General features: G+C 41.3%; 49 protein-coding genes (1 of these 49 running past the window's edge). 25 read left to right on the top strand and 24 right to left on the bottom strand.

The features are described 5' to 3' along the window. Positions 1–394: the final stretch of a hypothetical protein gene (locus J7K40_01025; protein ID MCD6160982.1), read on the top strand. 1,388 nt of this gene lie to the left of the window's left edge; only the last 394 of its 1,782 coding nucleotides appear in the window; its start codon lies off the left edge, out of view; the stop codon is at positions 392–394. 197 nt (positions 395–591) lie between these two features. Here J7K40_01025 and J7K40_01020 read toward each other — a convergent pair whose 3' ends face one another. Next, positions 592–1,782 (bottom strand): amidohydrolase, encoded by a 1,191-nt coding sequence (locus J7K40_01020; protein ID MCD6160981.1) that lies wholly within the window; start codon positions 1,780–1,782, stop codon positions 592–594. Between the two features lie 329 nt (positions 1,783–2,111). On the opposite strand from J7K40_01020, the gene J7K40_01015 reads away from it, so the two are divergent. After that, on the top strand, positions 2,112–3,695 hold the full coding sequence (locus J7K40_01015) for a pentapeptide repeat-containing protein (protein ID MCD6160980.1): 1,584 nt from the start codon (positions 2,112–2,114) through the stop codon (positions 3,693–3,695). A 247-nt stretch (positions 3,696–3,942) separates the two neighbouring features. On the opposite strand, the gene J7K40_01010 is transcribed toward J7K40_01015, so the two are convergent. From J7K40_01010 to J7K40_00965, 10 genes are read right to left on the bottom strand one after another with little or no spacing between them, the layout of a single operon-like run. Continuing rightward, complete coding sequence (locus J7K40_01010) at positions 3,943–4,089, bottom strand: hypothetical protein (GenBank protein ID MCD6160979.1); 147 nt, start codon at positions 4,087–4,089, stop codon at positions 3,943–3,945. Continuing rightward, positions 4,089–6,575, bottom strand: coding sequence for a hydrogenase iron-sulfur subunit (locus tag J7K40_01005; protein ID MCD6160978.1), 2,487 nt, complete (start codon positions 6,573–6,575; stop codon positions 4,089–4,091). The genes J7K40_01010 and J7K40_01005 overlap by 1 nt, the downstream gene beginning before the upstream one ends. A gap of 59 nt (positions 6,576–6,634) precedes the next feature. Continuing rightward, positions 6,635–7,771: a (Fe-S)-binding protein gene (locus J7K40_01000; protein MCD6160977.1), complete on the bottom strand. Its 1,137-nt coding sequence runs from the start codon at positions 7,769–7,771 to the stop codon at positions 6,635–6,637. 5 nt (positions 7,772–7,776) lie between these two features. After that, positions 7,777–8,244, bottom strand: a complete 468-nt coding sequence (locus tag J7K40_00995; protein ID MCD6160976.1) for a hydrogenase iron-sulfur subunit — start codon at positions 8,242–8,244, stop codon at positions 7,777–7,779. Between the two features lie 3 nt (positions 8,245–8,247). After that, the gene (locus J7K40_00990) at positions 8,248–11,112 is read right to left on the bottom strand and encodes a CoB--CoM heterodisulfide reductase iron-sulfur subunit A family protein (protein MCD6160975.1); all 2,865 of its coding nucleotides are present in this window, start codon (positions 11,110–11,112) and stop codon (positions 8,248–8,250) included. Between the two features lie 15 nt (positions 11,113–11,127). Then, complete coding sequence (locus J7K40_00985; protein MCD6160974.1) at positions 11,128–11,313, bottom strand: FAD-dependent oxidoreductase; 186 nt, start codon at positions 11,311–11,313, stop codon at positions 11,128–11,130. Positions 11,314–11,358: 45 nt separating this feature from the next. After that, entirely contained in the window at positions 11,359–11,922 is a 564-nt protein-coding gene (locus J7K40_00980; GenBank protein MCD6160973.1) for a 2-oxoacid:acceptor oxidoreductase family protein, read from the bottom strand. Further along, positions 11,909–12,793 carry a 2-oxoacid:ferredoxin oxidoreductase subunit beta gene (locus J7K40_00975; protein MCD6160972.1) on the bottom strand — a complete coding sequence of 295 codons (885 nt, stop codon included), beginning with the start codon at positions 12,791–12,793 and terminating at the stop codon, positions 11,909–11,911. The genes J7K40_00980 and J7K40_00975 overlap by 14 nt, the downstream gene beginning before the upstream one ends. After that, a complete protein-coding gene (locus J7K40_00970) occupies positions 12,790–13,947 on the bottom strand; it encodes a 2-oxoacid:acceptor oxidoreductase subunit alpha (protein ID MCD6160971.1) in 1,158 nt (385 codons plus the stop codon). The genes J7K40_00975 and J7K40_00970 overlap by 4 nt, the downstream gene beginning before the upstream one ends. Continuing rightward, entirely contained in the window at positions 13,944–14,225 is a 282-nt protein-coding gene (locus tag J7K40_00965; protein MCD6160970.1) for a 4Fe-4S binding protein, read from the bottom strand. The genes J7K40_00970 and J7K40_00965 overlap by 4 nt, the downstream gene beginning before the upstream one ends. Positions 14,226–14,747: 522 nt before the next feature. On the opposite strand from J7K40_00965, the gene J7K40_00960 reads away from it, so the two are divergent. From J7K40_00960 to lptB, 5 genes are read left to right on the top strand one after another with little or no spacing between them, the layout of a single operon-like run. Beyond that, complete coding sequence (locus J7K40_00960; GenBank protein MCD6160969.1) at positions 14,748–15,263, top strand: HAD hydrolase family protein; 516 nt, start codon at positions 14,748–14,750, stop codon at positions 15,261–15,263. Next, entirely contained in the window at positions 15,226–16,209 is a 984-nt protein-coding gene (locus J7K40_00955; protein MCD6160968.1) for a KpsF/GutQ family sugar-phosphate isomerase, read from the top strand. Before J7K40_00960 ends, J7K40_00955 begins: the two co-directional genes overlap by 38 nt. Beyond that, positions 16,206–17,105 carry a lysophospholipid acyltransferase family protein gene (locus J7K40_00950; protein MCD6160967.1) on the top strand — a complete coding sequence of 300 codons (900 nt, stop codon included), beginning with the start codon at positions 16,206–16,208 and terminating at the stop codon, positions 17,103–17,105. The genes J7K40_00955 and J7K40_00950 overlap by 4 nt, the downstream gene beginning before the upstream one ends. Beyond that, the gene (lptC, locus tag J7K40_00945) at positions 17,102–17,674 is read left to right on the top strand and encodes an LPS export ABC transporter periplasmic protein LptC (GenBank protein ID MCD6160966.1); all 573 of its coding nucleotides are present in this window, start codon (positions 17,102–17,104) and stop codon (positions 17,672–17,674) included. The genes J7K40_00950 and lptC overlap by 4 nt, the downstream gene beginning before the upstream one ends. Beyond that, entirely contained in the window at positions 17,671–18,396 is a 726-nt protein-coding gene (gene lptB, locus J7K40_00940; protein ID MCD6160965.1) for an LPS export ABC transporter ATP-binding protein, read from the top strand. The genes lptC and lptB overlap by 4 nt, the downstream gene beginning before the upstream one ends. A 144-nt stretch (positions 18,397–18,540) precedes the next feature. On the opposite strand, the gene hprK is transcribed toward lptB, so the two are convergent. The 5 genes from hprK to J7K40_00915 all read right to left on the bottom strand — a co-directional run bounded on the left by hprK (position 18,541) and on the right by J7K40_00915 (position 26,288). Beyond that, the gene (gene hprK / locus J7K40_00935; protein MCD6160964.1) at positions 18,541–19,509 is read right to left on the bottom strand and encodes an HPr(Ser) kinase/phosphatase; all 969 of its coding nucleotides are present in this window, start codon (positions 19,507–19,509) and stop codon (positions 18,541–18,543) included. Between the two features lie 2 nt (positions 19,510–19,511). After that, on the bottom strand, positions 19,512–19,871 hold the full coding sequence (gene raiA, locus J7K40_00930; protein MCD6160963.1) for a ribosome-associated translation inhibitor RaiA: 360 nt from the start codon (positions 19,869–19,871) through the stop codon (positions 19,512–19,514). Between the two features lie 673 nt (positions 19,872–20,544). Continuing rightward, positions 20,545–21,933, bottom strand: coding sequence for an RNA polymerase factor sigma-54 (gene rpoN, locus J7K40_00925; protein ID MCD6160962.1), 1,389 nt, complete (start codon positions 21,931–21,933; stop codon positions 20,545–20,547). A gap of 400 nt (positions 21,934–22,333) precedes the next feature. Further along, positions 22,334–24,187 (bottom strand): T9SS type A sorting domain-containing protein, encoded by a 1,854-nt coding sequence (locus J7K40_00920; GenBank protein MCD6160961.1) that lies wholly within the window; start codon positions 24,185–24,187, stop codon positions 22,334–22,336. A 403-nt stretch (positions 24,188–24,590) separates the two neighbouring features. Next, positions 24,591–26,288 carry a T9SS type A sorting domain-containing protein gene (locus J7K40_00915; protein MCD6160960.1) on the bottom strand — a complete coding sequence of 566 codons (1,698 nt, stop codon included), beginning with the start codon at positions 26,286–26,288 and terminating at the stop codon, positions 24,591–24,593. Between the two features lie 316 nt (positions 26,289–26,604). Here J7K40_00915 and J7K40_00910 point away from each other — a divergent pair, with 316 nt between their 5' ends. Continuing rightward, complete coding sequence (locus J7K40_00910; protein ID MCD6160959.1) at positions 26,605–27,102, top strand: DUF456 domain-containing protein; 498 nt, start codon at positions 26,605–26,607, stop codon at positions 27,100–27,102. 189 nt (positions 27,103–27,291) lie between these two features. Here the strand turns inward: J7K40_00910 and J7K40_00905 are convergent, their stop codons facing one another. Continuing rightward, on the bottom strand, positions 27,292–28,536 hold the full coding sequence (locus tag J7K40_00905) for a mechanosensitive ion channel (protein ID MCD6160958.1): 1,245 nt from the start codon (positions 28,534–28,536) through the stop codon (positions 27,292–27,294). 428 nt (positions 28,537–28,964) lie between these two features. On the opposite strand from J7K40_00905, the gene J7K40_00900 reads away from it, so the two are divergent. The 7 genes from J7K40_00900 (at position 28,965) to J7K40_00870 (ending at position 36,367) form a co-directional block, all read left to right on the top strand. Continuing rightward, on the top strand, positions 28,965–30,095 hold the full coding sequence (locus tag J7K40_00900; protein ID MCD6160957.1) for a type 2 isopentenyl-diphosphate Delta-isomerase: 1,131 nt from the start codon (positions 28,965–28,967) through the stop codon (positions 30,093–30,095). Next, positions 30,092–32,401, top strand: a complete 2,310-nt coding sequence (locus J7K40_00895) for a hydroxymethylglutaryl-CoA reductase, degradative (protein MCD6160956.1) — start codon at positions 30,092–30,094, stop codon at positions 32,399–32,401. The genes J7K40_00900 and J7K40_00895 overlap by 4 nt, the downstream gene beginning before the upstream one ends. Next, complete coding sequence (mvaD, locus tag J7K40_00890) at positions 32,398–33,369, top strand: diphosphomevalonate decarboxylase (GenBank protein MCD6160955.1); 972 nt, start codon at positions 32,398–32,400, stop codon at positions 33,367–33,369. The genes J7K40_00895 and mvaD overlap by 4 nt, the downstream gene beginning before the upstream one ends. Further along, complete coding sequence (locus J7K40_00885; protein MCD6160954.1) at positions 33,360–34,289, top strand: hypothetical protein; 930 nt, start codon at positions 33,360–33,362, stop codon at positions 34,287–34,289. Before mvaD ends, J7K40_00885 begins: the two co-directional genes overlap by 10 nt. Positions 34,290–34,692: 403 nt before the next feature. Further along, positions 34,693–35,106: a prepilin-type N-terminal cleavage/methylation domain-containing protein gene (locus tag J7K40_00880; GenBank protein MCD6160953.1), complete on the top strand. Its 414-nt coding sequence runs from the start codon at positions 34,693–34,695 to the stop codon at positions 35,104–35,106. Positions 35,107–35,589: 483 nt separating this feature from the next. Continuing rightward, the gene (locus tag J7K40_00875) at positions 35,590–36,015 is read left to right on the top strand and encodes a prepilin-type N-terminal cleavage/methylation domain-containing protein (GenBank protein MCD6160952.1); all 426 of its coding nucleotides are present in this window, start codon (positions 35,590–35,592) and stop codon (positions 36,013–36,015) included. Between the two features lie 232 nt (positions 36,016–36,247). After that, the gene (locus J7K40_00870) at positions 36,248–36,367 is read left to right on the top strand and encodes a hypothetical protein (GenBank protein MCD6160951.1); all 120 of its coding nucleotides are present in this window, start codon (positions 36,248–36,250) and stop codon (positions 36,365–36,367) included. An 82-nt stretch (positions 36,368–36,449) separates the two neighbouring features. On the opposite strand, the gene J7K40_00865 is transcribed toward J7K40_00870, so the two are convergent. The 6 genes from J7K40_00865 to J7K40_00840 form a co-directional block, all read right to left on the bottom strand. Then, a complete protein-coding gene (locus J7K40_00865) occupies positions 36,450–40,091 on the bottom strand; it encodes a PAS domain S-box protein (protein ID MCD6160950.1) in 3,642 nt (1,213 codons plus the stop codon). 193 nt (positions 40,092–40,284) lie between these two features. Further along, positions 40,285–43,011: a response regulator gene (locus J7K40_00860; GenBank protein ID MCD6160949.1), complete on the bottom strand. Its 2,727-nt coding sequence runs from the start codon at positions 43,009–43,011 to the stop codon at positions 40,285–40,287. A 16-nt stretch (positions 43,012–43,027) separates the two neighbouring features. Continuing rightward, positions 43,028–43,636: a chemotaxis protein CheC gene (locus J7K40_00855; GenBank protein MCD6160948.1), complete on the bottom strand. Its 609-nt coding sequence runs from the start codon at positions 43,634–43,636 to the stop codon at positions 43,028–43,030. Further along, positions 43,617–44,003, bottom strand: a complete 387-nt coding sequence (locus J7K40_00850) for a response regulator (protein ID MCD6160947.1) — start codon at positions 44,001–44,003, stop codon at positions 43,617–43,619. Before J7K40_00850 ends, J7K40_00855 begins: the two co-directional genes overlap by 20 nt. 29 nt (positions 44,004–44,032) lie before the next feature. Continuing rightward, positions 44,033–45,877 (bottom strand): PAS domain S-box protein, encoded by a 1,845-nt coding sequence (locus J7K40_00845; GenBank protein MCD6160946.1) that lies wholly within the window; start codon positions 45,875–45,877, stop codon positions 44,033–44,035. 307 nt (positions 45,878–46,184) lie between these two features. Continuing rightward, positions 46,185–46,940, bottom strand: coding sequence for a nitroreductase family protein (locus J7K40_00840; GenBank protein ID MCD6160945.1), 756 nt, complete (start codon positions 46,938–46,940; stop codon positions 46,185–46,187). Between the two features lie 248 nt (positions 46,941–47,188). On the opposite strand from J7K40_00840, the gene J7K40_00835 reads away from it, so the two are divergent. From J7K40_00835 to phoU, 8 genes are all read left to right on the top strand, one after another. Next, entirely contained in the window at positions 47,189–47,887 is a 699-nt protein-coding gene (locus J7K40_00835; protein MCD6160944.1) for a response regulator transcription factor, read from the top strand. After that, a complete protein-coding gene (locus J7K40_00830; protein MCD6160943.1) occupies positions 47,884–49,668 on the top strand; it encodes a PAS domain-containing protein in 1,785 nt (594 codons plus the stop codon). The genes J7K40_00835 and J7K40_00830 overlap by 4 nt, the downstream gene beginning before the upstream one ends. A gap of 380 nt (positions 49,669–50,048) precedes the next feature. Next, positions 50,049–51,134 carry a putative porin gene (locus J7K40_00825; GenBank protein ID MCD6160942.1) on the top strand — a complete coding sequence of 362 codons (1,086 nt, stop codon included), beginning with the start codon at positions 50,049–50,051 and terminating at the stop codon, positions 51,132–51,134. Positions 51,135–51,232: 98 nt separating this feature from the next. Further along, positions 51,233–52,081: a phosphate ABC transporter substrate-binding protein gene (locus J7K40_00820; protein MCD6160941.1), complete on the top strand. Its 849-nt coding sequence runs from the start codon at positions 51,233–51,235 to the stop codon at positions 52,079–52,081. 210 nt (positions 52,082–52,291) lie between these two features. Continuing rightward, a complete protein-coding gene (gene pstC, locus J7K40_00815) occupies positions 52,292–53,248 on the top strand; it encodes a phosphate ABC transporter permease subunit PstC (GenBank protein ID MCD6160940.1) in 957 nt (318 codons plus the stop codon). Positions 53,249–53,331: 83 nt separating this feature from the next. Further along, the gene (pstA, locus tag J7K40_00810) at positions 53,332–54,210 is read left to right on the top strand and encodes a phosphate ABC transporter permease PstA (GenBank protein ID MCD6160939.1); all 879 of its coding nucleotides are present in this window, start codon (positions 53,332–53,334) and stop codon (positions 54,208–54,210) included. Next, positions 54,203–55,030 carry a phosphate ABC transporter ATP-binding protein gene (locus J7K40_00805; protein MCD6160938.1) on the top strand — a complete coding sequence of 276 codons (828 nt, stop codon included), beginning with the start codon at positions 54,203–54,205 and terminating at the stop codon, positions 55,028–55,030. Before pstA ends, J7K40_00805 begins: the two co-directional genes overlap by 8 nt. Positions 55,031–55,046: 16 nt before the next feature. Next, on the top strand, positions 55,047–55,709 hold the full coding sequence (phoU, locus tag J7K40_00800; GenBank protein ID MCD6160937.1) for a phosphate signaling complex protein PhoU: 663 nt from the start codon (positions 55,047–55,049) through the stop codon (positions 55,707–55,709). An 86-nt stretch (positions 55,710–55,795) separates the two neighbouring features. Here phoU and J7K40_00795 read toward each other — a convergent pair whose 3' ends face one another. Then, on the bottom strand, positions 55,796–55,942 hold the full coding sequence (locus J7K40_00795) for a hypothetical protein (protein MCD6160936.1): 147 nt from the start codon (positions 55,940–55,942) through the stop codon (positions 55,796–55,798). A 459-nt stretch (positions 55,943–56,401) separates the two neighbouring features. Between J7K40_00795 and J7K40_00790 the strand changes: the two genes are divergently transcribed. Together J7K40_00790 and J7K40_00785 are read left to right on the top strand one after the other, a co-directional pair. Next, a complete protein-coding gene (locus J7K40_00790; GenBank protein ID MCD6160935.1) occupies positions 56,402–57,301 on the top strand; it encodes a hypothetical protein in 900 nt (299 codons plus the stop codon). A gap of 91 nt (positions 57,302–57,392) precedes the next feature. Further along, positions 57,393–57,641: an amidase domain-containing protein gene (locus J7K40_00785; protein MCD6160934.1), complete on the top strand. Its 249-nt coding sequence runs from the start codon at positions 57,393–57,395 to the stop codon at positions 57,639–57,641. Positions 57,642–57,671: the final 30 nt, after the last annotated feature.

The raw sequence follows: 57,671 nt of genomic DNA, 5'->3' as shown, positions 1-57,671 counted from the left end.
GGTCAATGTTTCCAATCCCGGTTCGCCGAGCAGATACAGCCACTACACAGGATTTACCGGCCAGTGCATTGCGGTTTATGCAATGTCGGGTTATGTATTTGCAGCCACAAATGATGAGATAGTTGTATTGTCAACCAGCAGTCCGTCAAACCTGACAGAGGTTGCCAGCTACTCGACTCAATCGGGCGCTAACGGAGTTTATGTCGCAAATCAAATTGTATATGCCGCAAAAGGCGGTTCCAATGGCGGCGCGCTGGCTTTAGATTTTTCCAGCGGCAGTTCGCTTACTTACATAGACCAATACACAATCAGTCAAATATGCAATGATATCACTGTTAGCGGCGGGTATGTATTTTTAGCCAGCTTGGACAAAGTTGATATTTTAGGGTTTTAGACAACATATACACCTTTTCATCAAATTTATAAATAGCATTAGCTAAGCGCGTAGGGGCGTATTGCATACGCCGTTCTGTATGCGTCAGGATGGAAGTCCGCCCCAAGCGGACGACATCCTGACGCTTGGCGTAAAATCACACACTACCCTCAGGATGTCGTCCGGCAGTTGTGGGTTTCCATCTTTAGAGACAAAAATCATTTTCTCCGCTCAAAATATTCCCATACGGCTCCTGCCAGTATTGATGCCGCCATCGGGATTGCTTTCTCATCAAGCTTGAATGCCGGGTGATGCCAGGGTTTGTCGGCGCCTATGCTTTTATTGCGTATGCCGAGAAGGAACATCGAACCGGGAACCTTCTCCAAATAGCAGGCGAAATCCTCGGCGCCAAGGCCGGGACGTTCCTTAATCATAACAGCTTTTTTGCCATGCATGCTGTGAGCGGCTTTCACTATAACATCATTTATTTCAGGGCTGTTGTAAAGGGTTGGATAACCCGGGCGATAATCAAGTTCATATTTTGCCCCGTAAGACTTGCAGACACCATCGGCAATCTTTTTAATCATCCCCGGAAGCTTTTTAGCCAGCTTCATATCAAGCATCCTAACTGTGCCGTACAAGGCAACGCTGTCGGCGATAGTGTTGCGCACAGTGCCGCCCTTGATTTTACCGATTGTAACGATTACCGGATCGAGCGGGTTGACTCCGCGCGAGGAGATAGTCTGCAGAGCGGTTACCAAATGCGATGCCGCAACTACCGCATCGACAGTTTCCTGCGGACGGGCGGCATGCCCCGAACGACCATGTACTATCAGGTCGAAATCATCCACATGCGCCATCAGCGGGCCATCCTTAACGCCTATCTTGCCAATCGGTATGGTAGGGTCAACATGCAAACCGAATATCGCGGAGACTTTAGGGTTTCTCAAAGCGCCGGCTTTAATCATCGGGCGCGCGCCGCCGGGCGGCTCTTCCTCGGAGGGCTGATACAAAAATTTCACCGACCCGGCTAATTCCGATTTAATCTCCGCAAGAATCTTTGCCGCACCCCAGACAATAGCCATGTGCGCATCATGGCCGCAGGCATGCATACAGCCCTTGTTTCGCGACATGAAAAAATAACCGGTCTTTTCCTCAATCGGCAAAGCATCCATATCGGAACGGATAGCCGCACAGGGTGTAAGTTTCTTGCCCCTTAGTGTGGCGGTTAGCGATGTTCGCCAGAGGTTAGTATTGACTTTAAGGCCAAGCTTTCTAAGCTGAGCAGTCATCGATTTCTTAGTCTCGAATTCCATCAAGGCTGTTTCCGGTATCTGGTGAAGGTGCCGGCGAAGGTGTATCATATTGGATGAATATTTCTCGCTAAGCTTTTTTATTTTATCATACATAGTCATAGCTCCTTTGGGCTGATTACAATTTGTTTTCATTGTTATACATATTGTATTTGATTTATATCAAACTCGAAGAAAGGGCAATAGAAAAAGTAAGGCAAGAGTATTTATGAGAGTTAATTTCATGCGTCGTCAGTCCGCCGCGGCGGATTTCCTGACGACATCGGCAGCCTCATAACAGAAGGCAGGAAAGGGTTCCTGCCTTCGCGATAAAGGATTCCTGCTTTCGCGATAAAAGTAAATCCTTCCGTAACCTTATATTGACACACACAAGTTAATGCCCATATAATGCTTTTAAGAATTAGTGTAATAATGGAAGCTAAACGATGGCTGATAAAATCTGTGCTTATGATGGTTGTAACGAACCGGTAAACAGCCCGCATGATAATGAGTATTGTGTTTTCCATGCGCCTAAGGATAAGAAGGGGATTACGGGCGAGGAGTTTAATAAGCTGATTTTTAAGAAGCTTGATAGGAAGGATTATAATTTTCGGGGATATGTTTTTCCGATAGCTAGTAATTTTGGTAATAGAAGATTTGAAGAAAGTGCTGACTTTGCATGTTGTGAATTTAATGGTGATGTAAACTTTGCATATGCTATATTTGAAGATTCCGTAGATTTTACAAATTTAGCCTTCAAAGGAAAAGCTCTTTTTACAAGTAGTAAATTTCATGACATAGTAAGTTTTAGTAATGTTAAGTTCGAAGATTTAGCAGATTTTGAAAATTCAGTATTTAAAAATTATGCTTATTTTCAAAAATGCAAATTTAAGAATAAAGCAATATTTGATAAAGCAATATTTGAAAATATAGCGACTTTTGAGGAAGCCAATTTTGAAAATAATGCCTCCTTTGTGTTAACACAATTTAATAATCATACAGTTTTCCACGATATTAAAATCTATAGAGAAATGGAATTTCGTTACATATATATTGGAGATAAATGTGGATTTGATTTTCACAATCCCAAGTTTTTATCTAATAATATTTTAATAAATTTTGACAATGTGCGCTTTAATCCTTTTGCATCATATTTTGGAAATATTAAATTTGATATTAAAGATAAACCATTTTTTATCTTCCGTTACTGCCAGCTAAAGGATGTATTCTTCACTAATAACGATATGTCGTTATTTTCATTCTATAAAAGTTCCTATGATGAAGCTCGATTAATATCATGTAAATGGGGTAAGACAAATGACCGAATTTTAATATTTCCATATAAGAGAAAAAACATCATTCCAGAAGAAAGCTTGCTAAAAGAATTAGCTAAAAACATTACCGATGAACATCAAGCTGCTCAATTTAGAGATAAATATCATATAAATGACTTGAAAAACTATAAAGACATTTCCCCACTCTACCGCCAGATGAAAACCGCCTTAGATAACTCTAAAGACTACCAGCAAGCCGGATTATTTTATTTTAACGAGCTTGAGATGAAAAGACGAGCTTTAGAAGATGATATAGAAAACAGTAAACCAAAGCGAAAAATATTTCAACGGCAGCCCGCAAAATGGTTTTATCAGCAGTTCAGGAAAATATTCAGTAAATACATCTTTTACTATTTATACAAAGTATTTACCGGTTATGGCGAGAAGCCCTTATGGAGTTCAATTTGGTTTGTGGTTTATATTGCAGTATTCACGATACTAAATTTTTGTATCGGAATTAAAATTGGCACAAAACAAGAAGATGAAATAATTAAATATTCTGATGCTACAATTTGGGACTCCTTGATCTTTACATTATATCGCATCATACCGACAAATTATTTGCCTTTCAAATATACCTTTGATGTACCTCATAATTTTTGGGGCTTGCTTATTCCATTTTTGAATACAGCGGTTCTTATAATAATGTTTGCCTTTATAGTAATTGGATTAAAGCGTCATTTCCGGCGGTTTTAAGCAGTTTAAAACTTCGAGACATTCCACTATAAATATTTAACCCGGGTTTTGCAGTTGGTTTTTTAGCAATAAACTTTACTTTATATATATTAGCGCGTAGGGACGTCCGCCTAAGACGGATACGCCCTCTTTTTCTGTTGTAATAAATTTTAGCTGCATAACCTGTGTTGAATAAGAAAAAGGGCAGCCAATGAATGGCCGCCCTAACTGTCAGCATCAATATTTTAATAAATTTAGCCAAATACCGCTATTTCTTTTTGGGCATAGGCAAACGTCGAACGCTGTTGGAACGACACTTGGGACAGGATCGTTCCTTGATATTATTCATATCGAACATGCCGGGATATTGATGCCCGCAGCTTAAACATTTATAAAGCACTTCTCTTGCCGCCATCAGGAACTCACCTCCGCAGTATTTGATTTTTTCATTTTTGCTTCGGCTTTAGCTTTCTCTTTCTTTTCCTCTTCTTCAAGCACTTTCATTGTCTGTTTGATTTCCTCAACGGTTACGGTCTTGAGTTTTTCCTCCATCTGACGCATGACCTTAGCGAATTTCTGACCCTCAGCGGCTGATATCCACTCAAGTTGAAGCCTTTCATCCCGGATGCCAAGTTTATCCATCTTGCTCCATAATTTATCCATTCGCTTTTGTGTCCATTGAACGGCGCTTATATAATGACAGTCGGTGAAATGACAGCCGGATACGAGCACCATAGGCGCGCCCAGCTTGAAAGCATGCATCACGAATTTCTCATCGACACGCCCCGAGCACATGGTCCTAATCAAGCGGCTCGAGGTTGGGAATTGAAGTCTTGATGTACCAGCCATATCGCCCCCAGCATAACTACACCAGTTGCAGGCAAACACGATAAGTTGTTCAAAAGGTCTTTCAGCTAAAATCCCTTCAATCTGCGCTATAATCTGCTCATCGCGGAAATGACGCATATAGATTGCGTCCTGCGGGCATTCAGCCGCGCAAGCGCCGCAACCGGCACAAGCCGCCTGAATAATCGTTGGCAGTTTTTTAGTCTTTTTATCGGATGACAAGATAGCGTTATAGGGACAAACTTTTGCACACAAGCCGCAGTAATTACATTTATCGGGATCAACCATCGAAGTAATTGACTCAATCTTGGTTTTACCGGCATTCAGCAAAATACTGGCTCTTGCCGCCGCTGCACCCGATTGAGTTACGCTGTCTTTGACATCTTTCGGCGACTCGATACAACCGGCTAAGAATACGCCCTTTGTAGGAGCATCAACAGGCTTTAGCTTGGGATGCGATTCCATTATGAAACCATCCGATGTAGTAGATAGGGTAAGAAGATGCTGGAGCTTATCGTTATCCTTGCGCGGTATTACGCCCTGAGATAAAACTAGCATCTGGAGTTCATGTTTTTCGAGTTTGCTGGTGGTAGTATTCTCAACAGTTAGAACCAGGTTTTTCGTTTCGGGGTCCTCAGCAACATCACCGGGAATGCCTCTGATATATTTAACACCCTCTTCCTTACTGCGCATATACAGGTCTTCAAAACCTTTACCGAAAGCTCTAATATCCATATAAAAAACTTTAATATCAACGCCGGGATAATGGTCGCACAGCAGAAGCGTATCCTTTACCGTATTCATACAACAAATATTACTACAGTAAGGATTGCCGCGGCCATCCCGCGAACGTGAACCGACACACTGGATAAAGCCGATACTCTTAGGCGCTTTCATGTCTGTCGGGCGAACGAAATGACCCTCAGTCGGCCCGCCGGCGCAAATCAAGCGCTCAAATTCCATACTTGTGATTACATTCTGATGACGAGTATAGCCGTATTCATCATAATCAGTAGGGTCATAAACATCCATACCGGTAGCGGCGATAATCACGCCGACCTCGATATTTACCAGCTTGTCTTCATCATCATAATCGATGCACTTTTTCTCGCAAACATCTTGGCACTTGCCGCACGCAATCGGGTTGTTGCCAAGGCAGTTATCCATATCAAGAACATACGATGACGGCACCGCCTGCGGAAACGGCAGATAGATTGCCTTGCGCGTTGAAAATCCCTGTTGGTACGCATCCGGGATAGCCACCGGACAAACCTTGGCGCACTCGCCGCATGAGGTGCACTCCGTAGGGTCAACATAGCGGGCTTTTTTGCGAATCGTCGCATGGAAATTTCCGACAAAACCGGTAACCGATTCAACCTCGCTATAGCTCATTAACTCGACATTCGGATGTCGACCGACATCCATCATCTTGGGGCCGAGTATTCATATTGAGCAGTCCATCGTCGGATAAGTTTTATCAAGCGCCGCCATTATTCCGCCGATGGTAGCCTCTCTTTCCACCAGATATACTTTATGGCCGCCATCAGCTAAATCTAACGCCGCCTGAATGCCGGCAATGCCGCCGCCGATAACTAATGCGGCTTTGGTAACCGGCACCTCAGATTCAGTTTGTTCCTCGAGGAAACGCGCTCTGGCTACGCCGCTTCTGATAAGGTCTTTGGCTTTCTGGGTCGCCTTATCCTTCTCTTTCTGGTGAACCCAGCTTACATGCTCGCGAATATTAACCATCTCGAACAGGTATGGATTCAAACCGGCATCTGCAACACACTGTCTGAAAGTAGGCTCGTGGATTTTTGGAGTGCAGGAAGCAATCACAACACGGTTGAGGTTGTGTTCCGCAATCGCCTTTTTAATTTCATTTTGACCGGGGTCGGCACAAGTATATTTGTTTTGAACTACCGCTACTACATCATCGAGAGTTTTTGCATATTCGCTAACAGCGGTACAATCCACAGTGCCGGCGATATTAAGCCCGCACTCGCAAACAAACACACCTATCCGCAAGTCCTCGGGTTTATTTAACTCATTTGCCATACATTAACTCCCGGCTTGCCTGATGCTGTCATTTTATTATCAATCATCATTATTTTAGTTCAACCCTCAAGAACTGAAGCTATAATATTTACAAAATCAGTTATTTTAATATTTACTTTCTGAGACTCATCGCCGCTCTCAGAACATCTAAAATGTATCTGGCATTTTGGGCAGGCTGTTACAACGGTTTCTGCGCCGGCGTTTTTAGCCTCGGTTAATCGGCTTTTCTGAATCTGTTTTGAGACTGCATCGCAATTAGTCCAATTGGTTGTGCCGCAACATATTGCGCCGCGCCTATTGTGCTGCATTTCGTTTATCTCAAGACCGGGAATAGCCTTAAGCGATTCCCGCGGTTGGTCATAAATCCCCATGTATCTACCCAAACGGCAGGGATCCTGGAATGATACTTTTGTATCAATATTCTTGAACTTCAGCTTATCGATATTCTCAAAAACCACTTCGGTAATATGCTTAACCTGCAGATTTCCGCCCAGCCTTTCCGAATATAGTTTTTTCAGGACGAGAGCGCATTCAGGGCATGATGTGATGATAGTTTTTGCGCCTGTTGCCTTAATCAGCTCAAGGTTTATTCTGCCCAGCTCATCGAATTGCTCAAGCTGACCCAGCCAGTAAAGATCATGCCCGCAGCAGCGTTCGTTATCCATTACTACCGGCTCAATCCCCAATTTGTTAAGGATGCTGACAGTGTCCTGAGCTATTGAAATCGGTGTGAAATCGAAATCCTTGGCGAAAAAATCCTGATAATAGGGCAAACACCCAACAAAGTATAGAACATCGCCTTTCTTTTTCACTTTAAGCTTATTGTTAATCCAGCTGTTTCTGTTCTGTTTTAGCTTAGGGGCAGTCGCCATTTCCATAAGATGAAGCAGAGCGCCGCTGTGTGATGGACTGCCGGTTTTACCCTGCTTGGATGCCTCGGCGCGAATATCACGCATGTAGTCAGAATATTTGACATCGACAGGACACCGCTGAGTACATAGCTGGCAGGTTAGGCATGACCATAGAAGTTTGTCGGATATTAAATCTGCTGCATTATAGAAAACACCATCAGCCAACATCCGGCGAGGCGAAAAACTTTTATTATAAATAGCTATTGGACATACGGCAGTACATTTGCCGCATTCCAAACAGAGGAACGCTCGGTTCTGCTTAAGTTTTTCAACAGTTGTTTCCATAGATGCTAATTCTCATATTTTGGTTTATAGTTAAAAGGACTGGGACCCAATTTTGTAATTTGTTCGACAAACTCATCGATAACCTGTCCCCATCGCGGACCCTCAGCGGCGGAAACCCATTCGAGACGGATGCGTTCTTCCTCCAACCCGAGAGTTTTTACTAACGCTTTAGTCTTTTCAAATTGATCTACTGCTTTGTAATTGCCGAATATATAATGGCAATCGCCAAAGTGGCAGCCGGATACAAGCACGCCGTCGGCGCCCATCTTTAAAGCCTTAAGCACAAACCCGGAAGTAACCCGACCTGAACACATAGTCCTAATGACTCTGAAATTCGGTGAATACTGAATCCTGCTTACGCCGGCATTATCGGCTCCGGCATAACTGCACCAGTTGCAGGCAAAAACTACTAAATTCGGGACAAATACTTTTATATTTGATTTTTTCTTTTTACCGGTTGCTTTTGTTGCCATATCCTATTCCTTGCCTGCTAATAATACATCCATCATGGCGTTAATCTGGTCATCAGTGAAATGAAGCGAGGTAATAGCGCCAGTCGGACACCAGCTTGTGCAAGTGCCGCAGCCTTTGCATAATGCCTGATTTATTTCCGCCGCCATATAACCGGAATCGGTCATAACCAGCGCCGGCGCATGATAATCGCAGATATCCACACACAAACCGCAAGCGCGGCATAATGCCTGATTTACCGTGCTGGTAGTTGGTTCAAGCTCTACGGTATCGCGGGCGATAAACCGAGCCGCTTTAGCAGCAGCAGCCGAACCCTGCGCTATCGAATCTGAAATATCTTTCGGACCGCTGACACATCCGGCTAAGAACACACCCTCACTGGTAGTTTCAACCGGACCAAGTTTAGCATTGCTCTCCATGAAAAAGCCGTCTGCTCCAATCGAAACTTTTAGAATGTCATGAAGCTTGCCTGTTGATTCTTTGTTGGGAACCATGCCGCAAGCCAACGTTACTAAATCAACCGGCACTTCAAGGATACGGTTCAGTGCCAATTCGAGTATTTTTACGCTATCAGCATTCTTATCTTTCCCTGTAACTTCGGGAAGTCTCTCAGGAGTATAACGAATGAACTTAACGCCCAAAGAACGAGCATGACGATATTGTTCCTCGGCTTTGGCGCCAACCGTACGCATATCGCGGTGAAGCACGACTACATTTATACTTGCCTCTCGCAAACGAATAGCCTGTTTAATAGTGGTAGGACAGCAGTATCTCGAACAGTAAGCGTTCTTTTCCGGGTCGCGTGAGCCGATGCATTGTATAAAGACAACGGTTTCAGGCGTCTTGCCATTAATTATAATTTTCCCCCTTGAATCATTAAGAATATTTTCAAGCTCCTGATTGGTAATGACATTATCATATTTATCATAACCATACTCTGTTTCGGGCTTATAAACATCCGAACCGGTTGCCATAACAATGGTTCCTGTTTTGAAATTGCCGTTAGTAGTCGCAACATCAAAATTACCGATATAGCCGGTTATAGAGGTAATTTCGGTGGAAACCATCACCTCAACCCGGCTGGCTTGAAGTCTTTCCACCATCGTTCGGGCAAGCTCAACTGCATTTAGATTGGCTGGATATACTTTGGTCAAATTGTTTAACCGTCCACCCAACCGTCCTTCTTTTTCGATAAGCGTAACCCTGAAGGCCTGCGCATCGAGATCCAAAGCGGCGCGCATACCGGCAACACCGCCGCCGATTACCAGCACGCTTTGATTGATTGGAATAGAGCTTTTATAAAGCGGCTGAAGGTAACGCGCTTTAGCGACGCCCATTTTTATTAAATCTTTTGCTTTCAACGTAGCCATTTCCGGAACGCTTGCATGAACCCAAGAACATTGGTCGCGAATATTAACCATCTCCAGCAAATAGGGATTAAGACCGATAAGTTCACAATTCTCGCGGAATATCGGTTCATGCGTGCGAGGAGTGCAGGCCGCTATAACCACCCGGTTAAGCTTATATTCAACGATTTTTTCCTGTATCAAACGCTGGCCTTCATCAGAGCACATAAAAACATTTTTCTCGACATGCACAACATCAGGGATTTTTTCAGCTTCCTCCTGAAGCGACGGAATATCAATAACGCCAGCGATATTTATCCCGCAATGGCACAGAAATACGCCAATTCTCAGTGGTCCTGAGATATCAAGCTCTTTAATCTCGCGGGGCTTTTCCTCAATGCGAAGCTTCGAGGCGAATCTTTCAGCCTCAGCCGCCGCGCCAGAACCCTGAGAAACCGAATCGGATATATCATTTATACCAGCCGCACAGCCACAAACAAAAATACCTTCTTTAACTGTATGAAGCGGCGATCCATACTTAGTGTCGATATTGAAAAAATTGTTCTCATCAAGCTCGACGCCAAGAATCTCAGCCAAGCCTTTATTAGACTCGGAAGCCATAGCCCCAGTCGATAGAACAGCCATATCGACCCTAACATGGTTAATCTCGCCGGTTTCGCCATTTTCTACAAATACGATAATATCTTTAGTCTCCGAATCTTCTACTATCTTAGATGGTCTGCCCCGAACATAATTCAATTCGGGAATATCCAAAGAACGCTGGTAAAATTCCTCAAACCCTTTACCCGCGGCTCTAATATCAATGAAGAAAACCGTTAGCTCTTCGATATCCGGTTCATGCTGCTTAACCAGCATGCAGTCTTTAATAGCATTCATACAGCAGAAACGGGAGCAATACTGACAACCGGCTTCCTTGCCCTCGCCGCGAGAGCCGACACATTGAATAAAGGCGATTTTCTTGGGCGATTTTTTATCGGATGGCCTGACAAAATGACCCTGAGTAGGTCCGGAGGAGTTTAACACTCTTTCCATTTCCATATTGGTCATCACGTTCTCATAACGGCCATAACCATAACTTGGAATAGCAGAAGCATCGTAAACATCAAAGCCGGTAGCAACAACAACAGAGCCGATTTCAATTTCAATCTCCTCGCCAGTGTCATCATAGTTTACAGCATTGCGGTCGCAGACATCCTGACAGTTTGAGCAAACCAAGAAATCATTGTTGAGGCAGTTTTGTCTGTCGATTATATATGTATTGGGAACTGCCTGCGGAAATGGCGAATATATAGCCTTGCGAGCTCCCATACCAACCTCGAACTCATTGGGAACCGCAACAGGACAACTATCGGTGCAGACACCGCAACCGGTGCAAAGGTTCTCATCTATATATCGGGGATGTTTTTTCACAACTGCCCTGAAATTACCCGCATTACCGCTAAATTTCACAAGTTCGGAATTAGTGAAAACCTCAATGTTGGGATGCCGACCGGCATCCATCATGCGAGGTCCGAGTATTCATATAGAGCAATCCATGGTGGGGAAAGTTTTATCGAGTTGAGCCATTCGCCCTCCTAATGAAGGTGATTTTTCAACCAAATAAACTTTAATGCGGGATGACGCCAAATCGAGAGCGGCTTGAATCCCGGTTATACCTCCACCAATTACTAAAACCCCTTTTTCTCTATTATTTTTCTGGGGCATAGCGTTATCCTTATGCTGAAAACTCATAGTTGATTATCCCACAAATTATGCTTTAACCTTATTTTGTTTTTTTAACTTTGCGCCGAAGTCAAATCCTTTATCGAAAGCCTTTAGATTTAATTCCTCTGTGCCCGAAGGGACGGAGCTTTCAACAGCTTTGCGTAAAGCATCTTTCGGAATTATTTCGTTAATAGCGCCAAAAAAACCAAGCATAACTATATTCAGGACTATTTTGCGGCCGAGTTCCTCTGCAAAACGAGTAGCCGGAACTCCGAAAGTATTAATGTTTGAATGATTACTATCAGCTTGTACAAGGTCGCTATCATATAGAATAATCCCATTTTTCGTAACAGTATCTTTATACTTGTTGTAGCCCTCATTAGACATTGCAACCATTATATAAGGATTGGCAACATATGGATACAGCACTCGGTCGTCAGAGACAATAACTTGAGCGCTGCAAGCGCTGCCGCGCGCTTCCGGGCCAAAGCTCTGGGTAAGAGTAGCATGTTGATTGTTAAAAATAGAGGCCGCTTTACCAATGATATAACCGGTAAGAATAACTCCCTGCCCGCCAAGACCGGTTATTCTAAGCTCAGTCGTTGCCATTTGCGCCTCCATAGGGTTTATACTTATCGCCGTATCTCTTCTTTAGAGCTATGTTCATGCTTTCTATATAAGTAGGCTTGTCTTTATCAACAAACTTGCCTACAATTATTTTCGATTGGAAATCGATGTCAACTTCATTCAAATCCGCGCCATGCTTGATAATGCTGTTTTCATGATAGAATTTCATCAGATCCAGACCAGTGCCAAGTTTATTAAGACGAGCATACAGAGTCGAACAGGGAGCAATCACTTCAATAAACGAAAACCCCGGTTTGAGTAAAGCCTCTTTAAGCGAATTCGTCAGACGCCGTATATGCAAAGCAGTCCATCGGGCAACATATACCGCCCCGGATGACCCCGCTAATAACGGCAGGTTAAACGGGTGTTCATAGTTGCCATGGGGCGATGTGGAAGTAATAGCCGTTTCCGGCGTAGTAGGCGCCACCTGCCCGCCTGTCATGGCATAAATGAAATTATTAACGCAGACTACCGTAATATCCAGATTTCGACGGGCTGAATGAATCAGATGATTGCCGCCGATAGAGGATAGATCGCCATCTCCGGAAAATACAATAACTTTCATATCGGGTCTGGCAATGCTTAATCCGGCCGCAAAAGGAAGCGCTCTACCGTGGGTCGTATGAAAAGAATCAAGCTTTAAATAGCCGGCAACACGACCGGTACAGCCTATGCCGGAAACAACGGCAACTTTATTCAAATCCAATTCCGCTTTCCCGAGGGCGGATGCCAAAGCGGTTACTGTTGTGCCAAGCCCACAGGTAGGACACCAGATATGCGGGATGCGGTCCATCCGGAGAATATTTTCCAGCGGATGTTTTTCTGTTTCAGGAGGAGTTGTTCTTGTTGTCATTTAACCGCCTCCTTTATAGTTTTATATATATCATCAGGATTATGAACAGTTCCTCCGGCATGACCTATAAGATGACACTGGCAATTACCAGCAGCGCAGCGTTCCATATCGAGAAATACCTGACCATAATTTAATTCAACCATTATCAGGGATTTAACCTTTTTAGCCAGCTCTCTAATTCGCTTTTCGGGAAATGGCCAGACGGTAACCATCCTGATTTGCCCTATTTTAATGCCATCCTTCTTAGCTTTCGCTATAGCCGGTTGAACTACCCGCGAGGAGATGCCATAGGATATCATCACAATATCGGCTCCCTCGACATCACTTTCCTCAAGCCAGATAATATCGTCAAGATTGTTTTTTACTTTATCAATAAGATGTCGAACATTATGCTCCTGCGTTTCCGCATCGATTACCGGGTAACCTCTATAATCATGAGTCAATCCGGTAACATGGAATTTGTAGCCCTTGCCAATCGGCAGCATTGGGGATATTATATCAGGGTTAGCATCATAAGGCCAAGCCTCGCCAGGCTTTTTGTCGGTGTATATTCGTTCAACCAGTTCAATTTCCTCAGCAGGCGGTATAACTACTTTTTCAGTCATATGGCCGACGCATTCATCGGTCATGACCAATACCGGCATGCGATATTTTTCTGATAGATTGAAAGCACGAATGGTCAGTTCAAATGATTCCTGGGGAGAATCGGGCGCTAAGGCAATCACCTCATAATCGCCATGCGAACCCCAGCGCGCCTGCATCATATCAGCCTGACCGGGCAGAGTTGGCAATCCGGTTGAGGGACCACCGCGTTGGACATTTACTAAAACACAGGGAGTTTCCAGCATCATGCCCAAACCAAAATTTTCCATCATTAACGAAAAACCCGGTCCCGAAGTACAAGTCATTGACTTTACTCCGCCCCAGGATGCTCCCAAAATTGCGTTCATGCTTGCCAGCTCATCCTCCATCTGAATGAAAACACCGTCAACAAGCGGAATTCGTCGAGAAAATCTCTCGGCGATTTCAGTTGAAGGAGTAATTGGATAACCGGCAAAAAACTTGCATCCGGCGGCAACAGCTCCCTCGGCAGAGGCGTGATTACCATCAAGATAATGAGCGCCTGTTAATACATCTTTAGGATTAGCCTTCAACTGGCCACCTCCTTTTCATCGTCCTCGACACGCAAACAAAAAATTGCAAAATCCGGACAGAGCATCTCACATAAATCACAGTTAACACACTTATCCGGCTTAATAACTTCAGGAGGGTGATAACCCTTGGCATTAAACTCCTCAGAAAGCTGTAATACGCCATTGGGGCAGTATTCAACACAAAAACCACAACCCTTACAGCGATCTTTGATTATATGGAGCTCACCCCGTGGAATTTTTAGCTTGTCTATATCTAATGGGGTTCTCCAGTATTTCATACAAGTCTCCATGTTTAACTTGTTATTAATATTTTCAAATATCTAATTACAAAACCACACCTGTAATAAAGCGCAGCAACACTTTACATAAATGCTCCCTCAGAACGATACTTGTCGCTCATAAAATAATTATTATGTTGTTAAAGTAGCATCCATCTCATTTAATTCAGATTCTGAATATCTTTCAAATATCCGTCCTCCGAATTCAATTCCAGCATGTCAACGAGCCAATGTAGTGAATCTTAAACGAAATGTCCAACAAAAAATGAAAATAGCAAACTATACTATACATAGAACTCTTGATAATGCTGATTTTGCTCTCAAGAATCTATATCTCAACTAAGAAGCGGTAAAATAATTATAGTTAATGATAAGCTTAACTCGCATTATTCGCAAAACTATTATTCCCTATTACTGCCGTCCGAACTATAAATAAATAACTTTTCCCGCAACAATTCCTCTTTTCTATTGACTAAGCCTCATTCCAACAATAACTTTCTATTCTGAAAAAGGAATGGAGTAATGGATAAACTAAAATCACGTCTGCGCAAGATAAAACTGTTCATATTCGATGTTGACGGTGTCCTTACCGACAATACGATTTTTATAGGGCCGGATGGTTTTGAAATCAAACGATTCAGCATAGCCGATGGACTGGGGATATATATCGCTAAAAAGTATGGTATAAATATCGCTTTACTTTCCGGTCGTTCATCGCCTGCCACTTTAGCGCGAGCAAAGGAATTGAATATCACCGATATATTTCAGAATCCCACTGATAAGCTCGAATATTTCAATCAGCTCAAATTAAAATATCAGCTTGATGATGAGAATATCGCATTTATGGGCAATGACCTCGTTGACCTTGGGGTTATGAAGCAAAGCGGCTTAGCCTTTGCGGTCCCCGACAGCCCGGATTCCGTATTGCAAATAGCTGATTATATCACTATGAAAAAAGGCGGCTTTGGCGCAGTCCGCGAGGCTCTTGATATGGTTTTGGATGCAAAAGAAATTTACGAAAAGGATAGACTTGCTTAAAAAAGCTAAAAAAACGATAAAAACTGAGGCTCGCGCAATTGCCGCCTTAGCAGATAGATTAGATGATAGTTTCGTTAAGGCAGTAGAGCTTATCGATTGTACAAGCGGCAGGGTGATTGTTACCGGCATTGGCAAGTCCGGGATTGTGGCTAAAAAAATCGCCTCAACTTTTTCGTCAATCGGGATATCGTCATTCTTTTTCCACCCCACAGAGGGAATTCATGGCGACCTTGGTGTAGTGCGCGGCGATGATTTATTAATCGCCATCAGCAAATCGGGCGATACAGAGGAATTAACTCGCATTATTCCAATGTTTAAACGTCTGATAGTGCCAATCATAGTATTAACAGGCGACAAGAATTCCTCTCTTGCGAAAGATGCCGATATTGTTCTCGATGTTTCTGTTTCATCCGAAGCCTGCCCGAATAACTTAGTGCCAACATCATCATCAACGGCGGCGATAGTTATGGGGGATGCCTTAGCGATGGTGCTGCTTGACAAGCGGGGATTTACCGCCGATGATTTTGCCGTATTGCACCCCGGCGGTACACTGGGGCGCAGCCTCATTAAAATACATCAGATTATGCATACGGGATCTGAAATTCCTATTGTCCATCCCGATACGTCATTCTCCCAACTTGTTTTAGAAATTACCGGCAAGAGAATGGGCGTAACATGTGTTGTCGATAGCGATGAAATATTACTGGGAATTATTACCGATGGCGACCTGCGCCGCGCAATCGAGAAAGGCAAACATCTGGAATCATTAACCGCTGCGGATGTTATGACCCGAAATCCCAAAATTATAACTACAAACAAACTCGCCATCGAGGCGTTAAACATGATGGAAAAACATAAAATAACCAGTGTGGTCATCACCAATGACAGTAAGAAAGTTATTGGCTTTCTGCATATGCATGATATTTTAAAGGCGAAAGTGGTTTGAAAAACGATATAATTTATTATTGTGCTCAAGCTCTTATTCATCTTTTTAATATTTTACCGCGAAAGTTGTCTTTAATGTTGGCTGGATTTATAGGAGAAATATGGTATCTTATCGGCTCAAAGGATAGGAATATCGCTAAAACCCAGATGGAGTTTGCGCTTGGACTAAAAGGCAATCAACTCAACGCTTATGTTCGCGCTTGTTTCGAAATGATGTTTAAGAACTTAGCTGATGCCGTTATGATGAAAAGCTGGTCGCGAGATTACATAGGATCAATAATCAAAGTAGAGGGGTTTGAAAATATCGACCGGGCATACAAGCAGGGTAATGGAGTAATCGCTCTGACCGGACATATCGGTAATTTCGAGTTGATGGCTGCCTGGCTTTCATATTATAAGGGTTTTAAATCCGCCGCTATTGGCCGTAAGCTTTATGACGAAAGATTAAACAGTATGTTAGTGGCGCAGCGAGAACATTTCAATGTTTTAAATATTCCAACAACTACATCAATTAAATCAATAATTAGCGCCTTAAAGGATGGTTATACCCTGGGAGTGTTATTGGATCAGGATTCACGAAAAGTAAGAACACAATTTATCGAGTTTTTCGGCAAAAAAGCTTTGACCGCCGAAGGACCTATGCATATTGCGCGTAAACTCGGCACACCGGTAGTGCCGTTGGCGATATACCGTCAACCTGACGATACATATATTGTAGCGATATTACCGCCGCTCGAATTCGAGTGGACTGATAATAAGGATAAAGACATTTTGAACGCGCTTAAAAAATGCAATCAGTCTATCGAGCAATTAATCAGGCGCGACCCAACCCAATGGGTCTGGATTCACAAGCGCTGGCGAACAAGGCCATCCGATGAAATAGGGAAATCAGCATGAAGGCTTTAAAGATTGCCGGCTTTTTACTATTATTTTTAGCGCTTACCCTTTTTTCCTGCACCAAAACCAACCCGCCCAAAGAAATAGAAAACGATACTAACTATCCTGATACTCAATTGGATGACGCCACTATTACGCTTTCCAAGGATGGCAAACAAAACACTATAGTCATAGCTAAACATATCGACCGCTGGGAGAAAAATGACTCTACCGAGGCTGATACCGTTGAGATAACTTTCTTTGATGAAAATGGCTCAGAACGGTCGATTCTTAATGCCAACCGCGCTCTTATACGAGAAAAAACCGAGAAGATCTCCGTGTTTGGGAGTGTCGTAGTTGTAAATGATGATTCAACCATATTAAAAACGGAATCGCTTTTTTGGGACCCCGAAACAGAACTTATCACAACAGATGATTTTGTAGAAATTCAACAGGCTAACGGTGATATATTGACAGGTTATGGTTTAAGGGCTGATCGTCACTTATCCGAGTTTGAGATTTTACGCGATGTTGCCGGCAAAGTCGAAAAAACGCCCGAAACCGAAAAGGAGCGGTTCATAGATAAATGACAACAATTTCATCAGATAATCTGGTTAAAATCTATCGTAAAAAGGCCGTTGTTAAAGGCATCTCATTCTCTATCAGCTCCGGGGAAATTGTCGGACTTCTCGGGCCAAATGGCGCTGGGAAAACCACTACATTTTATATGATAACCGGTCTTATCAAGCCTAATAGCGGGCGAGTGCTTTATGATAAGCAGGATATTACCAAACTTCCGATGTACCGCCGGGCGCGCCAGGGAATAGGCTATCTTCCCCAAGAGCCGTCAATTTTTCGCAAGATGACTGTCGCCCAAAATATTATGGCGGTGCTTGAGTATATGCCAATAAGCAAAGACCAGCGTAAAGAAAAACTGGCTCATTTGCTTGACGATCTCGATATCAAACATATTGCCGATTCTATGGGCTACAACCTTTCGGGCGGCGAAAGACGGCGGGTGGAGATTGCCCGCGCGTTAGTTGCCGAGCCAAAGTTCATACTTTTGGATGAGCCGTTCTCCGGTATCGACCCAATAACAGTCGAGGAAATTCAAAAAATTATTTACCGCTTACGGGATAAAGGCTTGGGAATACTTGTAACCGACCACAATGTTCGGGAAACTCTATCGATTACAGACAGAGCATATATCATCTATGAGGGCGAGATTTTAAAATCGGGCACAGCCCAGTTTCTGGCAAACGACCCTGAGGCGCGGAAAATATATTTAGGGGAAAAGTTTCAGTTAAATTAGAGAATACTCGCTAAAGAATTCTTTGCTTCAATAAGTATTTATAACCCGCATCAAGATACACAATTCCTGTTTGTTCGCTTATAAGAAATCTGTCTTAATTCAAGATAATCAATTCAACCGCAAAACCCGAGTTGAAGCTGCCGGCTACTCATTATCAGATTCGAGATACTCTATGGTCGCTTGACGTCGGGTAAGGTCTTCCGATAAACGCTGGATAAATTTTTCAGCGGCGTTCTCGCCTAAAACCTTAAGCATGTGATTCATGCTGATAACCTCGGATATTACTGTAATGTTTTTACCCGGTGAGACCGGTACTTTAATCACCGGTATTTCTATGCCTAACAATGTAGTGTACTTATCTTCTACGCCAAGGCGATCATATTCCGCCCCATCATCCCAAAACTCGAGCCTGACCTCTACCTCTATCCGCTTCTGCATCCTGACAGCGCGTATTCCGAACAATTTCTCTACATTGATAATGCCGATACCTCTTATCTCCATGTGATGGCCAATTCGCTCATCAGATTGTCCCACTATAATATCCGGGGTTTTCCTGACAACAGACACAACATCATCAGCTACCAGACGGTGTCCGCGTTCAACTAAATCGAGAGCGCACTCAGATTTACCGATGCCGGATTTGCCGGTATAAAGCAAACCAACTCCGTAAACATCAATTAAAGTGCCATGAATTGTTGTGCGGGGAGCAAAAACATTATCAAGATAGGTCGACAATCTGACAATTATTTCGGTTGTATTAAGATTAGATTGCAATACAGGTATATTATTAGCTGCCGCCTCCACTAAAAATTGGGACGGCGGTTTTAAAGCTTTGGTTATAATTATGAGAGGGATATCAAAGGAAAAAAACTGCTTTAAACAGACTTCGAGTTCAGATTGAGGCAAACTTCTTAAAAATGATATTTCAGTCATACCCAGAATTAAAGTTCGCGATATAGGAAACCTATCAGTAAATCCGGCCAGAGCTAAACCTGGCCGGAATATCTGATTAAAAGGAATTTCCTTTTTTAAACAGGCGCCGCCGTTTAAAATATTGAGGTCTAAAAATTCCCTTTTGTTATTGAAAAGTTGTTCGACTGTCAATTCTGGCATAATTAATAGATGTCTTCTTCGCTTTCCTCAATCTCAGCTACGGGACGGGTTTTGGGCGGTTCTCTGCGAGCACCCTTCTTATCCTTGAGCTTATCCTTATATTTTTTTATCTGAGTTTCCATCTTGGAAATCACTTGCTCTATCGCAAGATACATGTCATAGGTTTTAGCTTTGCTGGTCAAAGTTGTACCATAGACTTTTACCGAGAGTTCCGCAATCTGACGGTTTTTCTCAATTGTCATAGTTAAATTTGCATCTATTATATGATCATAATACTTCTCAAGCCTTTTAATTTCATCAATTGCGTAACTGTTAAGATTGTCTGTAAGATCAAAATGACGAGCCGTTACCTTTACTTGCATCACCTACTCCTTTCATAATAGGGTAATTCACAGGAGTAATTAGATTATTGGCAATAATCCCGAAACTAAGTAGTTGATTCCCGGTTAACCTATTAATCTGATGCTGTTTACGCTCTAAACAATACAGGGAGCTATGATTAACATTAACCATGTCTGCCAAAGTCGGTATGTTTAATATATTAAACATACCCGATTATTTGCCGTTAATACTACTTGCTTCGATTTTAATTTAGCCAACAAACCAAATAATACCAAAAAAATGATAGCTTTCTTTCTATCCCCTCCTTTAATAAGGCTTTAGTGTTTAATGTTTCTATCGCTTCAGTTTTTATTTTGGCTGAACTAGCTCCTTTTGTTTTTCCATTGTTAAAATCATATATAAAATCCCATCTAATTTTTATACACATTAACACAATAAAAGTTACAATACAGCAAGCTGCGAGAGATAAAAGTTGAATATAAACAACATATACAAGTATTCATTGCTCGCCTTTCATAGCACATTAATATACAATATTTAAACAAGTAAAACTAACTTGCTTTACATTTTTACCAGATAAGGAAATTATCAGTTTATAAAATCCAAAATTTATCATGTTCAATGGTATAATATATGATTTTTATGCGAAATTATCAAGATAAATTTATACCTGCGCAATAATTTATCAAAGCTCTATTGGGTTCGCGCAATTTGTTTGCGATAACGAGCGGCTTTAATACTCAGTTCCTCGCGATACTTGGTAACTGTTCTTCTGGCCAGTTTAATTCCCTTGTTTTCTAAGAGCTTAGCTATCTCCTGATCGGAATATGGAGTGGCTGGATTCTCATTTTTTATGATATCTGCAATTTTAGTCTTCACCACGCGTTTGGGTAAATCGTCACCATTATCGGTACTTACTCCGGTATTAAAGAAATATTTTATCTCAAACATCCCCATCGGTGTTTGAACATATTTGCTATTAGCCACCCGGGATATTGTCGCCACATTCATCCCTACTTTATCGGCGATTTGCTCCATTGTTAATGGTTTCAAATGAGATTCACCATGTTCGAAAAACTCTTGCTGCTCCTCAACAATTGCATTCATAACATTAAGCATTGTATTTCGCCGCTGATTAATTGCGTTAATTAGCCATCTGGCCTGTTCAAGTTTTTCACGGATATATTTCTTGGTGGAATCGGATGAATTGTTGCCTCTTTTTATCAGGCTTTTATATGACTGATTTATCCTTAAGTGAGGTAAGTTTTTATCATTATGTAAAACAATATATTCATCGTTGAATTTTTCCACAATAAGATCCGGAACAATAATTACTGCCGGTTTGATAAATTCCCCGGTTGCCGGAGTAGGCGATAGTGAGCGAATAACATCCATAGCCATTTGAACTCGCTCGGGAGAGGTTCCCAGTATTTTCGATAACTGCATCTGGCTTTTCTTCTCAAGGCCATCCAAATGCTCATCGACAATAATCCAGGCTAATGAACCATCAAGCCCCTGTTCTGCCAATTGGGCTAAAAGACATTCCCTGAGATTGATAGAACCAACACCAACAGGATCGAATTTTCTAATTACTGCAAGTACTTCGTCAATTTTATCAGGTTCAATCTTAAGTTCCTCAGCCATATCAGCAACCGATACCCGCAAAAAGCCAGATTCATCAATATTGCCGATAATATAACTTCCGATTTCTCTTTGATCATCGCTAAGTTTTGCATAGCCAAGCTGTTCAAAGAGATGGTCATATAAAGTTTTCTCGACTATTGATGTCATCTCGGTGTATTCGTCATCGGTTTTTCTGGAAAAATCACGATAATTGCCGGGGAAATTATACTCGTGATCCTCGCCAAGAAATTCCTGCCAATCAATTTTATCGAAATTCTTCTCTTCGTTTCTTTCCGGTTCCTGGTTTGCATTCTCGATTAAATCATCAACAGATTCTGTTTGTTCCACTTCCTCAAGAAGAGGATTATCAGAAAGTCGTTGGCGAAGAGTTTGTTCAAGTGTTAATACCGGCTCCATCAACAATTTAAGCGACTGTATCAAGTCAGGCCTGACTGTCAATGACTGTCTCAACCCCAATTGTGGTACTAATCTCAATCCTGGCATAATTTTATCTAACTCAAGATGTTATAATCTGTTATTGGTTTTACTTTATCCTCATTATTATTATCGGTTATAATCCAACTGGTCTTGAATATTCAAATCTTTATTGAAACCATTAAACCGTTTTAAACAGTATATAACAAAAAGAAGCATATTGCAAGCAAAAAGTGAACCATAGCGAAATATTTATTGTAAGTTGTTTGTAGAACTAGCCGGGATTATTTATAATAACTGTCATTAATGATAATGAGATTGCAAAAATGTGCCTTAAGGCTTCGCCGTCCGCCGCGGCGCCCGGCCCCAAGGCGGATGCCCTATGCAGTGTGCAAATACTGCATATAATAAATCAACTTAACTGCTATTTCAATAATATCATCCTGCCGGAATGAATCTTCCTGTCAACCTGAATCGTATAATAATAAACGCCGGATGCTTTTGTCGAGCCATCCCACTCGAAACCATGCGAACCTGCCTCAAAATAATCCTGGTTGACAGAGGCAAGACGACCCAGAATATCATATACTGTGAGTTTAACTAATGCCGGCTGCGCAATATTAAATTGGATTCGTGTCGCGGCATTAAACGGATTTGGATAATTACCCGCTACATCAAATGCTTTTGGCATATTAGGCGGCTCTATGTCCTCAATATCGCAAATAGCCGGATAATAACTGTTTGAAAGAAGTATTTCCCCATCATCAGAATATAGCGTATCAACATCAGGATCTGAGGCAAGACTGACCGGACCGATAACTACCTGGTCATAACCAACATAACTTCCCAGCTTTATCCGCACATCAAGGCTATATGCCGTGCTGTCCAAATCAACCTGTTGTCCCCAATCAAAAAGGTAGAGCTTTATCCTATCCTGATTATGATAATAAGTCATCAGGATTATCGCCTCATTAAGATAAGCGGCGTAGAAATCACGATTCCCCCAGTGAAATATCCGATGGAATAATTCAAAGCAATTTTCCATTGTATACACTCTATTCGATTCAGAGTCGATTGTGATAGATACGGAATCTTCATCAAGTAAGTCGACCATCGGCTCAAGGTATGCCCTTAGCCAGGTAATATCATTTCTTTCGGGCGAACGAACGAGGAATTTCAGTTTACGAACATCTACATATAAAGAGTCTTCCTCGTCAGATTCAGGCAGAATAAACTTGCTGGCAATCCCGCCGCCGAATGCAGATACCCAGACATACCCCGACGAATCGAAAGCTATATCGGAATAAAAATCGCCCCAGACAAGATTAGAATCGGGCGGGATATAAGCAGTCCACAGGCTGTCGGATGATACTGAATTGAGCCCCTCATCGGCGCCAATCCACAAGTCGCCGTTATCGGGACGGATTTCGAGTGAATAAATAATATCCGAAACAATTGGCGAATTATCGGTATTGTAAATATTCCAATCTTCTCCCGATTTCTGAACTAATCCGTAGCCATAAGTTCCGAAATATATAGAACCGTTATTTGTGTCAACTTTGATAAGTTGAATCCTGTTTGATGGCAGTCCGCTGTTATCAACACTATATGTTTGCCATAATTCGCCGTTATATGAAACCGCGCCTTCAATGGTTGCCAGCCAGAGAACATTATTCTGAAAATCATAGTCGAGACCCCTGATATAATCAGTCGGTATATAAGTTCTCGGCGTTACCTTGAATACCTGCTGCTGTGAATCAGCGTATGTATATTCCGTTCGAAAATCGCGTTGATACCTGACCCAGCCATCGCTGTCGAAAATAGTAAGCCCGCCGCCGTATGTCGATACGGCGCGATAGGCATGAGTAATTTCAATCCCGGTTATAATCTGGTTTATTTCCAGACCCATGTTAAATTCCGACCAGGTAGAATCGGCAATATTCAGAATGGATAAACCCTCTCCGGTGGGTTGGTCATTGAGATCGCCGGAAGCTGAACCAATAAAAAGCGTGTCCGCATTAAATTTTATCCTATTAGTAAAATTTATTGGGACTTCCGTATTATATTTATCGAAATGGCTCCAATTGTCGCCATCCGTTATATATAAACCATGCTCATGACTGCCGATTAACACTTTTCCATCCGGGCTTATTTCCAGACTCGATATATAATTTGTTGCAAGCGGGCTGTTATTCGTTGTATATGGGGTCCATTCAGCCAAACATGTTGTCGTAATACTAAATACTGCGATTAATATATAATACAGTAGTTTTCTCATTGATGTCCTCGCTATTGTTGATTAAATGGCCATTTTCAGAATAATACAGCAAATTCCAGACCCTTTCGTAAACGGGGGTATCGTTTTTAAAATTTTCCATAAGAACATTATATATATCATGTTAAAATAGTAAAGGCAATCTTTTTTATATACCAATAAAGAAATCTGATTAATCATATGTCTTTTATTGCACATTATGTTCAAGATTTAAACAGATGATTATTACAATGATTTCATCTATATAAACCCGGATTATATATTTAATCCGTCATAGGCAAACTCCTCTGGCAGAACTGTCGAAAGTAACTTCCAACAGCACAAAACGAATCTGCAGAATGCAATTTAGCTGCCAAGAATCGCTTGACAATTTAGAGGAAATCTATGATAAAATATTTGAATAATTCTATTTCAATAACACCATCTTACGGGTAAAGCTCTTCTCGCCAAGTTTGAGATTAACAAAATACATGCCCGATGAAAATTCGGACGCATCCCAGGTAAGAATATGATGGCCAGCTGGCCTAATTCCTTTTAATAGTATGGCTGTTAAAGCGCCGGTAATATCATAGATTTTAACAGTTACGTGTGCCTGCCGGGGAAGAGCGAATTCGATGTTCGTTGCGGCATTGAACGGATTGGGGTAGTTCTGGTATAGAATGATATTTTCGGGTTTCTTGATGTTGTCATTAATACCGGTTGTATCAACAGCAAGCTCTAAATACATGACCGGATTTTCCGTAGCTGAACCCTCCTCTTGTATAACACAACCGGCATCTTTGTCATTTATATATGTAATATGCAAAGATTGATTAACCTCATCGGCTAAAGTTGCATAAATATCGCTGTCGCAATCACCGGGATAACAGTCGGGAGTTATCGAATTAGTAATATTTGCAGGAAAACTCCAATCACTGCCGTTTAAATTGTAAGACATATATAATTCGCCATTGCCGTATCCGCCGATGGAAATATCGGTTGTATCATATTTTGTCCAGATTGCAAAAAGCGCGTTAGAGCCATCCTGAACACCCATGCTCATTTTGCATATCGGCCTGTTCCAAGCACCGCTAATATCCATCCAAAGCGAATCGGGATGCGCGGTTATGATATTTAATTCATCGGTTCCTTCATTGTAATGGTATAAGAACGTTCTATAATAAACACCTTCTTCCGCAACCCATTGAGCATTCCAGATTATGTGAATGTAATCATTATAATCGATGATTACATCTAAATCTGTATAAGCCCAAAGAGAATCGTCATCATCGGCATAATTTGTAATATTGATTCTATCATTTAGAAAATCCCAGCTTAAACCATCCTCGGAGGAAATATAGCAAATATCATTTTTCCATTGGGTAGTTGTATCGGATGGATGCGCCCAGGCGATTACTACTCTATCTGAAACCGGTGAGGCATCGATTACGCCGCCCGATACTATTACCGAATCGACTAATCGGGATCGACTCCATGTATGGCCGCCATCTGTTGAGTTGGTGTATTTCAATTCTAATAACCAAGTCGAGGTCATTTCTTTGGCTAAGATATGAATATTATCATTGCGGTCAACAGTGATTCTTGGGCTAAATTGACCGGGAGGATCGTAATATTGGATATATCCGGTATCAGGATTAACAATTGCCAAAGCAACATCAATTGCAATATCAGTAAATGCTATAGCCGCCTGATTGCCGTAAATGATATCAAGATTGGGCCAACCGGAATTGTCGCCGCCAATTTGTCCGGTGTAAAAAATATCATTGTCTGCGCTTATCCAAGCGCAATACACTCCCCGCGGAACAGGGGGGTAAGGCCAATCAGGCAAACTCATCCAGCATAATGACTTGTTGCCATAAGTATCCAAAGCAATGCGGTTACCGACGGAACCTACGGATTGACAGTCATAGTATGTCATGCCTATTTCGATGCCGGGTGACTCTGTAAGCAAGCCCTGATTATATGGGTAGGCGATGACGTCAGGCAGTTTCTCGTTGCCGGTTGGAATCTGATATTCTTTATACGGCATGATTTTTGACAGTTCGGCAGTCGAGCTTAATGTTAAAACTAAGCTAACTAACAAAAAAGTGATTATTGTTTTCATTTTTTCTCTCCCTCAAGTTTGGATTTTAGTTAACCTTTCCTGTTTTATTTAAAATTTTAATAAAGCTTCTTAAACTCATTGTAAATAACCAGGGCGGCCAACCAATCATTAATTGTATTAATGATTTATGCCCCTATATAAGGAATAGAGTTAACACATAAAGCAGGATTTTTTAGATTTATAAGATGCTAATATGAGTTTGCCTATCTTAAATTATATGGAATTTAATGACACTTTTTTATAGTTTTGCAGTAGATTAAAATGACAGTATTTTAATATTGCAATTTTATCTGATAACTGATAAAAAGGGATTGTTATGACTTGGCTTGAAATCGCGCTTTTTAGTATAACGCTTCTGGTGATGCTGGTAGGATTGGCAGGCATCATTTTGCCGATTGTGCCCGGCGTACCGATAATTTTCGCGGCGGCTTTGATATATGCCCTTATTACGGATTTTGCGGCTATCAGCGGTCAAACTATTATTATATTCGCGATTTTAACAATCGTCTCGTTCTTATTAGATTGGCTGGCGACAGTGATTGGAGTAAAGAAACTGGGCGGCTCGTATGCCGGCATGATAGGCGCCTTTATTGGTATGATTATCGGTCTGCTATTGCCGGGGGTCGGCATATTCGGGTTTATATTAACAGCCTTTGTCGGCGCCTTTGCGTTTGAATGGTTGGTAAGCAAGAAAGCTCAGGTTGCCTTTAAGGCGGGATTAGGCAGTTTTATCGGGTTTATAGCAGGCGGCGTGATGAGATTTGTTATCGGCGCAACTATGATTGGGGTGTTTATCTGGAATGTATTGTTTTAACGGATACAGGTTATAACCTTAATGGTTTTTAACACAGTTTGACTGGCATACGCCGCAATATGCCCTTTTTTCCACTTTTCCGTAAAATTATCTTTGCCTTATACGCAGTATTAAGTCGATTCACTGCAATGTCTTATATGACAGTTATTGCAGCAATGAAACTCAACTGCAAAATCCGGCTTAAAATCCTTATTCCTGCCTTGCCGCTCCGGCCAACTGACGGAAATCACTGCCGGAGGGGTTTTGGAAAACTCGCAGTTCAAACTCGGGAACAACAGCCAAAATATGATCCAATATATCAGCCTGTATTGCCTCATAGTTAGCCCATTCGTAGTCTGTGCTGAATACATACACCTGAACAGGCAAGCCATTTTGTGTGGGCGAGAGGTGACGAACAAGAAATGTCATGTCATTATGAATCAGGGGATGATTCCGCAAATAGGCGGCTAAATAGGCTCGAAAACAGCCGATATTAGTGAGGTTTCTGCCGTTGATAAGTTCGGAAGTATCGATGTTTTGCTCTTTATTATATTCCGCTATTTCGACTCTTTTTTGTTTGATATAATCGCATAGCAATTGAAATTTTTCGAACCTGTCCAGCATCTCCGATGTGCAAAACTTAATGCTGTTCATGTCTATATTAACAGCGCGCTTGATTCGCCGTCCTCCCGATTCGGTCATGCCCCGCCAGTTCTTGAACGAATCAGACATCAACGCATAAGTGGGTATCGTAGTGATAGTCTTATCCCAGTTTTGCACCTTGACAGTATTTAGCGAAACGTCGATGACATCCCCATCAGCGCCGTATTTAGACATCTCAATCCAATCGCCGATACGCACCATATTATTGGATGACAATTGAATGCTGGCAACCAAGCCGAGTATGGAATCCTTAAATACCAGCATCAATACTGCCGTTAAGGCGCCCAGACCGCTTAAAAGTCCCCATGGTGAACGTTCCATCAATGTTGATATTATAAATATAACTGAGATTACATACAGAAATATCTTAATAACCTGAACATAGCCTTTAATCGGTCGCTGTTTAGATATTTCATAAGTTCGGTAAATGTCAACAATTGTATTTAGAAGCGCATCAATAGCCAAAAGCCCGATGATAATCATATAGGATATGCAGAGCCGTTGTATCCACATCTGCGCCCAGGGGAATAATGGGGCGACGATGTATATAATAAGGGCGGGAACAAGCTGTGCCAAACGATGAAAAACTCTGCGCTTCAATAAAATGTCATCCCAAGTAGCCTTGCTTTTCTCGGCAACAACTTTCACTATTTTCAATATTATTCTTTTGGTGATCATATATGACAGGTAAGCCATAATAAGGATAATTACCGCCGAAATTATTTTACATAAAGTATCAGCATTGCCGCCTGACATGCCTAAGTTTTCAAGTTGTACCTTAACTAAATTAATCATCATTATTTCCTTTATTTGTATTCTTAAAACATCGGGGAATAAGTATATAAATTTACAGTAGTATTAACAAGGTTTTTCGCAGCGATTAAAATAATCAAGCAGGGAGCATCCGTCTAAGGCGGAAGCCCTCTCAAGCTGACCTCCATTTTGGAACAATTTGATGTTTGCGGGCTACAAACCATAAGTTTTTATCGATAATGGTGTTTATGAAGCCAGACGTGCAATTAGAGAAAAATATCAAAGGCTTACTGATTTGGCGGTAAAATAAATCGTTTAAATATGGAAAGTTAACGGTTTTTAAAAAAGAAATATTTATTGTTAAAACCATAAAATAGTTGTATTTTAATTTTGACATTTACAAATTTTTGGTATTAATTAAATACTATGATTTTTAGGCAGAAAGACAATTTGCAGGCAGAATAGATATGTCTGATAAAATGCCATTAAATACGAAAAACAGCCTGGAGAATAGTTTGCCGGACACTTTGATTGCCAGACGCAAAGACGAACACCTTAAGATAGCGGCTGAACATGATGTATCCCACAGTTTCGGCACATTGCTTAATGATATAAAGCTTGTTCATCAAGCCTTGCCAGAGCTAAATTCCGCTGAAGTTGATTTATCGGTTGAGTTTTTCGGCAAGAAGTTAAGTGCGCCTTTGATGATAACCAGTATGACTGGCGGCTCTGAATCCGCCGGCAAAATGAACCGTTCTATGGCGAAAGCCGCTAATAAGCTGGGAATTGCTTTTGCCGTTGGCAGTCAGCGAGTGATGTTAAATCATCCTGAAACCACTTCCGATTTTCAGGTTCGACGGGAGATTCCCGACGGCGTTTTATTGGGCAATATCGGCGCAGTTCAGCTTCAGGAATATTCCGCCGAAGTTATCGCCGGTCTTGTCGATACTATCGATGCGGATGGTTTGTGTATCCATCTTAATGCGGCGCAGGAGTTGGTTCAGAAAGAAGGGCACCGAGATTTTCGCGGCTTGCTGGATAAAATTGCTAGACTGGTTGACCGTTTTGAAGGCAAAGCGCTTATTAAAGAAACGGGCGCAGGTTTATCGCCTGAGACTTTGCGCAAGCTAAAATCGATTGGCGCGCATTACGTTGATGTCTCTGGCGCTGGCGGGACCTCCTGGACAAAAGTGGAAACATATCGCGATTCCAATTCGGAACTCTTTAAACTTGGCGAAACACTTGCTGATTGGGGACTGCCAACCGCTTTTTGTATAATAGCCGCCAAGAAAATACTCGATGATGACGCCTGCATCATCGCTTCCGGCGGCATTAAATCGGGGTTGGATGCCGCCCGGGCAATAGCCGCCGGCTCAAACATTGCAGGTTTTGCTCGGCAGGCATTGCTGTCATTTATTAAAGATGAAGATAACGGAGTTGCTGCTTTAATTGAACAGACAATAAAAGAACTGAAAACAACGATGCTTTTAACCGATTGTAAAGATATTAACGCCTTAAAAAAGGCTCCGAGAATATATACGGGTCAGTTGCGTCATTGGCTTGCGGATTATGGCTGGCTTGAAGGGGAAAAGAATTGAAAACAAAGAAGAATAATATTGTAGAGAACGGCAAACGTTTAACTATCAAAAGCGTCATTACCTCGCGCATACCGGGTTTTTACCGTTTGCCTGTCGAGCAAAGATTAGCGTATATATCGCGCTGCTTTAATTTGACAGACAAAGAGGTTGCCGAACTTCGTAATGGCGATGCGCTTCGAGTTGAACATGCGGTTAATCTCGTAGAAAATGCCATTGGCGTATTCGGAGTTCCGCTTGGGTTGGGTCTGAATTTCTTCATTGATGAACGCGAACATATCATACCGATGGCTATTGAGGAAGCCTCGATAATTGCCGCCGCCTCCAGAGCGGCGTTGATAATTCGTTCCGGCGGCGGGTTTCATACCAAAGTTGACGACCCAATTATGATTGGCCAAGTGCAGGTTATTAATGTACACAATCATGAAAAAGCAAAAGAGCTTCTCTTATCAAGAAAACAGGAAATAATAGATGTTGCCAATCTATATCATCCAAGGATGGTTGCCCGCGGCGGCGGCGTAAAGGATATTGAAGTACGCATCATTGAGGATGATAAAGACGGCGATTCTATGATGGTTGTTCATCTTCTTTGCGATGTTAAAGAAGCGATGGGCGCCAATGTGGTCAGCGCAGCATGTGAAGCGGCCGGGCCTCTTATCGAGGAGATTACCGGAGGCAAAGTCAATTTGAGAATCCTATCCAATCTGGCTGATAGACGTATTGCCCGAGCCTGGTTTAACCTGCCGTATGAATATCTGGCAATGAAAAAACTAAGCGGTGAACAGGTCGCAAAGTTTATTGTTGAAGCCAACCGTATGGCGAAAATCGATCCCTATAGAGCGGCCACTCATAATAAAGGCATCTTCAACGGCATCTGCTCCGCTGGTTTGGCTTTAGGGCAGGATTGGCGAGCTATTGAGGCAGGCGGGCACGCTTACGCCGCCAGGGATGGACAATATCGCGGCTTGACTGAATATACAATCGACGGCAACTGCCTTAAGGGCCGGATTGAATTGCCGCTTCAGGTTGGCTGGGTTGGCGGAGCTGTAAAATCGCACCCCGGTATAAAACCCCTGCAAAAAATAAGCGGCATCGAAAACTCCCGTCAATTAGCAGGTGTGTTAGCCGCTGTCGGATTAGGACAAAATTTCGCCGCCTTGCATGCTATGTGCACCGAAGGCATTCAAAAAGGCCACATGGCTTTGCATGCCAGAAGTGTTGCCTTAAGCGTCGGTGTTCCTGCCGATGAGGTCGAAAAGGTAGTAGATGAAATGATTCGACGAGGAGAAGTAAAAGTTGCCGCCGCTGAGGAAATATATCACGAAATGCAAAATATACCTAAAAATAAACCCGAAAATGAAAATCTTCCGGTAGAAGCGTTCGCTTCCGGCAAAATTGTTCTATTTGGCGAACATGCCACTGTTTACGGCTATCCCGGAATAACTGCGGCTATTGATGTCGGCTTAAAAGTCAAAATCAGCCGCGACCCGGATGGTCCCCGTTTCTTAAAACCGCATTATAAGCAGGTATTCCCGGTTTCAAGTTCCGATCTTGATATACGCCGCTTTTCAAAAGCTGTCGAATTAGCCTTAGCAACGTACAACCTGCAGAACGAACCGATTGCGATTGAGGTCGAATCCGACTTAGCGCCGGGAATGGGACTTGGTTCATCGGCTACATTCTCTGCCGCCTTATGTAAAGCGCTTAGCAGGTATAAAGGCGAAGAGCCGCCGCCTCAATTCGACATCGACCTGTTTGAGAAAGTCCAAAAGCTTGAATCGATATTCCATGGTCACCCCAGCGGCATAGATGCGGCTACCGTTTTATCTAAGGGTGTCCTCTGGTTCCGCAAGGGGCCGCCGCGCGAGATACTGCCAATAAGAATGCCCCAACTGATGACGGGTATTGTCTGTTTGGTCGAATCGGGCGGTTCCACTATCGAGCTTGTTGAACGTGTTAAAATAAAACGCCGCAAACATACAAAATATATCGACAATATCCTCGAACAAATCGGCAGCCTCACGGTTGATGCCGGAATTGCTATTGGCACCGGCGACAGCAAAGAACTTGGCAGATTGATGTTCCGCAATCATGAACTGTTAGCCAAACTGGGCGTCTCTACTCCGGCATTAGATGAGGCAGTTGAATTGCTGCTCGATTATGGGGTACTGGGCGCAAAACTGACCGGCAGCGGCGGCGGCGGTGCGGTCATCTCTTTAGTTGAACCACACACTCAGTATGATTTATTAGATAAGCTTTCTAAAGAGTTCGCTAAGGTGTTTCCTTTTAATTTGGGTATTCCGGCATGATAAGACGGGTAGCTGCCCGTGCCTATGCAAACATCGCCCTGGTTAAATACTGGGGCAAAATACCAGGTTTGAAAAATACGCCGGCCACGCCCTCTATATCGATGACACTAAAAGCTCTCAAGACCGATACAATAATCGAACGGATTGATTCTGATAAAGATAAAATCTTCTTAAACGGTATTCCTGCCGATGAACACTCAACGAAAAGAATAATCACTTACCTCAACTTGTGGCGTAATAATAAGCTTATTAAGGGCAAGTTCTCAATATCATCAGCGAATAATTTTCCTACCAAAGCCGGATTAGCCTCAAGCTCATCCGGATTTGCCGCGCTGGCAGTTGGCCTAAGCGGATTTGCCAATCGTAAAATAAACCGTCCAAAACTGTCCCGGCTTGCTCGCTTGGGAAGCGGCTCGGCAGCGCGTTCGGTACCCGGCGGATTAGCGGCTTTGCCATTAAATGCCGATCCTGCCGCTAAACAATTACTGCCTCCCGATAATATCCCATGGGGAATGGTTGTCGCGGTAGTTGAGGCTGACAAAAAGAAAATCGGCTCGGGAAAAGGCATGGAAATTTGCCGTAAAAATAGCCCCTATTATAAGTCATGGCTAAAACAAGCGGCGGCAGATTATAAAAATATGCTTTCGGCTATACGAAATCTTAATTTCACCAAAGCAGGCGAGATTGCCGAGTATAACGCTCTGGCTATGCATGCCTGTATGATAGCTGCCAGGCCATCGCTGATATATTGGAGTCCCGCAACGTTTAAAATCATTCAGTTTGTCCGTAGATGGCGCGATAATGGCTTTGAGACTTATGCCACCATAGATGCCGGACCGCATGTGATAGTATTTGGCAAAAAGGAAGACCTGCCGAAAATATCACGTCGATTAAGACAAATCGAGGGCGTTAAATCGGTCATTAAAAGCAATGCCGGCGATAATGCGAAAATAATCAAGTGCAGTTAAATAAAATTAGAATTCCCGGCAAGGTTATGCTTTCGGGCGAGTATGCGGTTTTATACGGCGCCAAATCAGTGCTGGTCCCGGTCCCGCGCTATCTGGAATTATCCGAATCAATTGCGCCTCCAGAAATATCTCGTTCAAAGGTTGTAGATATTGCCTTGAAATATCATATCCCGCAAATAGAAGCATATGAAAGTGAAGCCGGGATTCCCAACATTGAAATCGACCGCAGTGAATTTTACGCAAAGAACAGTACGTCCGAATCGGTCAAACTTGGCTTGGGCGGCTCGGCGGCTGAGGCTGTGGGAGTTGTATCGCTGCGGTATAAACGAGCGGGATTGAAGCCTGCCGATTATAGCGATGAAATTTTCAAGCATGCGGTTACAATCCACAATCAAGCGCAAACAGGGCTTGGCAGCGGCGCGGATGTGGCCTTGTGTTCGTATGGCAAACCGTTAAAATTCAGTATTTTTAAGCAATCTCATCAAATCGAGTTTATTAATTTTGATAAAATCGAAAATTATATTCCGCTTCACTTAGTCTGGACAGGCCAACCCGCTGATACCCGAAAACTGGTAAGTCGGTTTCAGAATCAATTTGCTGACAATAATAAGGAAATTCTTAATAAGCTTATTAATGTGAGCGACAGATTGGCTGGGTCATGGTTCGTTTCGTCTCAAAAAGAAGTATTCGAATTAATTGATGAGTTTAACGAAACCATGCGGGAATGCGCCTCTATTGCCGATATGCCCTACCGCCTGCCAATTCATGATGAGCTTGAGGTATGGGCGAAAAACAATAGCGGCAGAGCCAAACCGACAGGCGCTGGCGGCGGCGATATGATATTGCTTGTCGGCGATTTGCCAATCGAGCAAATCAAGCGGTTAGTGATTCCTCTTAAAAATACAATAGCCATTATTTAAACATTGTGAAATTGTATATATTTTAAAAATCGTTTCAAGTTGAAATTTATTAAAATCCTCTATATAATATCCGCAATAATATCGACACAGATAATAATATAACGCATGGGGCAGACGGATCCGCCTTAGACGGATACCGTCCACCGGATAGATGTTAAGCAATAATTATAAGGAAATTTATTAATTGTAATTAAATTTAGAATTATTATTGAAAACTTGTCGTTAAGTGTAATATTCATGTTTGATTTTAATTATTCTAAATATTCAACCATGATGGCATGGATTATGATTATAAATATATTCTGATATAGAAGATCGAAAGAAACCGGTTGAATAAAAAATCAAGGATAAATAAAATTTCTATCGGTTAAGCCGATAGAATAAAAGATAAAAGGTGGTTGTTATGGAAAAAACAGAGCGCGGCTTTACTCTGATTGAATTAATGATAGTAGTTGCTATCATAGGCATACTGGCGACCTTAGCCATTCCTCGTTTTATGAGAGCGGCAGCCAAATCAAAACAAACAGAGGCGAAAGGTGTTCTCAAGCAAGTATATACTATGCAAAGAGCCTATTTCGTTGAAAATGAAACATATTGCCTGAATGGCGTAACGGCAAGTGCGGCAGCCCAGAATGCTTTTGGTCTTATTGCAATAGAATTAATCTCTACTTCCCGTTATTCCTTTGCAATGACTGCCGGGGCTAATACTTTCTCTTGCGTGGCTACCGCTAACCTCGACGATGACCCTGCCAATGATGTCTGGCAAATCGATGAAACCGGAATTCTAACTTGCACTACGGACGATTCGATCAATTAACTGATTCGCCAATCTTGTTGACAGACATCTAATTATTATTGATTTAATAATACAGGTATCTTTTCTTCAATTAATTAATATAACGTTGTTGTCTTACATCCCCGCGCACCAACCCTAATAGTCAAAACCACAAGTCCGCCTCAGGCGGATTGACACTATTGTGTTATAAATAATTTTTTACAAAAGGTTCACACTATATAACATTGTCCTAAATCAATATTCAAATTTTGCATTTTGCAAAATGCAAGGCTTAATTCTAAAGAAAGTATTCTCGAAAAACACAAGCCTGACTGTTATGATAATCATAATCCGTTATAACGAAATTAGATAAGCTGCTTTCTCACAATATCAAGCAAATTGGCATGACATTTGTTTAAATTTGACCATGAAGACTAAAAAAAGCATGACAGAACTAAAGAAAGAAAATAGACAAACGATAAAAATAATTAGTTACAATTAACCCTAAAACCAACGAGGTGAGAAATGTTTAGTAAGTTCCACAAAAGCAAAAAAGGCTTCACATTAATCGAATTGATGATTGTGGTCGTTATTATCGGTATCTTAGCCGCTCTGGCGATACCCCGTTTTATGCGTTCGACAACAAAGGCTAAGCAGTCTGAAGCCAAACAGCTTTTAAAACAGATTTATACAATGCAGAGAGCCTACCGTCAGGAAAACGATGTTTACACATTGAACGGCGTAACCGCTAGCGCCGTTGCCCCTGCCACATTTGCCGCCATAGGCGTGGATGTTGGAGCCAGCGCGCGTTATAGTTATGCTATGGTCGCCGCCGCCAACACTTTTACATGTACTGCTACTGCCAACCTTGATGATGATGTCTCAGTCGATACTTGGACTATTGATGAGACAGGAACTCTAACCTGCACTATTGACGACTCGGTATTATAGCTATACTCATATAACATGGCGTGAAAACGCTGCAAGAAATCAATCGAGAGAGCTAGTAAAATGGCTCTCTCTTTATTTTACTCAGCAAAACAGCCAAAGAGAATATTCCATTTTACTGTTATTGTTGAGGAATGAAAACCAATCATTGTAAAAATAATAATTAACATTTACATTAAATTAGCCTCCTGTAATGAATAATTTTATGTTTTTAAGTTCACCTTCATTATAGGAGATATGTCCAGATTTTTTAAGAGAAAGGCCGAACAGTAGTGGTTATTTATTTAAAACCAAAACGACCACTAAAAATAAAACCGATTTAATGATATTTATCACTCCGAAGATAATTGAATAGCCAATATTAATCCCGGATTTTGAAGTTGGAACATATTTATGTGCTGTAGATGCCCTCACCCAACAACAACACTGTTGCGCGTTCAGAGAATATCCTGCACGGACGCTTTATCCAGTTCTTGCCTGATTGCTTGAGCAATTGATTTCATTGTCAGCGGTTTTCTAATAAATCCCCCCGCTCCTAATTCTAAAACCTTATCAACTCGGTCTGTTTCTGCAAATCCGGAAACAACAATTGCTTTCTGTGATGGATTGAATTCGAGCACTTTTTGATATGTTTCGACCCCATCTAAGCCGCCGGGCATAATCATGTCTATTATCAGTAAATCATGAGGATTATTCTTCAATAATTCTAAAGCGCTTGCGCCGCTATCAGCGGCAGTTACTTTATAGCCAAGGCTTTCCAACAAACTAAGCGCAACTTCTCTCTGTAAAGTATCATCATCCACAACAAGGATGCTTTCAGCGCCGCCGACGATTTCACCTGGTTCCGCTGTCTCAAGTGATTTTCTCGTAATCGGGAAATATAGATAGAATGAAGTCCCCAGTCCGATTTTCGTTTGAATATCAATATAACCGTTATGGTCTTCCATAACAGCATGCACAACACTTAAACCTAAACCCGAACCTCTTTTCTTATCGGCGATTTTAGTTGAGAAAAAAGGATCGTATATTTTCGATAGAGCCTCTTTGGAAATTCCGCAGCCCGTATCAGTAATGGTAATCTTGGCGTATTCTCCTTTTACAACAAGTCCATACTTTTCCGAAGACCTGTCAATATAGAAGTTTTCAGTTATTATTGATAGAAATCCATTATCCTGCATCGCATCCCGGGCGTTGTTTACTAAGTTTGAAATCACGCGCAGTATCTGCGAAGACCCGCCTTTGATATTCATTAAGTTTTCATCCAATATGGCTTCAATATGAAGCGTGCTTGGTACCAACTGCATCTGATCAACGACTTGAGTAATAATATTATTTAGATTCAATATTTCTAAATTGTAGTGTCCTCGCCTGCTCAAGGTAAGCAGTTGCTGGTTAATATCAGCCATTATTTCCGCCGCTTTTTCAATATCTTCAAGATATTTATAAGAAAAGTGATTCTCCGGTAAATGTTCTTTTATCATGTCCGGGTAGGCTATCATTGGTCCTAAGAGATTATTAAAATCATGAGCAACCTGGCCGGCGATTCTGCCCGCTGTTTCCAAACGCTGCGCCTGAGAGGCGAGTTCCTGCAGGCGTTTTGTTTCCGTAATATCTAATACGGAACCAAAATATCCTTTATAGATTTTATTCTCATCAAATCTCGGTGTAATAGAAACAAAAATGTTTTTCCTTTTTCCTTTGGCGGAAATTGCTTCTAGTTCATACTGGGAGGTTTCCCCCTTCTTTCTTTTTTCAGTTTCTGAAACTATAATTCCTTTTTGACTGTCGGGGAAATAATCAAGAAGGCATTTGTCTAATATATCATATGTTGAATCTTCATCGAATATCTCCGCAAAAGCGGGGTTGCAGAATTCAATAATTTCATTTTCATCCACTATGCCAATGCCTTCCATCACGGAATTAAACAACTCCTGGTAGCGTCTTTCCGATTCCCAAAGCGCTGCTTCTGCTTTTTTACGGTCGCTGACATCGCGGACAATAGCTTGAAGTATTACCTTGCCGTCGATTTCAACACAGTTTAGACTCACTTCCGCATCAAACAAAGTGCCATCGAGTTTTTTATGTTTCCATTCAAAAAATTGAGGTTTGCCGGACAACGCCATATTGATGTTTTTTAACGACTTCTCTTTCGATTCGCTTCCATCCGGCTGATATGGCGGAGAAAATTCATGCGGTTTTAGCTGTAGGATATCCTCACGACTGCAGCCGAATATCTCTTCTGTCTTTACATTACAGTCGATAAACATATCTTCGCTTATAAGGAATATCGCATCATTGGCATTCTCAAAAATTGCTTTGTGCTTTCTTTCACTTTCCCTTAGCGCTTTCTCTGTTTTTAACCTGGCAATTGCGCTGCCAATCTGGGCGGTTATTATTTCGAGCGTACTGTGAGCGAAAACTGGCACTTCATTAAATGTATGAGAGGCGATATTGAGACAACCAATTACTTGATTATTGTGATGTATAGGAATAATAGCAATAGCGCGCAATTGTTCTTGTATTTTAATCTTATCTAATTGTATGCCCAACTCTTGATGACGCTTATAAATTGGCTTGCCCGCTTTTACAAGCTGCGCACTAGCTGAGTCCGCATCGTAGTGTGAGGCGCTCCTAACAAAATCAGGGGGCAGTCCTATATGGAATGCTAAATCTAAAGCGCTGGAAGTATTATCAAAAAGGTAAACTCCGCCGCAATCCATCCTTGAGATTTTGAGCGCTGCTTCAATACAAAAACGAAGCCCTTCATCAAGGTTATGTGCGGCGCCGATTGCTATAGCTAAGTCTCGCTGGACATTTATTAGATTCTCCGTCTGCTTGCGCTCGGTAATATCTTTAATATAAGTTCGCCAGCCCCTGATGCTATCCCTATCCATCAATGCAACTACATCCGCTTCAATATACAATATTGATTTATCTTTCTTAATGCCCTTAAACTCATAATGTGATTTTAAGTATTTTTGACTGTAGCGGACTTGATGTTTTGCTAAGTTCTCTTTAAGGCAATCCGGATGCACAAGTGAATTAAAGGTTTGATTTTTCATCTCCTCAATTGAGTACCCGAAGAGTTTTGCAAATTTCTCATTAAAATAAATAAATTTACCCGTAGTATCGTCAACAAGAATGCCAATATTGGCATTTTCTATCAGGTCTTTATACTTCCTCTCAGATTCAAGCAGCGCTTCCTCAGCCTGCTTGCGTTTAGTAATATCGCGTATAATACCTACAGCATTCCAATTTCCCTGTAATTGTATAGCCCAAACCGATAATTCGACAGGAAATTCGCTTTCATCTTTTCTTAATGCTGTTAGCTCTAATGTTTTTCCGATGGCTGCGCCTTGGCCGGTTTTCTCGAATAAAGGAAATGCTTTGACATATTTCTCGCGGTATTTTTCTGGCACAATAATAGCATGAAGTCCTTTTCCTATTACCTCATCGCTGGAATAGCCAAACATATTTTCTGATGCCTTATTCCAGAAAGTAATTTTGCCCTGCGGTCCCATCATTATTATTGCATCCAAAGCATTTAAGCTAAGACCGTAAAATTTTTCTTCGCTTTCCTGAAGTTTTATTTCAGTCTGCTTGCGTTCCGTAATATCAATTCCCTGGGCAATCGTGGATATAATAGTGGTTCCGTCCTCTGCGAAGATATTAGCTGAATTCCAAATGATAATCTTGATATCACCATCTTTGCGCAGGATTGGGATTTCAACTACTTCCCAATATTCACCATCTGAGGTACGCTTGATTTTGTTTAATGTACTCTCACGGGTTGACTCAGGGATTAGTATATGCAATTTCTTACCGATAACATCAACAGCATCATAGCCCGTTAGATGTTCAAAAGCATGATTGAACTGAATAATCTCAAATGATGTATTCCAAACGATGATAGGCACGTTGGCATAGTTGAAAATCTTTTCCAGGCAGCCGCTTGCCTCATGAAGCGTTTTCTTCATCTGCTTATGACTGGTTTCTGATTTTTCCAGCTCAGAGATTCGCCGCCGTGACTTTACCAGTTCTTTTATAAGCTCTTTTTTTGTTTTACTTTCGTCATTCATGCTAATTTTTATTATACATTTCCGTGCTATTTTTTACAAGTTATTACTTGCAAAGCGAATGAGAAAAATATCGTCTCTGAATATTTTTCTATATAAGCCTCTATTTGATATCAGGTGTTCGGACTTGATAATAGCCTCAGACATCATATTAATAACCTGCCGCTGCTAAAATCATTTTCAATTATCAATGTCCTCATGATACTACCGTCTCTGCTTGGTTCAACAGCTCCTCTTCAAGCTGTACTATTTCAGATTGCAGTTTTGTGAATGTTTCTTCTGCTTTTTCCATTATATTATTCTTACCCATCATTTCGAGGTTTAGGGCAATATCAAAAACCGCTTTGGCGCCAAAATTACCGACCATGCCTTTAAGGCTATGTGCGGCTTCGTGCAAATCCTTGCTGTTTTCCGTTTTGATTGCTGTTTCTATTTGGGTCATCAGTTCGGGATAGCTTTCAGAAAACACCTCGATAATTTCTTTCAAAAGTTCAATATCGTTGTCAACATGATTCAAAACCTCAGATATTTCAAATGCCGCTGTCTTGTCAGTCTGCTTCTCTGATTGCTTAGGCAAATCGGTTGGCATTTTTTGTCTTTTATCCTTGCTTATGTTGTCCAATAATGTATACAATTTTTTAGGATTAATCGGCTTGCTGATATATTCATCCATTCCCGCTTCAAGACACATTTCACGGTCGCCCTGCATAACATGCGCGGTCATGGCTATTATGGGAATATGTTTTCCCGTTGCCTTCTCCTGTTCGCGAATTATCCCTGCAGCCTCAAAGCCTCCCATTACCGGCATCTGAACATCCATCAAAATCAAGTCGTAATTATATTTTGCAAGCTTCTCAATAGCAAGCTGTCCATTGTCAACAGCCGTTGCATTATAACCATGCTTGGCAAGCAATTTAATTGCCAGTATTTGATTAGTCTTATTGTCCTCAGCTAAAAGAATATTAAGCTTTTCCCCGGCTTTTATACTCTGATATTGCAAAGCTTCCTCTGCTTTCTTACCGGCTTTCTCATAGATGATGGCATCACTTGCCGATGCTAAATCGCGGTTAAATGTTTCAATAATTGTATTATAAAGCGCTGATTGTTTAATCGGTTTATATAGAAATGCAGATGCGCCTAATTTTTGAGAATGCTCCCTTTCGCCCAACCGATGAGCGGAGCTAAGCATTATTACCGATGTCTTATCAAGCCACCCGCTGGATTGTATCTTCTCAGCAACCTCAAAGCCACTCATATCCGGCATCATCACATCCAGAAGAACAAGGTCGTAGGAATCATTACTATCATTCGCCGCTGCCAAAGCTTTTAAAGCCTTTTGCCCGTTTTCTGCAAATGATGGCTTCAGGTTCCAATTCTCAAGAAGCGCTCCGAATAGATGCCGGTTGGCAAAATTATCATCAACCACTAATGCCTTTTTCCCTGTCAATTGAGTTTGGTCAAAAACTGTCAGCGGCTCTTGAATTATTTGCGTTTCAAAATGAATGGAGAAATGAAACGCGCTGCCCGGACCGCCAACTTCTGTTTTATTAACAGGACTTTCCAACCAGATTTTGCCTCCCATCATTTCAATCAACTGCTTGGAAATTGTAATCCCCAGCCCGGTACCGCCATAATTGCGGGTAGTTGACCCATCCGCCTGGGTAAAACTTTCAAAAATCGCCGCCTGTCTTTCCTTTGGAATGCCGATTCCGGTATCAGAGATGCTGAAGTGGAATTTTGATGATTGGATGTCGCCTTCAAGCTCTACCCGAAGTACAATATCACCCTCTTGTGTAAATTTAATAGCATTGCCGATTAAGTTTATTATAATCTGATTCAAACGTACAGGGTCTCCAATAATGCTGTTGGGAACTAACGGGTCAATAAATGATATTAATTCAATCCCCTTCTCATGAGCGCGGATTGCCAGCATTTCTATCGATTGCTCTATTATCTCACGAAGGTTGAAATTAACCATTTCCAACTCTAATTTACCCGATTCAATCTTGGAAAAATCGAGTATATCATTAATGATGCCTAAAAGTTGATTAGCAGAAGATTTAACCATATCAAGATATTCGCGCTGTTCTTCGTCTAATTGAGTATCTAAACATAACTCCGTCATCCCGATAATGCCATTCATCGGTGTGCGGATTTCATGGCTCATATTGGCTAAGAATTCGCCCTTGGCGCGGGTAGCATCCTCCGCTTTATCCTTGGCGACTTCCAGTTCGTTAACAAGCTGAACAAGCCGGGAAGCATTTTGTTCCTGAACATCTTTCGCCTCTTGCAGGTCGGAGGCATACATTTTAAGCTGTTCCTCTGCCTTTATACGCTTACTGATTTCATTTTGAAGGCTGGCATTGAACAACTCTAACTGTTGCCGCGATTCTTCTATATCCTCCATCATGTTTAATGTTGCTACGCGGCTTTCATCGAGCGACTTTAAATTACTTTGCATTTCATTCTGCGTTTTTATAAGCAGCTGTTTCTCTTTCCTTAACTCGGAAAGCTTGTGGGTAATTCGAGTTTCATCCTCAATAATAATAAGAGCAAGAGTCTCGTTATACCCCGGCAGGTAGATTGGCAGGATTTGCGTCTTCTGAATCATCAGTTCATCTTTTACCGACCCTGATAAGCTGATAGGAAAAAAATACCGGCTGAAAAAAGAAGAAAAGAAAGTTGGAACGTTGTTTTCAAAAGTGTTAATAATCCTATTATGAATATTTGCTTTATTCAGATTAGGATAACGGTCGGTGAGACATGTTTTTAATATTTCCTCCTTGGGGATACCTGTCCACTTCTCCAAAACAGCATTCCAATAAAGCACTGTAAAATCGCGCTGGATGATAAGCGCTCCTAATGGCAGTAAATCCAAAACCGTTTGATGAGACCGCGTGCATTGCAATAATTTATCAGGCAAAACAATATTCCTTCTGCTAAGTAACTTCTGCCTCATGAAGAAGCTGAGAAATAGATGGAACCTTGCAAAATATTAAAAATTGTCCTTGAATATTCTGCCTGGAAATCTCGAACGAGGCTTCCGCATACACAACCTGAGTCTGCAGCGAATTATCCATTTGTTTCGCATACTGATAAAAAATATCTGTCAGCGAAGTTTGTTCATATATGGGGATATTATAAGTTAATGGTCCCAACATCGCTGTTGCTATCGAGCCAAGGATAGCATTTAACAAGATATTCCCCACTTCAGTTAAAACGCCTTCATACTCGTCGTCAAATTCGGTAGAACTTGATTCGGTTTGACCTAAAAGAAGGTTTACTAAAGCAAACGCGCTTTCTTTAGGAAATATAAGCGTTCCCCGCCCCGAATATTTGCCGGTGAAATCCTGCTTGACTGAGGCAATGTCTTTCTCCTCAAAGAACTCTAAACTTTCAGGAATAGCATCAATATCAAATACCTCTACTCGCGGAATCTGTAAAATAATCTTCTGGCTTGCCATTTCGCTTAGCGATGCTGCGGCTCTGCCAACTCCAATATTTATTATCTCAGTCAGCGCATCTAATTCATCGGGATTTAATTTCATCTGCTTTCCCCTTTACCTTTGCAGCAACGGATAAAGCCGCTATCAGTTCCTGTTCTTTAAACGGTTTGTTTAAAAAATGAACGTCAAATTCCTCGCATTCCCGCCGGGTTTCCTCCTGAATATCTGCAGTGATTACAATCACGGGGGTTTGATTGTTATCCTTGCGAATGGCGGATAAAAACTCAATACCATTCATCACCGGCATGAGCATATCAACAGTAACGACATCCGGCTTGTGTTTCATTAACATCTCTAAGCCAATCTGTCCGTTTTCTGCCTCTAACGTTTCATGTCCTAAAGCCCTAACCGCCTTTATAATCATATTGCGGGACATCTTGGAATCATCAATCACCAGTATTATTGCCATCTTTAATAATCCTCTTTTTATTTATTTATTTATTTATTTGCTTTTAATAAATCATTTTTCGATTCAGAGTTATTAAAATCGGTTTTATAAATCGGCGGTTCTCCTTTTTCTTGATAAAGCTCATTAATATTTTTCTTAAGCTCTATCATCCGAAGTTCTCGTCCGACTGCTATCTTATTAAATCGTTCTAATTCAGACATAGTCTGTTTGATTTTCTCCTCCGCCTGCTTGCGTTCGGTGATATCGCGTATAATACCCACGGCATTCCAATGTTCCTGTAATCGTATAGCCCAAACCGATAATTCGACAGGAAATTCGCTTTCATCTTTTCTTAATGCTGTTAGCTCTAATGTTTTTCCGATGGCTGCGCCTTGGCCGGTTTTCTCGAATAAAGGAAATGCTTTGACATATTTCTCGCGGTATTTTTCTGGCACAATAATAGCATGAAGTCCTTTTCCTATTACCTCATCGCTGGAATAGCCAAACATATTTTCTGATGCCTTATTCCAGAAAGTAATTTCGCCCTGCGGTCCCATCATTATTATTGCATCCAATGCATTTGAACTAAGGCTGTAAAATTTCTCCTCGCTTTCTTGTAGGGCTTTCACTGTCTGCTTGCGCTCTTCTGCTTCTTTCTCTAAATTCTCATTTGCGTCTCCAAGGTCGGATGCGATATTTGCCATTACAGCATTTTGCTGCTCGATTTCCTCGATTTTTTCGCGTAGCTCTTTAGTCCTTGCCTTAACTGTTTTCTCGAGTACCCGGCTGTGTTTTTCTGTTTTTTCTTGAGATTTCCTCAAGCTTAATGTCATATCATCGAACATATTCGCTAATTGTCCGATTTCATCTTTTGCCTTGATGCCTATTGTATGATTGAGGTTCCCTTTTGATATCTCCTCAGCGCCTTGATATAATTTTAAAATCGGTTTGGTTATATTGTTTGATACAAAAAACGAAAGCAATACCCCAAAAACTAAAAGAACAGCTATGATTAATAATATTTTATTAGTCAAATCATCAACCGGCGCAAATGCTTCATCCTCGCTTATTTCAGCCAGCAATATCCAGTCCATCTCATGTATATATGAATGAACCGCAAGAATATCAATACCTCTATAATTTTTAAATGATAGCGCTATGTTTTCATGTTCTTGGCTGCTTGTTTGTTCTGCGTTTATAAAATCATGCTTTAATTTTCCTATATCAATTTTCTTTTTCAAGACCGCATCGTCAAGAAATCTGGAAGGGGTGATTATATAATCGTCTTTATTTACAAGGTATATTTCCCCCGTTTTCCCTAATCCGGTCTTATCCTCTGTTATTGAAAATAATTTATCTGTATTGAAATTTATAACAACAACCCCTGAGAATAAGCCATTTAGAAAAATGGGCGCGGATGCGCTTATAACAATGTCGTTCGTAAACTTTGAAATATGCAAATCTCCAAGATAAGCGCTTTCCTTCCCTTTTAGGAAAATATCCTGAGCGCTTTTATCAAGTCCAACATCTGTATTACTGGAGGCTATTATTATGCCGTTTTTATTTAAAACTCTAATTCTTGAAATATCATCATAAGATTGTATAATGCTTTTTATCCTTCTGTTAACTTGCTTTACTCTTTGATAAGAATTTATCTTCGTGTTTACAGCATCTCTAAAAGGATTTCCCGCTGCCAGTGTCAGGGTTATATTTTTATATTCACCTAAAACCGTTTCAATATGGTGCGCCCGCGATTGCGCGTTGGCGGTTAAACGGGTGCTAATTTCTCTTTTGATAGCCTTTGTTGATAAATCCCTGACGATTAATAAAGTGGATAATCCCACTATTAAAATTAACGATAGGGAAATGAAATAAATTTTGGTTCTGATTTTCACTTTCTTTTCGACCTTTTATAAGCTTGTTTAATTTCCTATCTGTGTTTTAGAAACAAATTGTTTCGGTTTTAAGCCTTTATAGGGAACAAGCTTCTGCAACCGTTTTTATTTACATTATATCAATAATATTTATATCGGTAACTTAGCTGTTGATTATAGTAATTATCTGTCTGTGTTTCACAATATAACTATTATCTTAAGTCATTACTGTATGGCTATTTCTTATGCGTTTGGATAGCCAGACTCTATCGAGCTAACTTTATCCGGGCGTAACTCATTAATGCTTACAAGCAGTTAATTATATATATCAGATTTTAAAGCCGCGTTTCTCAAATTGTTTCTGTAGTATTGCTAATGATTCTAACCGCTGTCCCCACTTGCGCGAAATATGTTCGGTCCAGCTATATGTGTCAAAATCAAAAGTCTCCTCTTTATCGCCTTTAAGTTCTAACATTAAGCCTGCCTTGCGGTAGTAGTCTTGCGATAAATACCCTTCATCCATTGCCTGCATAGCATTTTCGATAGTTTCCTCGTCGAAGTCCGGATATTCATCCTCAAAAAGCGTAAAATTCATCGGATAGCGAGGCCTTGGCGGCGGCGATTCGGCCGGATAACCCATAACCAGCTGAACTATAGGAAATATTCGCTTGGGTAGTTTATATTGTTTGGCTATCGGTTCGGCTTCGTAGGGGATCATGCCGATATGACAGCTTCCCAAACCAAGACTTTCTGCCGCCATTACCATATTTTGACCCATCAAAGCAGCATCCTGAATGCTTAGAATCAACAGCATTAGATCATTAGTAATCAATTTCCACTCCCTTTTGGCCATAATCAGTTCCAGCTTGTACGAATCGACACAAAAGATAAATGATAACGGAGCCTTATAAGGAATTTTATCCCTATCCCGAGATAGTAATATACTGCAGAGCTGTGAGACGAAAGGAGCCTGCTGTCCGGCTCGAACAATAGTATTGATTATTTCATCGGACGGTGATTTGTTTGTAAATTTTCGAATTGATTTGCGGTTTAACATAGCTTTTATAATAGGATTATCCAGCATAATTATCTCCTTTTTACGTGATTGACTAAGAGCGCTTATAAACTTATACATGCCATCACCGGTTCTTTTATAAAATCATTTAGAATTTATTAAACATTCTAAATATAAGCAAGATATTTGAATACCTGTTGCTTTTGAATGAATTTCGAGAAAAAACACCGCAAAACAGCAGGCAATATTGAAATTTAACCATTTTATTATAAAATACTAATACAATTCTAACAAATAATATGATATTATTTGATATTATGCTTGCCAGAAATGTAAAAATATTGGTCGTTGAAGATGACAGAGATATTGTAGAATTGATAGAATACAACCTTCGCAAAGAGGGTTACCATGTTATCACTGCAATGTCTGGCGAGGATGGGCTTGAAATGGCCAAATCGGAAAAGCCTGATATGGCGCTTCTTGATTTGATGTTGCCAGGTATTGATGGATTAGAGATATGCAAACTCCTTAAGGCTAATCCGGCAACTGCTGATATTCAAATAATCATAGTATCTGCAAAAGGCGAGGAGGCGGATATTGTTATTGGCTTGGAGCTTGGCGCTGATGATTATATTACCAAACCCTTCAGTCCCAAAATCCTGATTGCTCGCATCAGAGCCTGTCTTCGACGAAAAAATCAACAACCCGTTGAACAGAGTGCTGTGATTAAAATACAAGGTGTTGTTATTCATCCGGGGCGTCATGAGGTTTTAATTGATAATAAAATCATTCCTTTAACGCTGACGGAATTCCGGCTGCTGCATTTTCTGGCCAGCCGTCCGGGATGGGTGTTCACGCGCTACCAGATTGTTGATGCTATCCGCGGCGATGACTATATTGTTACCGACCGCACTGTTGATGTGCAGATTGTCGGACTGCGGAAAAAGCTTGGTAAATACAGCGAGTATATTGAAACTGTCCGCGGTGTCGGCTATAGGTTCAGGGAACAGCCATGAAAAAAAAGCGATTGATATGGCAGCTTTTCCCGATGCTTTGGCTGATAACTATCCTGTCGATTTTGGTTATTACGATATATCTTTCGCATTCATTTAAAGAGTTCTATCTTGAGAAAGCAGCCATAGACCTGCGGACAAGAGCAATATTGGTTAAAAATCAAATTCCCGCTTTAATGGTTGATGGCAATCATAAAGATATAGATTTACTATGCAAACAGCTTGGCGGAGAAACTAATACGAGAATTACTATAATTTTGCCATCAGGAAAAGTAATTGGCGATTCGTATGAAGAGCCGAAAACAATGGATAATCATGCTCACCGAGCTGAAATAATTTCTGCCTTAGCCGGCGATATCGGCATCTCAACCCGATACAGTTATACGCTTCACAAAAACCTTATGTATGTTGCCATGCCTATTTTTGATAATAATGATATAACTGCCGTTGTTCGCGTTTCTATTCCAATATCAGCCATTAATAAAGCTTTAGATAAGGTGTATATCAAAGTAACACTGGGGGGGATAGCAATTGCAATTTTTATTATCGGCGCCAGTGTTTACACTTCTCGTCGTGTCAGCATGCCTATAAAGCAAATGGGAATAATTGCCCGACAGTTTGCTGAAGGTAAATTGTCACAGCGCATCCCGGAACATAACTCTATAGAAATGGATAAGCTTTCAGATGTGATGAACCAAATGGCGAAACAGCTCGATTACAAAATTCAAACAGTGGTAAAACAACGAAACGAACAAGAGGCAATACTTTCCAGCATGGTCGAGGGAGTTCTGGCAGTAGATTTAGACGAGAAGATTATTAATATAAACAAGACGGCAGAACATATGCTGGGAGTAAGTGTCGATACAGCCGCGGGATGTTATATACATGAAGTTGTTAGAAACACATACTTGCATAAGTTTATTAAAAAAGCTCTTATGGAAACACATCCCTTAGAAGATGAATTAACCCTGTACAACAACGGTCAGAGATCTATTCAGGTTCATGGCAATGTTCTGCATGATGCAGACATGAAACATATCGGAGCGGTAATCGTGTTAAACGATATTACGCGCTTACGGCAGCTCGAAAACATACGCCGCGATTTTGTCGCTAATGTATCTCATGAACTTAAAACCCCTATCACCTCAATCAAAGGTTTTGTTGAAACGCTCATCGACGGAGCTATTAACGAGCCGCAAGAAGCCAGTCGATTCCTGAAAATAATCATTAAACACACAGACCGCCTGAATGCAATAATTGAAGACTTGCTAAAGCTATCGAGAATCGAACAGGAATACGAAAAGGCTGAGATTGAGTTTAAAGAGGAGCAGCTAAAGAAAACACTTCAGGCAAGCATTCAGTTTTGCGAGACGTCTGCTCAAGCGAAAGATATCAATATTGAACTTATTTGTGACGGCAGTTTAAAAGTAAAAATCAACTTTGATATATTCCAGCAGGCTGTCGTAAATCTTCTCGATAATGCTATTAAATACAGTCCGCAAGGCAGCGATATTACAGTTAAAGCGGCGATTGAAGAAAATGAACTTGTAATTAAAATTATCGATAAAGGCTGCGGAATACCAAAAGAACATCATCCCCGACTTTTTGAACGGTTTTACAGAGTTGATAAAGAGAGAAGCCGTGAGCTTGGCGGAACCGGCTTAGGGTTGGCTATTGTAAAACATATCGTTCTTGTGCATAATGGCAAAGTAAGAGTTGAAAGCGCTCCCGGAAGCGGCAGTACGTTTGCAATTCATCTGCCTATGATTACAAACAAGTTATAGTTTATTAATAAATGTATAATTTATATCGTATCAGTTCGTAGTCCGCCTAAGGCGGATAAACTGATACATTTTGCATGTTAAGAAAATCGGCAGGTTATGCTTCACTGCGACCTGCCTAAACAGTTAATCCCGCCCCAACTTTTTCCATAGTAGTGAAATAATTTTCAATGCTACCATTTAACAACAACCGGAATATGCCTGTTGCCGATACCGCCCATGAATAATTTATAACCGCTCAAAATCATACGATATTAATGTTTCCTTAATAATTCCCTAACAAATTCAGTGTTTAATACTAATCAAAAATTAACTGATTAAAATGTCAGGGAAAAGGAGAAGGTGTCAAAATGAAAAAAGCAAAACAAGGAGGAAAATTCCAAATGGCAAAACCAATCATTACTTTTCTATGTGTTGCCTTGCTGGCGACTACCTCACTGGCAAGCGACTGGTGGGAAAACATCAAGGTAAAGGGCGATTTCAGGTATCGCCATGAAATGATTGATAAAGAGGGTAAGGATACCCGCAACAGGCAAAGGATTCGCGCTCGATTTGGATTGCAGGCAAATGTAAACCAAACAACAAAGGTCGGTTTGCAGTTGGCGACAGGCTCGGACGACCCTGTATCAACTAATCAGACTTTGGACAATGGTTATTCCACAAAAAATTTAATGCTGGATTTGGCTTACCTTGAAATCAATCCAAAAGTAATTGAAGGTTTGTCAATTAAAGGAGGGAAATTTAAAAATCCATTTTTCAAGCCGGGCAAATCTGAATTGATATGGGATGGAGACATGAATCCTGAAGGCGGTGTCGTTGCTTTTAAAAAGGACTTACAGAATATTTCTATTACTGTCATGACGGCTGGACTTTGGCTTGAAGAACGTTCTTCCGACGATGATTCATGGATGGCTGCCGGACAGGGCTTCTTTAAATATAATCTGAATGATAAAAAATCCGGCATTACTGCCGGCGCTGGTTTCTTTAATTATATTAACACTGTTGGTTTTGAACCCTTTTTCGATGCTGGTGATCCGATGGGCAACACGGTTGATACCTCAGGCTTATATATCAATGATTACCAGCTCCTCGAATTATTTGGCGAAGTTAGCCATAAACTTGGCAATATCCCGGTCGTACTAATGGGCGATTATGTAGCGAATACCGCCGTTGATAACGATTGTAATGGCTGGCTAATTGGCGTTCGTGTCGGTAAAGCGAAAAAACCAGGTTCATGGTCTTGCCGTTATAATTATCGAGAGCTTGAAAAAGATGCCGTAGTGGGTATGTATACAGATTCCGATTTCCGCGGCGGCGGTACTGATGGCAAGGGTCATGAGATTGGCGGCGCTTATCAATTCGCTAAAAACAGCGCCTTTAAAGTGAGCTATTTCATGAATAAAATCGGTTTGGAACAGAATGAATCTGATTTTAAAAGATTGCAAGTCGATTTGCAGTTGAAGTTTTAACATTTCACTAAAACATAATGGGTTCCTAACAATTCCCTAACATTGAAATAGTAATGTAATAATGAAAATAAAGAAAAAACCCTTTCAAGGAGAGTACGATGAAAAAAATCTTAGTCATTACAATTGCGCTGCTTGCCGCAGCCTGTTTCGCTTTCGCCGGAACTAATATCACAATCAAAGGTTCCGATACACTTGTTCGCCTGGGGCAAAGGTGGGCTGAGGAATATATGAAAAATGAAGATATTATAATTCAGGTATCCGGCGGCGGGTCAGGAACCGGAATTGCGGCCTTGCTTAATGGAACAACCGATATCTGTGAGGCATCACGCGACATGAAGGAAAAGGAATACAAGCTCGCCGCAGAAAAAGGCATCGATGTCTATAGAATCTCGGTTGCCCTTGATGGAATAGCAGTCTTTTTACATAAAGATAACCACGTGGATGAGTTAAGTTTTTCTCAGCTTAAAGGAATATATACCGGCGCTATTACAAATTGGAATGAGGTTGGCGGTCCCGACCATAAGATAATTCTTTACGGCCGTGAAAATAATTCCGGAACCTATGCCTTCTTTAAAAAGAAAGTTCTAAACAAAGAAGACTACTCGGATTATACTCAAACACTTCCCGGCACAGCGGCTGTTGTTAATGCCGTATCCAAGGATAAATACGGCATCGGCTATGGCGGAATAGCCTGGGCTAAAGGCGTAAAGTTTGCCGCAATAAAAAAGGCAGACGATGACCAAACGGTTAAACCATCGCTTGAAACTGTTTCCAATGGCACATATCCGATTTCCCGCGAACTATATTGGTTCTTTAATGGCGTTCCTAAAGGCGAATTAAAAAAGCTGGTCAACTGGGCGCTTTCTGCTGAAGGGCAAAAAATTGCTGAAGACATCGACTATGTGCCTTTGCCGAAAGAATTAGCGTTGAAAAATGAGATTAAATAAACCGGTAAAATCACTAGCGGATGTGAACACAGGTGGTTGGTTTCCGCTTAAGGCGACTCATCTGCTAACTGGTGCATACGGAAGTGTCCCTACAGGCCGTATGGCTTGGGGCGAGGACATACACCAGCCACAATAAATATATACGGTCTTGCGTAGGGGCGTATTGCATACGCCCTTGTGAATGCCTGAAAATTGTAAAGTATTAAAATAATGGAAGAATACAAATTTAAAAAGAAATCCAGAGCGCTTGAGTTCTTAGGCAAAAAATTTATCGCGCTGAATGCCTTTGTCGCTATGATCGCAGTCCTGCTCATATTCGTTTTCATCTTCAAGGAATCAATCCCGATTTTCACCAATTCCGAGATGCAAGAGGAAGCCAGTCTGCATAAGATGACATTCAAACAGGAATATTATGAGGGTCGGGATGCGAAATGGTCATGGCAGCCCAATTCTGATGTTCCCAAGTATTCGTTATTGCCGTTATTTATCGGCACTCTTAAGGCGGCAATTATAGCGATGTTGATAGCTGTACCATTGGGCGTTGGCGCGGCGATATACTCCTCGGAGTTTGCCTCAAAACATTCTCGTGAGATAATCAAGCCGGCTATTGAGCTGTTGGCTGGAATCCCCTCAGTAGTGCTTGGGTTTTTCGCGCTGATGATTTTAGCTACGGCTTTACAGAAAACACTGGGATTAACATTCAGGCTGAATGCAACAAACGCCGGTATTGCGCTTGGTTGTGCGGTTATCCCTATCATATTTTCAATAGCTGAGGATGCTTTAACTTCCGTTCCCAGGTCATTGCGTGAGGCGGCGTTGGCGCTTGGAGCCAGCCACTGGCAGGTCTCGTTTACTATGGTTTTACCTGCCGCCTTGCCTGGGATTGCCGCCGGCATTGTGCTCGGTTTTGGCAGAGCTATAGGAGAAACGATGATTGTTTTGATGGCCTCAGGCAATGCCGCGATTATTTCGGGCAGTTTGACCGATTCAGTCAGAACCTTTTCGGCAACTATAGCTGCCGAGCTGGGGGAGGTAGTTTTTGGAAGTGCTCACTATAACGTTTTATTCTTCATAGGAACACTATTGTTTATTTTTACATTTATGATAAATCTTGGCGGCGAATTTGTACTGGCAAAGCTAAAAATCAAGATACAAGGTGAAAATTAGTGAAAACTGCCGCAGAAAAAGAGATAACAAGCACTGCAATAGATTCGATATCATATAAGTTTAAAACCAAATCAAGCGATTTCATTCCGCGTAGTCTTACATTGCTGGCGGTACTCATCATAATAGCGATTTTAGCAGTTATTATAATTAACATCGTTCTTGAAGGTATCGGCACAATAAGCTGGGGATTTTTAACCCAGCCCCCTCAGAATGGCATGGAGTCTGGCGGTATTTTTCCGGCAATATTCGGGACAGTAACCTTAGTGATGCTTATGACTATAGCCGTAGTGCCGATTGGGGTGCTGTCAGCTATCTACCTTCATGAATATACATCACCCAACTCAAAAATTACCCGTCTGATAAAAATAGCAATCAATAATCTGGCAGGCGTGCCCTCGATAGTTTTCGGGCTGTTTGGCCTTGGCTTTTTTATTGGTTTCATAGGTACGGGAATTGATTCCGTTTTCTTCGAGGGCAGTCATCCAGTATGGGGACAGCCGGCAATAATCTGGGCGGCATTAACACTTTCGATTTTAACTCTGCCGGTAGTCATTATTTCTACTGAGGAAGCGTTAAGAACTATCCCCCCGGAATTAAAAGATGCGAGTTATGCGCTTGGCGCCACCAAACTACAAACCATTATAAGAATTATCATACCGCAGGCAATGCCGGGTATTTTAACCGGTGCAATATTATCAATCAGCCGCGGCGCTGGTGAAGTTGCGCCTATTATGTTCACCGGAGCCGCTTACTATTTGCCTTATCTGCCGGTCAAGCTTAACGATCAATTCATGGAATTAGGATATCATATTTATGTTATGGCTACCCAGTCGCCTGATGTTGAAAAAACAAAACCGATTCTATTCGGAACGGTGCTGGTGCTTTTGGTGTTGACGTTTATGCTGAATTTTACGGCTATTTATATCAGATCAAAAATGAGGAGAAGACGAATAAGTGCCTGAAAATAAAATTAACATAGAGACCAAGGAAACGATAGCAGAAGCAAAGCCTCATCATCAGGATAAAGCAAATTTGAAGATGAGCGCCCACAATCTCAATTTCTATTATGGAGAAAACCAGGCTTTGTTCAATGTTTCTCTGGATATCGAAAAGAACAAGGTTACTGCTTTAATCGGGCCGTCCGGCTGCGGGAAATCAACATTTTTACGTACACTTAACCGGATGAATGAGACTATCCCCGGCACCAGACTTGAGGGCATAGTTACTCTTGACAGCATCGATATCTACCGGGATATAAAAGATGTTGCAGCCGTAAGAACAAGAGTCGGCATGGTTTTTCAAAAGTCGAATCCGTTCCCTAAATCGGTGTTTGAAAATGTCGCTTATGGTCTAAAGGTAAACGGAATCACTGATAAGAACCTTGTCCGCGAAGCAGTAGAAGAAACTTTAAAAAAAGCCTATCTATGGGATGAAGCCAAAGACATGCTGAACAGAAACGCTTACATGCTGTCCGGCGGTCAGCAGCAGCGGTTATGTATCGCCCGGGCGCTGGCGGTCAAACCGGAAGTATTGCTGATGGATGAACCGGCATCGGCTCTCGACCCAATCTCAACAAGAAAAATTGAAGACTTGATTGGAGAACTGAAAAAATATTATACAATTGTTATTGTAACTCATAACATGCAGCAAGCCGCCCGAATTTCCGATTATACCGCCTTTTTTTACCAAGGCGATTTGGTAGAATTCGGTACGACAAAAACCGTATTTACAAAGCCCTTAAAGAAAAAAACTGAGGATTATGTAACCGGCCGGTTCGGCTAAATATAATGGGGAAAAAATGACCAAGCATTTACATATGGAAATAGAAATATTAAAAAGAAAGATTTTATCGCAAAGCGCTGTTGTTGAAGAAAGTGTACAAAAAGCTATGAAATCAGTTGGGAACAGAAATCCTGAGTTGGCGCAAAATGTTATAGAAAATGATGCCATAATTGATATAACTGAAGTAGAATTGGAAGAAGATTGCCTGAAAATCCTGGCGCTTCATCAACCGGTTGCAATTGATTTGCGGTTTATAATCACCATACTGAAAATCAATAATGACTTGGAGCGAATTGGAGATGAGGCGGTAAATATTGCTGAACGCGCTGTTGTTCTGGCTGCTCAAAAGAGGATTACAATCCCCGTTGATCTTAAGGGAATAGCTGATAAGGTCGAATACATGTTGAAACGGAGTTTGGATTCGCTTGTACGGTTGGATTCGGATTTAGCGCGCAAAGTATGTTCATTAGATGACGAAGTGGATAATCTATTTGCGGAAATTAGCAGCATCGTTAAAACCGAAATCCAAAATCATCCTGAATTAATAGAACACCTGATTCATATACTTGGCACAGCGAGACATCTTGAGCGAATAGCCGACCATGCAACTAACATTGCTGAAGATGTTATATATATGATAGAGGGGGTTATTATCCGTCATAAAAAAAGCAATCCATAGCGCCGGTTTATTAAAGACAACAGCCTGCGATGATTTTTATATCTTAGGATATTATCCACCGCGAAATCCGCCTAAGGCTAATATTCTTATACATGAAGATGAAATGAATCAATCAGCGACCCCCGATTATATAACGACACACTAACTCGGAGAGGCAGGGATTCGACAAGAGGTGATTCAGACAACTTTTTGCTAATCAACAAAATAGCTGTAATCTGTTGGTTTTTTAGCATTTAGTTCAGTTAAGTTACATTAAGTTGAGTCAAGTTCCGTTAAGTTAAATAAAGTTCGCTGTTAGAAAATTGTTAGAAAAAATGTAAAAAATATATGGCATGGTTTTTCTTAAGCTTAATGTATAGGCGGCTAAAAGCAGTTATTCTTTAATGCAATAAGTTTAACAGTATTTTTTTATTTTTTCTTGACAAGCTGGACAGCAGATACTGTGTTTAAATATTAATTAGCAAAAAGATGCTAATTTTATAGCTTTAATAAAAGGAGCGGCAAGATGCGTATAATTTCATTTCTGATAATCAGCCTTACAGTGGTATTGCTTTATTAGTATACCTTACCGATTATGCTCACGTTACCTGAACTGAAAACTGTTTGCATCTTTGAAAATTGAGGAGGCAGCTTATGATCTAAACATTTCAACATATTACAACTATAAGTCTATAAATTAAGAAGGAGGAAAAATGCAAATAAGAAGAACTGTAACAATATTAACTTTATTAATAGCTTTAATTTTTTGTAGCTCGTTGCTTGCCCAGAAAAAACCAGACAGTCATTCAAACCAAGGAAAATCATCTCTACCTGAACAACAAAGAGCTTTTGAGGGTTGGACAGAAGAACAGGGATTAAATTTTCTTGAATTGGCGCTGTCAGATGGAGATAATGACATGGGAGTAACGTCTATATGCTTGGATTTGTCTAATTTAGCGAAATTGGCGGCATCATTACAATCTGAAAAGTTAGTGCAAAAGATATTGGATATCCCCGTATATGAATCTTTTAACGAAAAATATCCTGAGTATGACTACGATGTTACCGATGCTAAAATAAAAGCATTGGCAAACCTTAAAGATTTCCCCGGCGTATGGGAATTCATGATACAATCTCTGAATCATGAATCGCATCGAGTTCAGATTGCCGCATCATCTACACTATTATTTTGGGGTGAAGAATGGGAACAGACCTCGAAAATCATATCTAAAAATGAGGAGTATTTTGAATATCAGAAATACCACGATGAACGGGCTGTGCCTATATTGGAAGAAGCTGTTGTAAATGCCAGTTGGAAAGGGCGTTTGTATGCAGCCGCAGCGCTTTATTACACTTATGGAGATTCTTCCTGGTATCCAAAGGTTGTCTCAGATGTGATTTTGAATGCTCCGATAAATACTGATGATAAAGAAATTAATTGGGCGAAATATCATGCCCTTCGCCAGGTACCGAGGCTTAACTTGGAATCTTCATTGCCCGGTTTATGTCGTTTAGCTTATGATAATGGCTTAGGTATAGGATCAATGGCGGTGGGACATCTCGTGCATCTTAGCGAAGAGGGTTTTCAGGAAGCTACCCAGGCTCTTTTGTAAATCAAAGATAATCACCCGAATGCAAACATCAGAGAGCAGGCCAAACATGGCTTATAGAAATTGCAACAGGAAGAGAAATAGGAGGATACCGATGAAAAGCTTTTCAATATACGTTTGGCATATAGCCATAGTTTTTTTGCTTCTGCCAATATCACGTCCCTTGTTGGCTCAACCTGGCCCAGGAGTTCAGTGGGTTGATAGAGCCTTAGCTTATGCTCAAGAATTCTGGGAATGGCCCAACTACAACTTCCGTTATTGTAATTGGCATTCGCAGGGCGTGGATTGCGCCAATTTTTGCAGTCAGATCGCCAATGCCGGCTGTGCCGGTCAAACATCATAAGCTGTTGACGATAAGGCTCTGCAATGACCA

The organism is Candidatus Zixiibacteriota bacterium, from assembly GCA_021159005.1.
In the GTDB taxonomy this organism is placed as follows: domain Bacteria; phylum Zixibacteria; class MSB-5A5; order UBA10806; family 4484-95; genus JAGGSN01.
This window is presented reverse-complemented; position numbering and strand designations above follow the sequence as displayed.

Coding starts and splice junctions, on each gene's coding strand:
- J7K40_01020 (MCD6160981.1), bottom strand. CDS start 1,782: ATGTATGATAAAATAAAAAAGCTTAGCGAGAAATATTCATCCAATATG.
- J7K40_01015 (MCD6160980.1), top strand. CDS start 2,112: ATGGCTGATAAAATCTGTGCTTATGATGGTTGTAACGAACCGGTAAAC.
- J7K40_01010 (MCD6160979.1), bottom strand. CDS start 4,089: ATGGCGGCAAGAGAAGTGCTTTATAAATGTTTAAGCTGCGGGCATCAA.
- J7K40_01000 (MCD6160977.1), bottom strand. CDS start 7,771: ATGGAAACAACTGTTGAAAAACTTAAGCAGAACCGAGCGTTCCTCTGT.
- J7K40_00995 (MCD6160976.1), bottom strand. CDS start 8,244: ATGGCAACAAAAGCAACCGGTAAAAAGAAAAAATCAAATATAAAAGTA.
- J7K40_00990 (MCD6160975.1), bottom strand. CDS start 11,112: ATGATGGATGCCGGTCGGCATCCCAACATTGAGGTTTTCACTAATTCC.
- J7K40_00985 (MCD6160974.1), bottom strand. CDS start 11,313: ATGCCCCAGAAAAATAATAGAGAAAAAGGGGTTTTAGTAATTGGTGGA.
- J7K40_00980 (MCD6160973.1), bottom strand. CDS start 11,922: ATGGCAACGACTGAGCTTAGAATAACCGGTCTTGGCGGGCAGGGAGTT.
- J7K40_00975 (MCD6160972.1), bottom strand. CDS start 12,793: ATGACAACAAGAACAACTCCTCCTGAAACAGAAAAACATCCGCTGGAA.
- J7K40_00965 (MCD6160970.1), bottom strand. CDS start 14,225: ATGAAATACTGGAGAACCCCATTAGATATAGACAAGCTAAAAATTCCA.
- J7K40_00960 (MCD6160969.1), top strand. CDS start 14,748: ATGGATAAACTAAAATCACGTCTGCGCAAGATAAAACTGTTCATATTC.
- J7K40_00955 (MCD6160968.1), top strand. CDS start 15,226: ATGCAAAAGAAATTTACGAAAAGGATAGACTTGCTTAAAAAAGCTAAA.
- lptC (MCD6160966.1), top strand. CDS start 17,102: ATGAAGGCTTTAAAGATTGCCGGCTTTTTACTATTATTTTTAGCGCTT.
- lptB (MCD6160965.1), top strand. CDS start 17,671: ATGACAACAATTTCATCAGATAATCTGGTTAAAATCTATCGTAAAAAG.
- hprK (MCD6160964.1), bottom strand. CDS start 19,509: ATGCCAGAATTGACAGTCGAACAACTTTTCAATAACAAAAGGGAATTT.
- raiA (MCD6160963.1), bottom strand. CDS start 19,871: ATGCAAGTAAAGGTAACGGCTCGTCATTTTGATCTTACAGACAATCTT.
- J7K40_00920 (MCD6160961.1), bottom strand. CDS start 24,187: ATGAGAAAACTACTGTATTATATATTAATCGCAGTATTTAGTATTACG.
- J7K40_00915 (MCD6160960.1), bottom strand. CDS start 26,288: ATGAAAACAATAATCACTTTTTTGTTAGTTAGCTTAGTTTTAACATTA.
- J7K40_00910 (MCD6160959.1), top strand. CDS start 26,605: ATGACTTGGCTTGAAATCGCGCTTTTTAGTATAACGCTTCTGGTGATG.
- J7K40_00900 (MCD6160957.1), top strand. CDS start 28,965: ATGTCTGATAAAATGCCATTAAATACGAAAAACAGCCTGGAGAATAGT.
- mvaD (MCD6160955.1), top strand. CDS start 32,398: ATGATAAGACGGGTAGCTGCCCGTGCCTATGCAAACATCGCCCTGGTT.
- J7K40_00880 (MCD6160953.1), top strand. CDS start 34,693: ATGGAAAAAACAGAGCGCGGCTTTACTCTGATTGAATTAATGATAGTA.
- J7K40_00875 (MCD6160952.1), top strand. CDS start 35,590: ATGTTTAGTAAGTTCCACAAAAGCAAAAAAGGCTTCACATTAATCGAA.
- J7K40_00865 (MCD6160950.1), bottom strand. CDS start 40,091: ATGAATGACGAAAGTAAAACAAAAAAAGAGCTTATAAAAGAACTGGTA.
- J7K40_00855 (MCD6160948.1), bottom strand. CDS start 43,636: ATGAAATTAAATCCCGATGAATTAGATGCGCTGACTGAGATAATAAAT.
- J7K40_00850 (MCD6160947.1), bottom strand. CDS start 44,003: ATGGCAATAATACTGGTGATTGATGATTCCAAGATGTCCCGCAATATG.
- J7K40_00840 (MCD6160945.1), bottom strand. CDS start 46,940: ATGCTGGATAATCCTATTATAAAAGCTATGTTAAACCGCAAATCAATT.
- J7K40_00835 (MCD6160944.1), top strand. CDS start 47,189: ATGCTTGCCAGAAATGTAAAAATATTGGTCGTTGAAGATGACAGAGAT.
- J7K40_00830 (MCD6160943.1), top strand. CDS start 47,884: ATGAAAAAAAAGCGATTGATATGGCAGCTTTTCCCGATGCTTTGGCTG.
- J7K40_00825 (MCD6160942.1), top strand. CDS start 50,049: ATGGCAAAACCAATCATTACTTTTCTATGTGTTGCCTTGCTGGCGACT.
- J7K40_00820 (MCD6160941.1), top strand. CDS start 51,233: ATGAAAAAAATCTTAGTCATTACAATTGCGCTGCTTGCCGCAGCCTGT.
- pstC (MCD6160940.1), top strand. CDS start 52,292: ATGGAAGAATACAAATTTAAAAAGAAATCCAGAGCGCTTGAGTTCTTA.
- phoU (MCD6160937.1), top strand. CDS start 55,047: ATGACCAAGCATTTACATATGGAAATAGAAATATTAAAAAGAAAGATT.
- J7K40_00795 (MCD6160936.1), bottom strand. CDS start 55,942: ATGCTAAAAAACCAACAGATTACAGCTATTTTGTTGATTAGCAAAAAG.
- J7K40_00790 (MCD6160935.1), top strand. CDS start 56,402: ATGCAAATAAGAAGAACTGTAACAATATTAACTTTATTAATAGCTTTA.
- J7K40_00785 (MCD6160934.1), top strand. CDS start 57,393: ATGAAAAGCTTTTCAATATACGTTTGGCATATAGCCATAGTTTTTTTG.